We start from the raw sequence: 57671 nt of genomic DNA on the forward strand, positions 1-57671 counted from the left end.
AAGCCTGTTTTTGTATCCGATCCGTTGTTGCCTGCCGGGTTTGTTACGTGGCGGATCATTTCCTATGAGTTGGAAGGCGACGATACAACATTGTTAGTCCGATTGTCACCGCATCAAGATGTGGAAAAAGGGTTTGAAGTATGGTCTGGCCCGGCGGCCTCCTTGACGCTGAAGCAATTGCAGAGAGAAGTGCCAGCATGGGCAGGAGCGGCAATATTAATGGTACTGAGCCTGATTTCACTTATCGGTTTTTGGCTTCAGCGCTCACAACTGCTATTTATATACTTCTCTGTATTTTTCATGAGTTTAGCTATTGATCTGATGATTCTGTGGGGAGGCTGGCAGTACGTTTTGCCGGAGCAATCGTTGACGGCATGGGGGACCGCTATTCATTTTAATTGGTATATGGGGCATGCCATCGGCATTCTAATTACCTGTGACATTGTTGCAACTTCCAAAGAAGCATGGGTGCACAAGCTGGGATACGGTGTGGGCCTCTACGCCGCAGTGGCTACAGCAGTCTCAATCATTCTGGGCGACCGCGTTCAGCTTGTATTGTACAAGCTGTTTTACGGTTATATTTCTACGGCTATTCTAATTGTTATCCTGTTCGTGCTTTTTCGCGCACTCAGACGACGGCGGGATACGGAAATTCGGTTGTTTGCAGTTGGCAATGTAGCCTTTGTTATCGGACTAGTGATTGATCGGATGGTTGGCGGTCAACTTGGAGGCGCACCACAGGCAGAGACGATGATGAATGCAATGGAAAAGCTAGTCCATGTGAGATGGACATTTGCCGGCTCTGCCGTAGCAATCGGCTGTCTAAGCATCATTATGGCCATGAGGCTGATGCGAATGCTTCAACTCCATTCAACCAATCGTGCGCTTCAGGAGGCCAACAGCGAGCTTCGCATAGCAAATGATAAATTGGAGCGATTGGATAACATTCGCGGCAACATGTATTCCGAAGTAAGTCATGAATTGAATACTCCGATTACGTCTATTAAAGGGTACGTCCAGCTCATGCTGAATGGAACGATTCAAGCAGGGAATTCCCGGTATCTTCAAGTGATTCTCGACAAAACATTGACAATGGAAAGAACCGTCGAAGATATGATGGAAATGGCTCGACTTGAAAATAAACATATGCTATTTGAACCCGAAATGCTCCCTATTAACGAGTTAATAAACCAAATTTGCGGCAAGTTTAAATTTGTGATGTTGGAGAGCGGAATTGATTTACAGTGGTCTTTACTTCCATTCGATACAACGGACGGACGTGTGCCTGCTATCTATGCAGATCCGCATCGTGTGGAGCAGACGCTCGTCAATGTACTCTCCAATGCACGTAAATTCAGCAAGGACGGAAGTGTGGTACATGTCGAATTATCGCTGGAGGACACGGACGACAAGCCGCTGTCATCGTTATTGATTAGGGTCATTGATCAGGGATCAGGCATTGCGAAGGAGGATCAGCCGCATGTTTTTGAACGGTACTACCGGGGAAAGACGGCTAAGGCGAACGCAATCTCAGGCATTGGACTCGGGCTGTCCATCTGTCGTGAAATTATGGCAGCCCAGAAGGGTGAAATCCGTCTTGAGCATTCTTCCGCGACAGGCAGTATATTTCAACTCCGATTCCCGCTGTGTTGGGCAAACGATGAAACAAAAGATAATTAATGGAGGAAAAAGCAAAATAAACTCACTTTTAAACTACTCTTAAACTTGGTTTATTACGATAAGCTTGTGTCCTTTGCGAGAATACAGGCTGGCAGAAAGGAGATACAGTTGATGAGCACTGGACATATTTTGATCGTAGAGGATGAGGGGGATATCCGAGAATTGCTTCGTCTTTGTGTGGAAGGCGGCGGATATCGCACATCGACTGCAGGGGGAGCGAAGGAAGCACTGGCTTTACTGCAAGTCGAAATGCCTGATTTGGCATTGCTTGATGTAAATCTGCCAGATGGTGACGGCATGGAATTATGTGCGGAAATCCGTGAACGATCCAATATTCCGATCATACTGGTGACAGCTCGCAAGGGCGGTGAAGATATTGTGGCTGGTCTCGAAGGCGGAGCGAATGATTACATTGTGAAACCCTTTGATGTGAATGTGGTCATAGCTAGGATTCGGGCGCAGCTTCGCGGCTTCGCCTACTGGAAGAAGACGTATCAACCGTACAAATTGATTAGCGGCGATTTGCAGATTGATTTGAAGAGCTGCAGCGTGACGGTGGGAGAGAAAGAGATCATCCTTTCGGCAAAAGAGCGCCAGTTGCTGCTGTTCTTGGCAGAGCATCCCAATCAGGTATTCAGCGCGAGTCTGTTGTATGACCGGATTTGGGGCTTGGATGGGACAAGTGAAGAGAATACAGTCAGTGTACATATTCGCTATTTGCGCAAGAAAATTGAAAGCAATCCTTCATCACCTCGATATATACAAACCGTTCGCGGATTCGGATACAAGCTTTGTTGGACGGATGAGTAAAAAACGGAGGAAACCTTGTGAGAAAATATATTAGCTGCGTATTGTTGTTGTTCCTCGTGTGGAGCGGTGCAGTTCCGCAACTTATGCCTTTAGCCGCAGCAGACGGACATGCGTCGGAGCCCCCGCTAACGGTGCAGGCGATAGCTGCAGGCGGCAGTGCAATGCTGGTTTTAATGAGTGATGGAACAGTCAGATCCTGGGGAAGGAATACGGCTGGTCAACTGGGCGTTGGTTCAACGGGCAATCGAAATTACGCCTCGATTGTTGAGAACGATATGGGACAGCCGCTGGAAGGAATTGTGGCCATATCATTAGGATCGCAGCATGGACTTGCATTAAGTAACGATGGTATCGTCTATTCTTGGGGAACTAACAATATGGGACAGCTTGGGCGCAGCGGCAGAGCCAATCTAGCTGTGGCAATCGACGGGTTTGATCAGAAAAAGATCACGCAAATTTCCGCCGGCGATTCTCATTCTTTGGTTCTCGATGAAGAGGGACAAGTATGGGGCTGGGGGCTGAATATGTATGGGGAAGTCGGCAATGGAAGCGGTCAATTCACGATTAACCGGCCGGTAAAAGTGATGGCGATGCCAGGGGTCGAATTACAGGGCATTCAGGCTGTTGCGGCTGGACAATATCATTCCATTGCTCTAACCGAGCTAGGAAGTGTGATAGGCTGGGGAATGAACACTAACGGCCAATTGGGAGATGGAACGCAGAGCTCAAGGAGCTATCCTGTATCCGTCAGAGATACGAATGGACAAGATCAGTTAAGTGAAATCAAGCAAATTTCTGCCAATGGCTACTCTTCTTTTGCGTTGAAAACGGATGGTACGCTTCGAGCATGGGGAGATAATTCTACTAGGCAGTTGGGTACGGGAAATAATCAATTCTCCACAAGGGCTGTTGTGGTTATGGACCGGAACGGCGAGCCGATTGACAATGTGACCAGTGTCAATGCCGGTTGGAGTCATGTGGCAGCCATAAAAGGCGACGGCTCCTTATGGAGTTGGGGATCTAACGTTGATCATCAACTGGGCTACACTACAGAGGAAACATCGATCGGGCAGGCTGCCCAGGTAATGGATGCTGACAATGCACCGTTGAACGATGTCATTTCCGTAGTTGGAGGAAGCTATCATACAAGTATATTGCGTTCAGACGGCTCGGTATGGAGCGCAGGCAAGAATAGAGATATGGTTTTGGGCGGGAACAGGCCTGAAGGAGCTCAGGAATCGCTCCAGCGCTTTACCCCCATCACACTAAGCTCTCGAAGTCTATCGAATTGGACAGCGAATTCACCTCGCTTTGCGACAGCAGGCGAGACGGTCGAAGTGTCGTTCCAGCTTGCCGACAACAAAGGTAAGGCATTGCAGATCGGTACGGACGACGTTAGATTCGCAGCGGTCAGCGGTACGCTAAGCGATCCTGTGTATCAAGACGGAGGCATCTTCACAGCTGCTTTCCGGCCAGAGCAGGCGGGAACAGTAGAAATTTCGGCAACTGTTAACGGGGTGGCGGCTGTCTCCAAACTAACGGTGCAGGTTATTCCGGGTGTGCCCGATGCCAACATGTCTGTGTTGCGAGCGGTGCCTGAACGGGTTGCAGCGAACGAGACGAGCGGTTCCATCTTGCGATTGGAGCTTGTCGATGCATGGGGCAATACCATTGACGTGGATGCGTCCAGTATAACGTTCAGCACGACAAGAGGAACGGTAGGTCCAGTCCATAAGGTTGAGCCTGGTAAGTATGAAGCTCCGTTATTTTCGTCTGAGACGGGAAGCGCAGTTGCGAATGTAGAGCTAGACGGCGAGAATTTGTCTGGTTTCGAAACGGGGGTGTTCTTCTACTCAGGTTCACCTGATGCGATCCGTTCAACGTTGAAAGCAACACCGGAACGATTAATAGCTGACGGGAAGCAAAAAGCAGTTGTTCAGTTACAGGTGTATGACCAGTTGGGCAATGCATTGACCCAAAGTGGAGGGGCTGTAATATTTACGACTAGCCTTGGACAGATTGGAACGGCAACAGAAGCGGAATATGGGGTTTACACCGCAGAATTGTCTTCTGCGATTCCAGGCCTAGCCACTGTCAAGGCTATAATGGACGAACAACAGCTGGGGAATGCAGTAGAAGTAGAGTTTGTGCGTCTTCCGAATCCAGGGACGGGAACAGGGCCAGCAACAGGACCGGAATTAAGTCCAGACACAGATCCGGAAACCAAGCCTTCTGAAGAGCAGGGGGAGCAGCCCGAGGAAGAGGCTGGACAATTGTTGCGATTAACAGATATTACAGGACACTGGGCTCAAGAGGCTATTGCCAGAGCAGTGAAGGAAGGAATCGTGTCCGGTTATCCTGATCATTCCTTCCAACCTCAGAAACAAGTGACCCGAGCTGAGTTTGTGGCTATGCTCAGCAAAGCGCTTAATTTAAGCGGCAAAGCAGGGCAGCAAGCGCCCGAAGATGAGAAGTGGCCGGACTGGGCAAGTGAAGCGATTGGGCAAATGCTGGAACAAGGCATTATCCAAGGCTATCCAGACGGAAAATTTCACCCGGAACGCCATTTGACCAGGGTTGAAATGGTTGCCATTGTAAGTCGTGCTTTGAATTTAAACCCTCCAGCAGCTGCAAAAGCAACAACATTCAGGGATGATTCAGCGATCCCGGCTTGGGCGAAACCAATGGTCGCTGCAGCTGAGGAACAAGGCTTGGTAAAAGGACGCGAAGGCAATCAGTTTGCACCGGACGGAACTACCACACGGGCAGAAGCTGTAGTCTTGATTCTGAGAGTGAAAGATTTGAAAAATTAATTGATGCAGCCAAGGGGTCAAGAGTACGCCTGCTCTCGGGGAATAAGAAGATCTTCGATGAAGTGCTTCGAACGTACGAGCACGGCGTCTGTAAACTGAAGTTGAAAGCCGCATGAGCAGGCATACTGTGCATGCGGCTTTTTATCGTATGACTTTCGCGAGATCTTCATTTATCCTTAATTTTATAACGAAGTGCAGCGGAAAAAGCGCTCAGGCCGTCTAATTAAGTGGAGGTGATGATTCAGTGAAGCCGGCCGGCTCGATTAACAAGGATAAGTTTCCGAAAGATCCCTCTCAAGCGCTAGAGCAACTGATGGAAAGCTTCGGTTCAACGGTCATTTACACCGCTTATTTTTATACTGGAGATCGGCATCTTGCCGAGGATATCAGCCAGGAGGTATTCCTGCGCGCTTATCGCAACTGGAACTCGTTTCGCGGAGATAGCGCGGTCAAAACCTGGTTAACGACGATCGCTATCAACGTTTGCAGAGACAAGATGGGTGTACGGATGTTTGCGGAACAGCCGACCGATCCCAGCCAGATGGAGCGGGGACGGACAATCAACGTGGAAGAAGAAGTGCTTGGCAGATTGCAGAAAAGCGAGATTTTGCGGTATTTGCTGCGCTTGTCTTTGCCCTATCAGGAGGCTTTGTACTTATATTACTATCAGGACCTGAGCACAAGGGAAATTGCGAAAGCGACGTCGTCGCCCGAGGGTAGCGTCAGAAATAGACTGCACCGGGCGCGCGAGGCGCTGGCTCGGGAAATGAGCAAGGAGGAGATAGCCGATGAAAGGCATGGAGAGTAAATTGCGTCAACAATTGCGAAAGGAGTCGGATGATATGTTGTTCTCAGGATTAGAATTGAGCGATAGCGTTAAACAGAAAATAAGGAAGCAAGCCGCAGCGGAGCAGACTAGCCGCAGATTCGTTCTTCCAAAAGCCTGGCTTGCGGGAGCGGCTGGACTGATCGCAGCGGCCGTCATCATCGTGGCGGGATTGCCGATGATGCAAGAGCCCGCCGCAGTACCGACGCCAACGGATTCGACGGGAATCGTGCTGCCCGGAAACGGGGGAACCACAGGCTCGGAGCTGTCCCAATTGATTACGACTTCGTTCGGAACGGAGGAGGCAGCGAAAACGGCATTCGGACCTGGAGTGCTTGTTCCTCGAGTCGCCCCGAAAGGCTTCACACTGACTGAAATCGCCGGCGTGGGGATGAAGGGCCAGCCGCTCAGAGATTTGAACTTCACATACGGCTCGGGTGATAAGACAGTGACGTTCAGCGCGAGCCGCATGCCGGCAGCATTCCCGGCGGATCCCTTCACACTGACGGAAGTGGGCGGAGTAGACGCTTATATTTTCGAGCAAGACCAGTTCACGGAGCTGTTCTGGGTGGTTGACGGGATTCAGTATGGTTTGGCCGGGCCGATCTCTGGGGAAGAAGCAATGAAGGTCGCCGAATTGGTCGAGCCTTAATAAGTAGATGCGTTTAATTCAAGAGTTTAATGGAAGGCCCACCCGTCGAGGTGGGCTTTTTTCGTCTTTAAAAATATGCATAAGGATTTATAAGCTAAGGAGGATTTCGGAGGGGAATAAATTTTTTCAAGTCATTATTATAAGCCGACTTGCCTTGATACTATGCGGTTTTTGTGTTTTTTTGTCTCATTCTATCATTATTCTTTTATTTGGCTGTAATAAGCTTATGAAAAAGGATGAAGGAGAGGAGAAAGAGCAATGCGTAGGTCAAAAATGAAGATCATGGTCATACTATTAACAGCGGCCATGTTATGGAATGGCATAATTGGAGGGAGCTTGGGAAGCGGCAAAGCCTTTGCGGCGAATGAATTTTCAGGCAGCGGCACATCGAGCAGCCCGTATCTGATCGGAACAGCCGATCAGCTCAACCAAATCAGGGGTTCATATCTGAATAGGAATCTCTATTTCAAGCTGACAAACCCTATTGATTTGAAGACCAGCAGCTATAAGGATAACTGGACGCCGATTGGTGATAGATCGAATGCGCCTTTTCGGGGGAATTTCGACGGCAACGGATTTGTGATTTCTGGGCTGACGATCGATATGCTGAGCAATAACCTGGGATTGTTCGGCAATACCAGCATAGAGAGTGTTATTCATAATGTAAAGCTGGAAGATGTGAATGTTACCGGATTGAAATCGGTAGGCGGTCTGGTTGGCGCTAATAGAGGAAAGATCACAAACAGCTCTGTAACGGGTCAAGTGAAAGGAACCGATTATATAGGCGGTCTGGTTGGCCACAATGGTGTTACGGTTTTCAACGCGAATGCGATAATTGAACATAGCTTCGCTGTTGTGGATGTGAAAGGAGCGTATGGAACAGGCGGCCTTACGGGCAGCAGTACGGGAACAATCACGTCTAGCTATGCTACGGGCAACGTGGAAGGAGATTATGCAGTAGGGGGCCTAGCTGGTGAGAATGATGGATCGATTAGTTACAGCTACGCTACTGGGGAACTGCTGGATGGACAAAGCGTAGGCGGCTTGGTTGGCAGCAATGTTGGAGCAATTACCAGCAGCTTTGCCACAGGACGGGTGAACGGAACGTACTCTACGGGTGGTTTGACAGGCTATAATTATGGAACGATCAGCAAGAGCTATTCCACTGGTGATGTATACGGAGAACAGCATGTAGGAGGCTTGGTCAGCAACCTTGAAATTGCGGGATCGATCAGCGATAGCTTCACCACAGGGAATGTAAGCGGATCCTATTTTGTGGGCGGCTTGATCGGATATGATTACGCTAATAGTACAGGGGCGTATACCAATAGCTACGCCAGCGGGAATGTGAGCGGAATTGCTTATGTTGGAGATTTGAGCAGCTGGAACCTGGGGAATAATGTCGGCAGTCTGTACCTTGACGCAAGTATGAAAGGACCTGTTGCCGGGTGGGATTTTGTCAACCTATGGGCGGTAGATCCGCTGCGTAATAACGGTTATCCATATTTGAAGGATTTTCTGTTTCAACTGCAGTATGATGGGAACGGGAACACCGGCGGGACTGTTCCAAGCGACGCCACGTCGTATTTTCCGGGTGAAACAGCCAGTGTTTATGCGGGTCCAATTGACCTGACGAGGACGGGATATACGTTCAGCGGCTGGAATACACAGCCGAACGGGCACGGGAATAGCTATAGCGGATCTTTCCAGATCATGCCGTATACGACCTTGTATGCACAATGGGATGCACAAAGCTCTGCGGCCACATTGACTTCCGGTATCGGAATCGTCAGCGTGGGCGGAACGGCGAACGAAACGATAACCCACATTCCATATGGAACTTCACTAGCTGCATTTAAGCAAGAAATCAGGCCGGCAACAAATGCGACGTTTGAAATTTACGATGCAGACGGCACGACAGTGGCGACGACCCTGACTTCTGGCAAGAAGGTCATTGTAACTGCGGCGGATGGCATGACAAAGGTTACCTATACCGTGACCGTTATTGCTAACAATGAAAAGGATATTACAGCCTTCAGCTTCGCTGAACAGACTGGAGCAGCAACGATTAGCAGGGCTTCCCATACCGTTGTGGTTGAGGTGACGGGCGATACAGATGTGACCAGTTTGAAAGCCGTTTTCACATTATCTGATGGAGCCGCGGCTTCGGTTGGCTCTGTTGTTCAGGTAAGCGAAACGACGGCTAATGATTTTACAAATGCGGTCACCTATATGGTGACGGCGGAGGACGGCAGCACGCAGAATTGGACAGTCACCGTGACGAAGAGCAGCGAGAAGGATATCACGGCATTTGCAGTCATTGGGGTTACACAAACGAAAGCTGCAGTTATTAATACGATGGATCAAACCGTATATGTGGAGGTCGCCTACGGAACCAGCCTGTCCAGCTTGTCTAATTTGAAGGCAATGTTCTCCTTGTCTCCGGGAGCGACAGCCCAAATCGGCAACGTCGTTCAAGTGAGCGGTGCTACTGCCAACGATATGAGAACGCCTGTCCCATACATCGTAACAGCGGCAGATGGCAGTTCTCAGGAATGGATCGTCTCTGTCTACATTGAACCAAGCAGTGCAAAAGACATTACGGCGTTCAGCTTTGCTTCACAAACCAAGCCGGCAACAATCAATGCAGCTGCCCGCACGGTAGACATTGAAGTGAGCAGCGGCACGAATGTGGCTAATTTGGTCGCCGCTTTCACGTTGTCCTTATCATCCACAGCCAGGGTTAACGGCTTATCGCAAAGAAGCGGCATAACGTCTAACAACTTCACGAATCCCGTCATGTATGTCGTGAAGGCGGCAGACGGAAGTACACAGAGCTGGACGGTCACGGTGAGTGTACAGACAGTTCTAAGTAGTGATGCAACGTTAACTTCGGCAATAGGGACTGTTAGTTTAGGTGGAACAGCAAATGAAACCATTAAGAACATTCCGTATGGCACCACGTTAGCCGTATTGAAGGCAGCAATCACACCAGCGGTGAATGCAACGTTCGAAGTCTACGAATCAGATGGAGTAACGGCAGCAACAACACTAGTGACTGGCGCAAAAGTTATCGTAACCGCGGAGGACAGAACGACGATGGTGACATATACCGTAACCGTGAATAGTGCACCACCTAGCGGCGGCGGAGGTCCAATAATACCGACTGATACCAAAGTTAGTTCGACGGATGGGAGATTAACGATTCCGACCGGCTATACGGGCGAGATGAGTCTGGACAATGCAATTATCGTCACTGTCCCTGCAGATGCTGCCGACAAAGAATTGATTATAACTATTGAGAGAGTAACGGACACAGTGAAGCTTCTCGCGAATAATGAAGTTCTCGTTACTGCGATCTATGACGTTATAAAGAATATCCCTGAAGACCTTCATAGAGCGGCCACAGTTACTTTTACCTTTGATCCGGCTAGCTTGAAAAGCAATCAAAGGGCGGCAATCTTCTCTTATGATGAAACGAAGAAAAGATGGATTGAAATAACCGGTGGTCAAATTAACGGGAACCATATTTCGGTTAAGGTCAATCATTTTACGAAATTTGCAGTACTTGCTGTAAGCCAATCGACAGATGTGCCTGCCGATCCGACGGTTAAATGGAGTGATATTGCAGGCCACTGGGCAGAATCATCTATCATGCAAGCATGGAGAAATGGCATTGTTGCGGGTTATCCAGATGGTACCTTTAAACCGAATCATCCCGTGACTCGCGAGGAGTTTACGGTTATGCTGATAAAGGCGTTAAAGTCGCAAGAAGCAACTGGGGAAGCGGCTGTTCTTGCTTTCACCGATGCGGCGAAGATCGGCACGTGGGCGAAAAACGAAATAGCGCAAGCGTTGCAGTCAGGCTATATTACAGGTTATGAAGATGGAACATTCCGTCCAGATGCACCTATTACGCGTGCAGAGATGGCTGTGATGGTTGCAAGGGCGCTGGGTCTTCCGCTGCAAGCGAATGTCTCGACTGAATATGCAGATGACAGAGACGTACCGGTATGGGCAAAGGCTTCGGTCACCGCTATGAAGAAGTCCGGCTATATGGGAGGGAAAGGATTGAACCAATTCGATCCTAACGTTATGACGACAAGAGCAGAGGCTGTATCCGTTCTTCTGAAAGTGCTTAACACCATGTAAGGCTTGTACAAAAAAGAAGGGGCTTTCCCAAGTCATCATGACTGGGGGATGCCCCTTTCTTCATAATGTTAAGCAATAGGTAACCGTTTCTTGGTAAAATGGAGGTACCGCTTAACCATTTACGAAGGGGAGTAATCTTATGCTGTACATGGTTTTAATTGTAATAACGGTTGTTTTAATCCTTCAATCGGTTTACCTTGTGTATTACAAAAACCAAATTAAAGATATCGGCAACCAATTATCTTTTATATCAGAGCATCATTCATTCAAAATGATTCAAACGCAGATTAAACCAAAGGAACTAAATCAGTTAATCCATTTATGTAACGCAATGCTTCGTAATCAAAGAAAGCTGAACCAAAATTTTATTGAGCAAAAAGAAGAAATCAATGCCACCATTATGAGCTTGTCCCACGACATACGAACCCCGCTGACTTCACTTGACGGTTATCTTCAATTGGCGGAAAGATCCCAGAGCTCCAAAGAAAAAACAGAGTATGTCTTGATGGCTCAGAGCAGAATCAAGCAAATTATTACACTCATAGACGAACTGTTCCTGTACACAAAGCTGAAAAATCCTGATTACAATTTGGAGCTTAAACCGGTTGATGTGATCAAAGTGTTAAATCAACGTTTGTTTACATTTATTTACAATTTTTCGCGAATTGGCTATGAGCCAAACATCTCCTTAGCGGAAGCACCGCTTTATATAGAAGGAAATGAAAGTGCGTTGGAAAGAGTATACGAGAATATTATAAAAAATTACTTTTTGCATGGTGCAGGCGCTCTAAGCGTTCGTTATGAAGAGCAGCAGGACGAGGTTTTGTTTCATTTTTCCAATATGCAGAAGCGAAATCAACTGCTTAATCTTGATAAAATATTCACTCGTTTTTACAAAGACGATCCGTCGCGCCCTAATCAATCTTCCGGCCTGGGACTCTTTATCGTAAAATCGCTGATGGACAAAATGAATGGTTATGTGCAGGCTGACCTGAAGGATGACCAATTTTGCATTAGCCTGGCTTTTAAGAAAAGCGCAAAGGAGAATCGACATGTACATCGACACGAACCAGCCCAGAATTTTAATAGTCGAGGATGATGAGCATATCAATAATATTATTTTTGATGTGCTTCAAAGGGAAAGTTTCATATGCACGCAAGCGTATTCCGGAAGTGAGGGAATCATGAACGTTACCCGCCAAGCGTATCAGCTTATTATTTTGGATCTTATGCTGCCTGGTTTGTCGGGAGAAGATTTCATGCATCAATTAAGAATAAACTTAAGCATCGACACACCGGTTATCATCCTTTCGGCCAAGGACAAATTGGATCATAAGTTAAACTTGTTTAAGCTCGGAGCCGTTGATTATATCACGAAACCGTTCGAAGTGGAGGAATTGCTTGCCCGAATCCATGTACATCTAAAAAGAGCATCTCGAACAGAATCAGTCGCTCGGTATCGTCATAAAAATTTAGTTTTAAATAGTGAAACGATGAATGTAAAAGTCAATCATACAGATTTGAAGCTTACGAGACAGGAATACAAAATTCTTGAGTTGCTGGTCAAAAATCCTGAGCGGGTGTTTACAAAGCAAGACCTATATGAGCTTGCATGGGAAGATACATACATAGGTGAAGATAAAACCATTACAGTCCACATTAGCAATATTCGCAATAAAATAAAAAAGCATGACGAGGACACTTATATCGACACGATATGGGGAATTGGTTTCAGGTTAAAAAAATAATTTCTCTTTGAACATTCTTAATGATTTATTGACGATATGTTAGCTTCTTTTTGTTATTTTATTGCAAGGAGGTGTGAATATGTCTGAAGCAATTATTGAAGTTAGTCAACTTACCAAGCAATTCAAATCGAAAATAGCTGTGAATAAGGCGGATTTCAAAATAGGCAAAGGTGAAATTTTTGGCTTGATTGGCCAGAATGGAGCGGGGAAATCTACCTTGCTAAAGATGATTGCAGGTTTGATGTACCCGACATCAGGGGAAATTAAATTATTTAATCGTACAATGAAGGATAGTCATCCTTATTTTGAACGTATAGGCATACTCATTGAAAATGCAGGATTATTTCCTCATTATAATGCGTATGAAAACTTGGATTTAATAGCGATTTCCTACGGTTTGACTAATCGGAAAAGCCATATTAACAAGCTGCTGAAGCTTGTGGGATTGGATGTGTCAAACAAGTCCAAGGTAAAGAATTATTCAATGGGCATGAAGCAGAGGCTAGGGATTGCTGCTGCATTAATTGGAAGCCCGGATGTTTTGATACTGGATGAACCGATTAACGGGTTGGACCCGCAAGGCATTTCCGAGATTAGACGAATGATTTTGGAATTGAATAAAGCAGGGATGACCATTATAATTTCAAGCCACATTTTGGAGGAGCTATCGAAAATAGCGACCCAATATGCCATCCTTCATCAAGGAGAGGTTATTGAACACCATTCCAGGGAGCAATTGCTGCTTCAATGTGAAGACCGTATTGAAATTGAAGTGGAAAAAGCAAGCTGGGCTGTTCCCATCTTAGAGCAAAATTTGAACATTAATCATTACAAAGTGATCGGTGAGCATGTTGTGTATATATATGATTCCCATATTGAAACCCAACATATCATCAAGAGCTTAGTAGAAAACGGAGTAATGGTTCATTCCATCACCAAGCATAAGCAAAGCTTAGAGCAATATTTTTTGGCACGGACGGGAAGCGGAGGTGGTAGCCATGATTAATATTTTCAAAATGGACTTTCACCGTTTTAAAACAAATAAAATGATATATCTATTATTGCTGCTCTTTTTTGCATTTCAAATTTTCGGCATTTATATGCTAAAGAAATATGAGGAGCCCGGAGGAAACGGGGGGATGCTGATCAGCACGATGAATGAAAGTCAATTCATCCAAGTCATAATGGCTCAAACCCCATCGTGGATGCTGGTTTATATTGCGGTCTTCAGCGTTTATTTTTATATGAGCGAATATAGCTGCGGGTTCTATAAAAATTATATAGCTATGAAGAATGCCCGGATGTACTCCGTACTATCAAAAATTTTAATTACAGGTCTATTCACGCTTTGTATGTTCATCGTCATGTTCGTTGCGGATATGATCGGAAGATCGCTGTTCTTTGACCATGCAGCTCTTGGAGATGGGGGTTATTTAGCGAAGTTATTGATCGGACAATTTTTTCTTCATTGGGCATTTTCGATTGTAATCTTATGCATTTCCATCATTAGTAAAAGCCTGATTGCCAGCATTGTCGTTGGATTCCTTCTATCATTGAATGTTTTTGGAATGGTGATAAGTGCTTTCGAATCTCTAGTTGGTCAGGTTAATTTGTCTTCCTTCTTATTAGTCAATACGATCGTCAGCCCAAGAGATTTCCATCATATAAATGATCTTATGCACATAGCTGGCGTGGCGATTGTCTTCCTTCTTCTATTTTCATTTATTGCTGTCAGATATAAGATCAAAGAGGACTTGGGATAATCGTTAGGGCTGTTATAGATCCGAACTCTTGATTTGGGGAGTTCGGATTCCACTACATCTCCCCCAACTGCTCAACAACACTCCCATTACCAACAAATACGGATTCGCCATTTCGAACCGTCCTCCGAATAAGCTGAATCAAATTGTCCTTGTCCATCGGGATATTGGTTAATCCAGCAAAGGTTTCTGCGGTTTCGGGTTCATGCTTGGCTCCCCAGGCGGATAACTCCCACAGGACCGGCAACAAATCCAATCCGGCCTCCGTTAATGCGTACAAGTCTTTTCTCCGGTCAGCGGGATGGGGGCTCTTGGTAATCAAGCCCATTGTCTCAAGACGGGACAAGCGATTCGTTAAAATATTTCTCGCAATCCCTTCATCCGAGGCGAGGAATTCCCCGAACGTCCTCTTTCCTGCAAATATGATATCCCTGATGATTAGCAGTGACCAGGAGTCGCCTAACAGATCAAGAGAAAATGAGATCGGGCAATCCGATCTTCTTTGTGGTTTGGAATTTTGCATAGGGCCTCCCTTGACTTCATGAATTCATTATCATTATAATAAAATCAGTTTCAAAATGCAACTGAAATGGAGGGGATCCAATTGAGATTTATGTTGGTGTATAGAGGCGGTGTCGTTCCGGACGATCAACTTGATCAGAACATTAATGAACTATGGGGATGGCTCGACAATCTAAAGGAGAATGGGTACGAGAAAGTGCGTTTTGCGGGAAGCGGCCGTAAAATCGTTTCGCGGGATTCCATTAAGGATTACTCCGGAGATATATTCGGCGTTTCCATTATCGAAGCTGGATCATTGGAGGAAGTGGTCTCGTTAACCTCCGACTGGCCGGAGTTGCAATATGGGGGCAAGATTGAGATCGTAGAAGCGATAGGCGATTAACATGTCCGATACCTATATTCTGAATTTGTTCGCAGATCTTAGAAAACAAATATTGAGTGTCATAACAGGAATGTCAAAAGTTCAAATCGAACACATTCCGAAAGGCTTCAACAACAATCTCCATTGGCAAATCGGACATGTGCTGACGATAACGGATGATTTAATATTTGAGTTTTCGGGTGTTGGGGCAAGGATGCCACAGCACTATAGAACTTATTTTGCTTCAGGCACAAGTCCCTCAAGCTGGCCGGAGCAACCTCCAGGGATTGACACGCTTCTTAAGGAATTGGAGAATCAGATGGTGGAAATAGGCAAGAAGTACGACGGTCGGTTGGCCCAGCCTGTAGCAGATGAGAACAACTTTCTTCAAGCAAGTGTAATCGGCGAGCTTTTCCATGTTCTAATTGCCCATGAAAGCACACATCTAGGAATGATTATCGCGATGAGCAAGGTACTGCAGCATGAATAACAGGATCACGCGCAACTGTGGCAATCTGTGTTCAGCCATGCAAAAAAAGCGATGAGAAGAATAATATTCTCATCGCTTTCGTCGCAACCTACGGTACTACAAAAACACTACAGATCTCGTTTTACATACTCAAAAGGATGCTCACACGAATAAATTTCATCGAAAAATCCCCTATACGGGATATCGTCTTCCAGACATTTGATGCGATATGCCAATTCTTCGTCGCACTCCGGAGCCTCGCCGTTGTTCCGCATGACCTCGAATGAATCAACAATCCCTTCCATGAGGGTAATCTTTAAAAATAAAGGAAACTTATCCAACATCGAATAGTCGATGCTGGTCTCGGACTTGTAGCCCTCGATGACCGTTTCAAAATAATCATCCATAAACTTTCTGCGTTTGCCGGCATCCGGTTCGAATTGTACCCAGCCCACACCGCTCGTCCAGAGATCTGTTAATTCATACATATACCAGCCGTAACATGAATTATCGAAATCATATACCGTGATTTGCCCGTTATCAAAATCGATCGAATAATTCCCGTCGTTGAAATCAAAATGGAGCATGCCGAAAGACTCACGATCCATATCCAACCCTTCCAAGGTTTTCAGGAGCTCTGCCATCTTCTCCTTAAGCAGAGATAATGAATCGGGTATCAATTGATCGATATATTCCGCGTTATATTTATCAAAAAAGCTATACCGTCGTTGGACGGGCGTATAGCCCTTCGATATTTCGTGCAGCTTCCCCAAGACCTTCCCGCAATTATAAAAATACTCGGAAAGCGGTACGCCTTCCCGGTACCGATAGTGGTTTTCGACCATCATTTTTCCTTTGGCCTTTACGAACAGGCAGATAAAAAAGGTATGCTGACGATGGACGATCTCTTCCAGCAGCTTCCCCTTCTGGGAGCTGACCACATCGGAGACACTTCCGCCATGCTGGAATAAATAGCGGATATACTCCACTTCGGCGAGAAAATCCTCCCGGCTTCTGTCAGGCAAGAATGAGATTCGAAGTATAAATGCGTCTGCTCCTTCTTTCTCACAGGTAAAAACAACATTCCGCCCCCCGTCATGCGCAGGAATCGGCTTGAATTCATAGCCTTCCAGTCCATACAACTCTGATACTAACGGGAGCAAATAAGCATCACTGATTTGAACAACCTCGTTATGATTTATACAATCTCCTCCAATCAAAATGTGTTACAACAACTTCCCGCAAACCACCTTGTTTGACATGAATAATGCACTCCTTTCAGTTAGTTTATATTTTACCTAGAAATACCAACCAGCCCCTAGGTAAACTTTATGTATAATCATTTTTGTTGCGGAAGGACGCCTCAATGAAATCCAACCGTCCCGCAGCTAGCTTATTTAAGGACTGGCTTCCAAATTTTATTAATCACCTGTATTGACAAAGCCAGGTACTACGTAATACTATGTAGAGGTAGTAAGTAATACTTGATACCAGTGGTACAGAATAGCAAAGGGATGATTAGGTTGGAAAACTTAACGGAAATGCTAAAAGGCGTGCTGGAGGGCTGCGTTCTTGAAATTATTAGCCGCAATGAAACCTACGGCTATGAAATTACGCGGCAGCTGAATGCCCTCGGCTTCCAGGATGTAGTGGAGGGAACGGTGTATACGATCCTGATCCGTCTTGAAAAAAACAAGCTTGTTGAGATCGCCAAGAAGCCCTCCGATATGGGGCCGCCGAGAAAGTTCTTCTCGCTCAACGATGCGGGGCGCAGGGAACTAGAGAAGTTCTGGGAAAGATGGGGATTCGTATCCTCAAAAATGAATGAGTTAAAGGAGAACAGACCATGAACTTTTGGGAGAAAATTACGGGAAGCGACATGACCAAAGCATTTAAAGCTTTTGAAGCGCGCGCCAAAATGCTGCCGGCTGAATATCAAACCGCATGGGAAAGCATAAAAACCCATCTTTGGCCGCACTCCGATTTCACCGGGCGCAATCTCATGCCTATTCTTGACGGCGTGCTTGGCCTGCTTGAAGAGACGGCGGCGGACGGCCAGAGTGTCGGGGAAGTTCTGGGCGACGATATCAAAGGCTTCTGTTCAGCGCTGGCAGGCGAAGAAGGGGCAAAGTCTTACCGTGACAAGTGGCGTGCGCAGCTCAATCATAATATCGCCAAAAAATTAGGCAAATAGGAGGCACATAAAATGAGCATACAAGATATTATCCAAGGCAAAAAAGAGTGGCGCGCGCATGTGGCGCGTGTCAAAGCGCTCCCGCAAGATTATCGGATTGTGTATAAAGAGATGCAAAAATATCTCTTTAAGGTCGGGCCAGTGGAGCTGACCGAAGGGACGGGATTGCTCTCGGGGATAGTCGATCTTTTTGAAGAGGGCGCAGCGTCGGGAAAAGGCGTGCTTGAAGTGACGGGCAGTGACGTAGCGGCTTTCTGCGACGAACTCATCAAAGACTCCAAAACTTACGCTGAACTCTACCAAGAAACGGTTGACCAGAAAGTGAATAATGCCATGAAAAAGGCGATGGATAAATTAAAGTAATGGGGGAATCGGCATGGGAACAGCAATCGCAGTGAGAGGTCTGCGAAAGTCATTCAAGGACAAGGAAGTTCTGAAGGGCGTCGATCTTGAAGTGAAGCAAGGTGAGATTTTCGCCTTGCTCGGCTCCAACGGCGCCGGCAAGACGACGGTTGTTAAAATCCTTACTACGCTGCTTGCTCAGGATGGAGGCAGCGCCGTCATTAACGGCTTTGACGTCGCGTCAAAGCCCGGCCAAGTAAGGCAGTCGATCAGCCTGACCGGCCAATTCGCCGCCGTGGACGAGATTTTGACCGGGAGGGAGAATCTGATCATGATCGCAAAGCTGCGGCATCTTGATCATCCGCGTCTGGTGGCGGATAACATGCTGCAGCGCTTTGGTCTTACAGACGCCGCCGACCGCAAGCCGTCCACTTATTCAGGCGGTATGCGACGCAGACTGGACATTGCTTTGAGCCTTGTAGGAAATCCGCGGATCATATTTCTCGACGAGCCGACGACCGGGCTTGATCCCGAGGCGCGCATCGAGGTTTGGAAAATTGTCAAGGAGCTTGCCGACAGAGGCACGACGATATTCTTGACCACACAGTATCTGGAGGAAGCCGAGCAGCTTGCCGATGGGATTGCCATATTGCATGAGGGCAGGATTATTGCGGGCGGCACGCTTGAGGAGCTGAAAAAGCTGTTCCCGCCCGCAAAAACGGAGTTTGTGGAAAAACAGCCGACATTAGAGGAAATATTCCTCGCCATCGTCGGCCAAAAGGAGGAGAAGTAAATGGAGTCCGCCAAAAACTATTTTTTCAGCGATATGCGTGTCATGCTCGGACGCTCCATGCGCCATGTATTCCGCAGTATGGACACCATTATCACGGTCTGTATCACTCCGATTGCGATGATGCTGCTGTTCGTCTATGTGCTAGGCGGCGCGATCCAGACCGGTACGGATAACTATGTGAACTACCTGTTGCCCGGCATACTGCTCATTGCGATTGCAAGCGGGGTATCCTATACGGCGTACCGTCTGTTTCTGGATAAGCAGCGGGGCATTATTGAGCGGTTCCACTCTATGCCGATCGCGCGTTCCACTGTGCTATGGGGACATGTGCTGACCTCGGTCGTATCCAACGCCATTTCCGTTGCCGTCATTATTCTTGTTGCGCTCCTTATGGGCTTCCGTTCATCGGCTGGAATTCTGTCTTGGCTTGCCGTAGCCGGCATACTTGCGCTGTTCACGCTGGCTTTGACTTGGATCGCGGCGCTTGCCGGACTGTCCGCAAAAACGGTGGAAGGCGCCAGCGCGTTTTCTTATCCCCTCATATTCCTTCCGTTTATCAGCTCGGCGTTTGTGCCGACGGAGTCGATGCCGACGGTCGTCCGCGTATTTGCCGAAAACCAGCCGGTCACTTCAATCGTGTCAGCCATCCGCGCCTTGCTTGCCGAACAGCCTGTCGGTCATGAGATTTGGATTGCGTTAGCATGGTGCTTAGGGATATTGATCGTCTCCTATCTCTTCGCGATGCGCGCATACAAACGAAAAGCAGTTTAATAGACGCAAGCTTAACACCTTTACGGGTATGCACTGGAGGGATATAGGAATGCCGGTCTATCTGCGCGGGCAAATTGCAAAAATGGCAAATATAAATATGGAAACGTTAAGGTATTACGAGGAACTTGGGCTTATAACGTCCCCTCAGCGGTCAGAATCCGGATATCGTATTTATTCGGATGATGTGATAGCTCAGCTTACTTTTATACAAAATGCCAAGTCTTGCGGATTTACATTAAGAGAAATCAAAAAAGCGCTGACTAAGGCCAGCAGCGGGCAAATCACAATCGGTGACTTTATTCATGCAATCGAACAAAAAACGTCAAAAATTCAAGCTGAAATTGCCAAGAGGGAAAAAACATTGAGCATATTGGAAAAGCTGAAACAGGATCTGCAAATTGAAGATAAACAGCCAGAGGTACAGATGACGCTTCGAGCACTCCATATGGAATCTTAGTTTGACCTTGTATCATACTACAGGCTATATACTTTCGGTATTAAACCTGTAGGAGGAATCGATATGGAAAAAACGCCTAATGAACAGCTTGAAGCCATTAAAAGCTACCTAAAGCAAACTAGCAGATTTGAAAATAAATCCGTGGAACAAATTCGACGGAATATGTTAGAGGCTGTCCAAAATATTCCGAATTATTCGAATATTGAGATCAATAAGGCGGCTATTGGTCCATTAAGCGGGGAGTGGCTCATTCCGAAGGATCTTATTCCGGAACATGAAAAACGAGCCATTCTTTACTTCCACGGCGGAGGATTTGTAGCTGGAACATGTGAATTTTATAGGGATCTTTGTTCTAGAATTGCCATATCCAGCGGCATTCCGGTGTTGACCATTGACTATCGTCTCGCCCCAGAGCATCTGTATCCTGCTGCGAACGAGGATTGCCTGCTAGCCTATCGTTGGCTGCTTTCGAATGGATATTCTGCACATCATATTATTTTCGGAGGCGATTCTGTCGGTGGCAGCCTTGTACTTATGACCTTGCTTTCTTTGCGGGAGAACGGAGTAGATTTGCCGGCGTGCGCCTTTTTAATTTCGCCGCATACCGATCTCGTTCATTTGGACGGTGAAATCGTATAGGAGCCGGGCAGAGCTTGATCCGACAGGGAGTCTGGAGGGGAATCAAAGGATCTTGCATGATTATCTGGGAGGCAGATCGGAGGAAATACCATTACTATCACCATTGAGGATGGATTTGAAGCTTCTTCCTAGAATGTTCATTCAAGTTGGTGATCAAGAGGTGTTGTTAAGTGATTCCTTACGCTTCGCTGATCGGGCAAGAGCTGCTGGAGTCTCAGTTGAACTGGAAGTTTGGGACAATATGTGGAGTGTCTTTCATTTTCTAGCATACATGCTGCCGGAAGCGCAGCAGGCCATCACGCATATTGGTCAATTTGTACGAACCACGCTGAAGATTGAGAGCGAGTGAGCAGGAGAGCCTCGCTGTCGCTGCCCGTAAGTCTCCGCCAAATAGATAACAAGCAACGCAACCTGAAAGAGGTTGCGTTGCTTGTTGGCCTTCCGAGGTGAATGATCCCTATCGCTTCGATCGCGCGTGTCCTATAATTTGGATCGAAGCCCTCTATAAAAAGCACGAATATCATCAGCCAGCAGCTCCGGTTGTTCCATAGCCGCAAAATGCCCGCCCCGTGGCATTACAGTCCATCGTGCCAAATTCAGGTTGCGCTCTACCCATTGCTTGGGAGGCAATAAGACATCTGCTTGGAATAGGGCAATGCCTGTCGGCACATCGATGCGGCCTAGTGGCGGCAGAGAATGTGAGTTTTCATAATACATCTGTGCGGAAGAACCAATGGTGTTGGTAACCCAATAGATCATGATGTGAGTGAGCAGTTCATCCTCGCTAAAAAGTTGACTAAGGTCCCCTTCGCAATCGCTCCAGGAACGAAATTTCTCTATCATCCAGCTGGCCAGTCCTGCCGGTGAATCAGAAAGTCCATAAGCCAGAGTCTGCGGTTTGGTGGATTGTATGGACATATACCCGCTTTCTTGAGACAACCATGCTGCAGCCTTAGTTTTGTATTGCCGCTCTTCTTCAGTAAGGTCTTCTGAATCCTTGGAGTTCAGGAGACCTCGAATAATACCGACATCCGTCAGATGGATCCCAACCAGTCGCTCAGGATGGTTGGCCGCCAAGTATCTTATGACGCCTGAGCCCATGTCCCCGCCTGCGGCAGCGAATGTTGGGTAGCCTAAAGCTGTCATGAGCTTCGTCCACATCCCGGCGACGCGGAAGTTATTGATGCCGGGGGAGGCTGGCTGGCCAGAGAAGCCAAACCCGGGCAATGAAGGGACGATGACGTCAAATGAATCCTCAGGGTCGCCGCCGAAGCTGGCTGGATCGGTGAGAAGCGGTATAATCTTTTCGTAACGGAGGTAGCTGTCAGGCCAGCCATGAGTCAAGATAATGGGCAGGGGGCTCGGGCCTTTGCCGCGCTCATGTATGAAATGCACATTTATATCATCAATATTGCACATGTACTGGGCATAGCCATTCAGCTTAGACTCCTGCGCGCGCCAATCATAATGGTCCCTCCAGTACGAGACGAGAGATTGCAAATAGCCTAATTCAGTTCCGCGTTCCCAATTGGCGTTCTCTGACTGCTCGGGCCAACGAATATGCTGCAATCTGTATTGGAGATCATCAAGCAGCTCATCGGATACATGAATATGAAAACGTTCGATAGCCATAATCAATTCCTCCTTTGTGACTTGCATGCTCATTATATCCCTTGAACGGGTATGGTACACTGTTATATATGAAGCAATGAACTATACGATTTGATAGGTGATTACGATGCCTCAAGTAGATCGGTACAAACAGCGTAATGTGAATATTGAATTTTACGCAGTCGAGGATTGCAGCAAGCTGCCTTACACGGACCGGTTTTCGCTGATTTTTATTACCTATGGCAGTATGAAAGGGATATTAAACGGTCGCCCTATATCAATTAACGCCCCTGGCATTCTTTGTTTGACTGAAGATGATGAATGGCAGGTGACAGAGAGGCATGGGCTTGCTGCACAATCGTTTAATTTCGATCCCGAGTTTCTCATATCCGCCGTTCATGTCGAGACACAGGATCACTCTCCTGCGGCTCCAAGGATTCAAAATGGCCGACTATTTTTTCAAAGAGAAGATCCGAATCGGGCAGTTCCCCGCATAACCGAAACCGCATATCCGTCTTTGTTCCAGTGGTTTTTTATTCTGGGCACAGAAGTGCAGGCGCAAAGCGACGAGCGCTGGGCATGCAGAATCAAAAAGTATCTGATTCAAATATTGGGATTGCTGGAGGATTTGAATCGGGTTAGCCATCACTCACCTGTTGATGCCGTGTTAGATTATATTCACACCCATTATCCCCAAAAGATTTCATTAGAGGATCTAACGAAGTGCGCTCATATGAATCGTGTGACGCTTAATCAATTATTTCAGGAACGATGCGGCTGTACAGCGATCGGCTACTTGCTTTCACATCGTTTGAAGATGGCTTGTGATCTATTGACCCATACAGATATGAGTCTTAATGATATTGCTGGCGCGATCGGATTCCAGTATGACACGTACTTCATCAAGCAGTTTACAGCCAAAAAAGGCATGTCGCCGACATCCTACCGGTCCATCTCACGAAAGCTCGCCACTAATGTGTAGGAGCGCATAATAAATCAAACCTAGGAGAATATCATGTCTTGGAGCAAATTGAAGCAGCAATTGGAGAGCTTTCTCAGTCCTTCGTTGCAAGGGAAAGTGGAGTATCGCGCAACGGGCTATCGCTATGTGCCCGATAAAGCGGGGATTTGTTATATTGCGGTTGATAAAAAGAATATATTGAACATGAACGATGCGGCGACCTCAATCAAATGGTATGCATCGGAGCAGGAAATCAAAAGCGACTCAGGCATCGATATTCCGGTCAGCACCGAACAAATCGAAGCAGTCAGAAACGATACGGGAGGCAAAATTCCGGAGGATCGTCTCATCGTCATTGCGCGAAGCAGAAAAATAGCCGAATTGGCAAAAGAGCTTATGGCAGCACAAGCCTCGCTTAGCAAATCCAATTTTATAACGGTGGCCAATCGATTTTTGTCCACATCTATTGAGGAAAGCATCGAAAGCAAGGATATACTGTTGAATATCCTTGCTTTGATGGACAGGCGGGTAGGGAAAAAACGAATTCTGAACATGTCCGATAACATCAGGCTTAAGCACCCGGCCGTGCAATATTTTTATGAGTTGCGCCTTAGCACAGTCTAACCCGAGCTTTCAAAGTAAACATACAAGCAAATCAAACACGTCGTATTCGGCGTGTTTGATTTGCTTTTAATTACAGAGCAGGCATCTAAAATTCACTCTCCATTAAATATAACATATAAATCCAATATTGGATTTATAAAAATTATGTTGTGAAAAGTAATGCGTGATGTTAGAATAATCTTTAAATTCAGATTAATTAGGGGGCTAATTAGAATGAGTAATATTAAAAAAGGTATTGCAACACTTAGTATTGCGGTATTGATTTTTACAAGCGTTTTCATTCCGCAAGCAGTTGTAAATGCTCAAGAAGAAAAGGACGTACATATTACACTTCTTGCTACATCGGATATTCATGGTCGCTCTATGCCTTGGGATTACGCGACAGACGGACCCAATTTGACTGGGAGCTTAACGCAATTATATACAATTATCAAAAATATTCGTAAAGAGAACCCCAATACAATCCTGTTGGAAAACGGTGATTTAATACAGGATAATTCTGCTGAATTATTCAATGATCAACCAGAATCTCCGATGATGGCTGCTATCAATGAAATGGGCTATGAAGCTTGGACCTATGGGAACCATGAATTTAATTTCGGCTTGGATGTGCTGGACAAGGTTTCCAGTCAATTCAATGGAGCAAGACTTGCCGGGAATGTTTATAAGGAAAACGGCGAACGCTATTTGCCGGCATATACAATTATTGAACGTGAAGGTGTGAAAATTGGAGTTATCGGGATGGTAACGCCAATGATTACAGAATATGAGAAAGGCACAGACCATCTAAAAGGATTAGTCGTAAAAAATCCGGTAGAGGAAACGAAGAAAGCAGTTAAAGAATTAGAAGGCAAAGTAGATGTTATGATTGGTCTTATTCATATGGGCTTGGAAAATGAAAACGGTGTCAAAGGAACAGGCGTGAGGGACATTGCTAATGCTGTACCAGAGCTGGCGGCTATTTTTGCGGGTCATAATCATGTGCTGATTAATAAAGAAGAAGTTAACAGAGTTGTGATTACAGAGCCTAATCGATACGGAACGCATATTTCACGAATCGATTTAACATTTACGCGTCAAGGTGAGCAATTCACATTAAAAGAAAAAGATGCATCAACGATTCCTGTAAAGAACGAGGATGGGACATTTGTTGAGTCAGACAAAGGATTAGAAGAAACATTAACGCCATATCATGAGTTCGCACGCGCGGATGCGAATATCGAAGTCGCACAGCTAAAAGGAACAAATCTGGTTCCGAAAAACGAAATTAATGGTATTCCTTCTGTTCAAATTCAAGAAACGCCTCTATCGGACTTCTTCCATGAGGTCATGCTGCATTATAGTAAGGCAGACGTTGTTGCGCATCAGATTGATAACGACAAAGCAGCATTAAATGTAGGGCCTATTAAGAAAAAGGACATTGCATATAATTATCAATTTGCTGGCGGAGAAGTATCTGTCTATGAAGTAACTGGCCAAGATTTAAAGGATTATATGGAATGGGCTGTTAGTTATTTTAATAGCACACGCGATGGAGATGTGACGGTTAGCTTTGAGAAAACCAGACGCGCATCTAAATACAGTACAAATGACTTTTTTGGCAATGTAAAATATGATATTGATTTAACGGAGAAGCCTGGCAACAGAATAAAGAATCTCCGCAAATTAGACGGAACGCCAATTAAGATGGAAGACCATTTAAAGCTTGGTATGAATGCATATAGAATGGACTTTCTGCTGTCAAAAGGTCAAGCGCTTGAAGGACGTCAATTTAATATGATTTGGTCTTCAAAGGATGAAAGTGCTTATGGAGAAACAGGCGGTACAATCCGAAATCTGGCCATTCGATACTTGAAGGAAGAAATGAAAGGTGTCTATGAGCCAGTAACCCAAAGTAACTGGAAAATCATTGGCGTTGATACCAAATCGCCTGCACGTGCAGCTGTTGTTGAGCTAATCAATAAAGGTATTTTAGCCATTCCTGCATCAGAAGATGGAAAATATACAAATATCGCATCCATTAATGTGAAGGATTCAATTACAGGGCAAGAAAAAGAACAATTAGCGGCAAAAGCAAACGTGGATGCAAGCCAATTTGCTAGTGTTAAAACAACCGGAGAATTTTATCAGAAACTAGTGAAAGCACTAGAAAAGCCGACAGATAAGCCGACGAAACCAAGCAAACCAACACCAGAAAAGCCACAGCCGGAAAAGCCTGTTGTGACACAGCCCAAATTAACTAAAGGTGTCGTTACAGCTTATCACTTGAACGTTCGTTCCAATCCATCGAGCAAAGCGAAAATATATGGAACGATTTCAAAAAATACCGAAATTACGATTTTAGGCGAAGAAAAAGGCTGGTATAAGATTTCTTATAAAGGCAAAACGGCCTACGTTTATAGCCAATATGTAAAAGTTAACGGTAAGTAATAGGGAAGAAGCAGCCAATGATGAAATTGGTTGCTTCTTTTTTTAATGACACTGCCTGTACATATTCCGTTCATATTGCCGTAATAGAGAGTACATATCCGTCGTGTAAGATTTCCTTGGAGGCTTGCAGCTAATAAATAGACCATGTCAGGAGTCGATTCGAGTGAAAGTTCTTATTCTTATACTGAAAGCAATAGCCGTAATAGCCATATTAGCAGTCGTATTCATCGCGATTGTTTTTATCGTGGATAAGGTCGCCACGAAATCGGAGCAGGGGAAAATAAAAACCTATGGCCAATTAGTGCCTGTAGACGGGAAAATGATGAATGTCGTCATTCAAGGAACAGGGGAAGAAACGATCGTGCTTTTGCCTGGCTTTGGAACAGCGGCGCCAGCGCTTGACTTTAAGCCGTTAATAGATGAACTAACGCCGTTCTATAAAGTGGTTGTGATTGAGCCTTTTGGTTATGGATTAAGCGATAAAACCGACAAAGAAAGAACCACGGAAAATATCGTTAGTGAAATTCACGAAGCGGTGCAGAGTCTTCAACTTGACCGTTACATTTTAATGGCTCATTCCATTTCAGGCCTGTACGGATTAGATTACGTGAACAAATATGAGAACGAAGTGAGTGCATTTGTCGGGCTCGACAGCAGTGTTCCTACGCTTAGTGAACAGGCGGTTGATTCTTCAACATTAGGAATTTTAAGCCTGATCAAAAAATCAGGGTTCTCCAGATTATATGCGAAACTAGGTAATGATCCGTATGCTGAGCTCCCGTCTTATAGTGATGAAACAAAAGAGCAATTGAAAATGATTGGCATCAAAAACCTGTTAAATCCAAACCATATTAACGAAATTAAATGGATGCCTTCTAATTTCAAAGGGGCTGAACAGTTAACCTTCCCCAATAAGCTTCCCGTTGTTTTCTTTATACAAGCGGAGCATCCTGTAACGGATAGATGGTTGCCTGAGCATGAAAAACAAGCAAAAGATTCGGATTATGGCAAAGTGATCACACTGGAAGCCGATCATTACTTGTATCGTACCCATGCAAAAGAAATTGCGGAAAAATTCCGGTCCTATATGGACGAGTTGAATTAAGACTAGCTGAAGCGGCATCATGTGCAAGGGTTCTTGCATAGGATGCCGTTTGTTTTTCCGCTGCGTATACGCCTTCCAAAAAGCGGGCCAAGCTAAATTTCGTAATTATTACGATTTATATTGACGAAACCCTCCAACCTTCGTATAATGCTTAATAGTAATTATTACTATTAATTGGAGGAGAGGGAAAATGAAAGTGACGATTAGAAACGGAATTTTTGTATTAGCATTGGGGGTATTGCTTGCAGGCTGCCAGAGCTCGAGCTCTAACGGCAAGCTTCCATCGAAGGAAGCGGAGACTGAGATTGAAATCCATGAAAGCAACGGCAGCCATAATCACGACCATGACCACGACCACGATCATGACCATGACGATGAGCACAGCCACGACCATGATGAAGAGGAAGCGGCGATCTACAAGGGCTACTTCGAGGACAGCCAAATTCAGGATCGCACGTTAGCGGATTGGGAAGGGGATTGGCAGTCCGTGTATACGTATTTGCTGGATGGAACGCTGGATGAAGTGTTTGCTCACAAAGCGGCGGATACCGGCAAAATGACGGCGGCAGAGTATAAGGAGTATTATGACGTAGGCTACAAAACCGATGCTGAGCGCATTGTCATCGATGGCGACAGCGTAACCTTTTATAAGAATGGCAAGGAGTATTCAGGCAAATACCAATCCGACGGATACGAGATTCTGACCTATGAAGCGGGGAACCGCGGTGTACGGTTTATTTTCAAATCGGTGGAAGCCATCGACGGATTGCCGCAATACATACAGTTCAGCGATCATCGCATTGCACCGGTCAAGTCCGGCCACTTCCATTTGTACTGGGGAGACGACCGGGATGCCTTGCTGAAGGAATTGACCAACTGGCCTACATACTACCCATCGAGCATGGATGGCCACAGCATTGCCCACGAAATGATGGCGCATTAATCCGCCTTCGTTCAGGGCTTGCCCAAACCTAAAACACGCCGTCATTGGCGTGTTTTTGTGTGTGAGATGAACGCGTGGGAATCGTCCAGCTCCATCTTTACTCTTCAAACGTCCACACACAGTTGCTTTGCGATATGACCGACTCTGTCCCGAGTTCAATGGCCGTTTTATAATACCATATCTTATAATCGATCTTATGCATATACGATTCAAGCTCCGCAATTTTATCCGCAACAAACCTTTTATGAGCCTCAAAAGCATCAAGCCGCTGATGCAAGGTAACGTCTCCCTCCATGCACCAGTCCATATATTCTCTAATCTTTTTCACGGGCATTCCGCTTTTTTTCAAACAAGTGATGATGGCTAGCCATTGCAGATCACTCTCTTTGAAAGCCCGATTGCCTGCTTTGTCGCGGTCGACAAAGGGCAGCAGGCCTTGCTTGTCATAATAGCGCAAGGTATGTGCGGTCAATCCGGTGATTTCGGCAATTTGGCTTATGGTGTACCCCAATATAAAAACCACCTTTTAGATGAAAGTTACTCCTATTGTACAGATTAGAGTATGCTCTAAGTCAACTCCGTATCCGATGCTACATGCACTCCAGAATCAGGATGCTTGACTTAGACCATGCTCTAACGGTTAGTGTTTGATTTGCACCACCCAAACTAACCGCCAAAGGAGATATCGCTATGAATAAAAATAAAGTTTGGATCATTACGGGATGCTCCACCGGATTCGGCAGAGAGCTGGCGAAGGCTGCCATAGAAGCGGGCTATAATGTTGTTGTAACAGCCAGGAATTTGAATGGCATTGCCGATCTTGCGGGCGGAAATGCGGACAACGTTCTCGCTATGGAGCTTGACGTGACGAAGCCCGATCAGATTGAAAAAACGGTGAAGGCTGCGATTGAGAAGTTCGGCCGAATTGATGTGCTGGTCAATAATGCTGGGATCGGTTATTTCAGCTCCATTGAGGAAGCTGTTGAAGAAGAGGCACGGAAAATGTTCGAAATCAACTTCTGGGGCCTTATGCATATGACAGGAGCTGTCTTGCCATATATGAGAGACCAGTGCTCCGGGCATATCATCAATATCTCATCCATCGGAGGATTAGTTTCCTTCCCAGGAGTGGGATACTACAACGGTACGAAATACGCGGTTGAAGGCATCTCCGAAAGCCTGTCCCAAGAGGTGGCTCCGTTCAACATTCGTGTAACGATCATTGAGCCTAGCAATTTCCGCACGGACTGGTCAGGACGTTCAGCTGCGAAAACAACCTCGGCAATCAAGGAATACCAGGAGCTTATCGCTCCATTCGTAACGGGAGAAAACCACGGCAACGAGCCGGGAGATCCTAAAAAAGCTGCTGAGGCGATCATTAGTGCAGCCGAATCTGAAGAGCCGCCGCTTCGATTGCTGCTGGGATCGGATGCTTATCATATCTCAGTGAAGAAGTATACGGAGACGCTGAACAACTTCGAGAAGTGGAAAGAAGTATCGGTTAATGCGGATTTCCCAAAGTGATTATTTCCTTCATGAAAAGCACGTCAGTTAATGGCGTGCTTTTTATTTGCATGGCGGAGCGAAGTTCGGATGGAGCAAATGGTGCGGCGAACTTGAGAGGATGCTGGTATAATCGAATTAAGCGACAGGCACAATGAAGAGATTGAAGATCATTATTGCTACTAGTGAATGAGGAGTGTTCCTGTATGGCAACAAGCAAGCTGAATCCTAAGGTTGACGGATTTTTGAGAAAGGCGAAGAACTGGAAGGAAGAATTCGAAGCGCTGCGGGAAATCGTTCTCGACTGCGATCTGACCGAAGATTTCAAGTGGATGCATCCTTGTTACACGTTTGAGGACAAAAACGTCGTCATCATACACGGATTCAAAGAATATTGCGCGCTTCTGTTCCACAAAGGCTCTTTGCTCAAGGATCCTCATGGCATCCTCATTCAGCAGACGGAGAACGTACAGGCAGCCCGCCAAATTCGCTTTACGAATGTGGAGCAAATTCAAGAGATGCAGCTGATGATCAAAGAATATATCTATGAAGCGATCGATGTGGAGAAGGCTGGCTTGCAGGTAGAATTCAAAAAGACGACAGAATACACCGTTCCTGAGGAGCTGGAAAATAAATTCGTGGAGATCCCTGAGCTTAAAGAAGCATTTGAAGCCCTGACTCCGGGACGGCAAAGAGCGTACCTCTTTTACTTCTCCGGTGCCAAGCAATCCAAGACGCGTGACGCGCGTATTGAGAAGTATTTGCCGAATATTTTGGACGGCAAGGGGTTGGATGATTAGATTCTTTGCCAGGTAACTACGGTGCTATGCAATCAGCGTCAGACAGGACTTTATTAAAAGTTCAGGTCGGGCGCTTTTTTATGGGTTAAACTCAAATATGACAATATATGTACGGATATATTCAGTTCGATTGCGATGTGATAGAATAGTTCCTTCAGTCGTTTAATAGAAATTGGAGGCATCATCGTTCATGACATCACAGTCGCAGCAGCATGTAAAAATCGTAACCGCAGACCCGAGCGCAATCGGGTTATTTGGTCTGGCCATCGTCACGCTGGTCGCATCATCGCAAAAGCTTGGCATCACTTCCGGCTTGGGTTTTGTTATTCCGTGGGCTATATTTCTCGGTGCATTCGCCCAGTTATTCGCCTGCATTCAAGATGCGAAGCATAACAACACCTTCGGAATGACGGCGTTCGGAGCTTATGCGTTTTTCTGGTTTGGTATGGCAGCCAGCTGGCTGATTAAGCTGGGGGTATTCGGGTCAGAGCTGGCATCCGGGCTCGATGTGAAGCAGCTTGGCTTTGTTTTTCTAGGCTACCTGATCTTCACGCTTTTCATGACCATTGGCGCGATGGAAACCAACAAAGTGCTGTTTATCATCTTTGTACTGATTGATCTCTTGTTTATTGGATTAAGCTTGGATTCATTTGGCGCAGGAAATGGCGCATTTCACTCCTTGGCAGCTTATGCGGAGCTGGCCATCGCCATTGTATCCTTCTACGGCTGTGGAGCTGCGGTGCTCAACACACACTTTGGACGTGTGTTCCTGCCGGTCGGCGCTCCATTCAACATCTTTAAGAAGTAATAGCTTGATTATTGAATAGAAGACTTGCCAAATAATCAGATGGTCGGTGACTCGCAGGATGAACATTTTCAAGTGTTCTTCTGCGAGTTTTTTTGTATCTTTTTATCCATCCAAGAAGCCTATGATGATATACTGAAGCTGTTTATTTGTGCTGCGGATGATGAAAGGAGGAACTAGGTTGGAGCTGCAAGGAAAGGTTGTTCTCATTACGGGTGCAAGCAGCGGGATTGGCCGCGCAACGGCGGAGTTAATGGCTGCAAGAGGAGCGAAGGTTGTCATTAACTATAATCAGAATGCAGCAGGAGCGGCTGACACAGTCGCAAAGATTCAAGAGGCCGGAGGGGAATGCATAGCAGTCCAGGCGGATGTGACGAAGAAGGATCAAGTCGAAGCAATGGTCGAGCATGTTGTTTCGATCTATGGCGCCATTCATGTACTGGTGAACAATGCGGGCGGAGGCATGAAGACAAGCTCCTTTATGGAGATGACAGAGGAGCTCTGGGATGAAACCTATGCTTTGAACGTGAAAAGCATTCTCCTATGTTCACAAGCGGCAGCAAAGCATATGATTCCGCGGCTAAGCGGTAAAATCATTAATATATCTTCAGCAGCAGCACGTATTGGAGGGGCAGGCGAAAGCATCCATTACGCTTCATCCAAAGGCGCAGTTAACACGATGACGATCGGGATGTCCCGAGAGTTGATTGAACATGGGATCATAGTGAATGGCGTTGCCCCGGGAATGGTCGATACGCCTTTTCATGAGAAATTTGCTCCTGGCACCAATCGTCTGAATCGACTTGCAGCGCCTGTTCCGATGAAACGAGCAGCAACATCATTGGAAATTGCTGAAGTCATCTGTTTCCTTGCATCCGATGCATCCAATTATATATTGGGTGAGACGATTACGGTTAGCGGCGGAAGGTGAAATCGAGCAGAAGGAACAAAAGGCCGAAGTAAACGAGCGCAGCCCATAATGGCTGCGTTTTTTAGTTCATACCAATCTATACAAGCCTGTAGTATTGCACATTCAGCCTGCATATTTTATAATGAGTAAAAATTCACTCAAAAAAGAAGGTGAAACGATGCCGCGAACAAAAGAACAGTTTGAAGAAATGCGGAACGCGACGCGGGCAAAAATTCAATCCGCCGCCATGCAGTTATTCGCCCAGCAGGGATTCGGCATGACGAATGTGCAGGAGATTGCCGACAAAGCAGGAATAAGCATTGGTCTTCTATACCGTCATTACAAAACAAAAGATGAGTTGTTTCATGAGCTGGCGGAGTTTGCAGCATCAGGCCTCGCTCGGGTTGCAGAACGATTCGAATCGGATGAATCGCCCGCTGTGTTGTTGAATAGCTTTGTTCAAGAAATTTATGAGGATATGGTATCCGGCGATGATTTGGCCAATCTGATGATTCTTATGTCGCAGTCGTTTGGCGGCCCTAATGAGGGGCAGAAAGATGTGGTTACAGTTAATAAAAATCTGATCATGGCTACCGGCAAGCTGATCAAGCGAGGACAAGAGCTTGGTGAATTCGCCGCTGGCGATCCCTGTGAGATGGCTATTTTCTTTTTTGCCTCTATTCAGGGGTTGGCTGAGATGAAAGTGAGGATGAAGGCTGACTTCGTCATGCCGGCACCTGCCATCCTGACTGCTTTTTTATTCTCGAAAGGGGGATGAGTATCGATGTTCACCATCATCAGAGCGGATCAGGCAAGGGCAGAGGTTAGGCCGCAAATGGCCGATATATTTGCAGACGGGTTTACGCAGTGGCTTGGTTTTTTCTCAAAAGACAAGCGGCAGATTGCCCGGGCTTTTGCGCATATATTCGTCGAAAGCCAGTTCTACCTGGCGATGTCGGGCGATAAAGTGGCGGCTATGGCAGCTTGCACGGACGGAACGGAGCTATCGGTAAGGCTCAGCGGGAAGCAATTGATCAAGCATTTGGGTTTATATAAGGGCATGCTTGCAGTACTGTTTCTCAAGCGAGAATTCCAAGTCCCTTTTCATAATCCCGACGGGACTAAAATTTCTTTGGAATTCGTCGGAACGGCGCTCGAATATCGGGGCCAGGGAGCTGCATCGCAGGTGATCAAGCATATCCTTGAGTACAAGGCCTACAAGGAGTGCTTGATTGAAGAGGTGGCGGACACGAATATTCCGGCTATACGGTTATACGAGAAGCTGGGATTTCAGGAGTACAAGAGGAAGGCTCTCCCGAAAAAGCTTGCTGCACAAAATGGTATTAATCATTTGGTATCGATGAAATATTTGAAATGAGGAGTAATAGAAGCTCATCGTCCGAGCGGCTGGAGAGCGGATGAATTCAGGAATCGCACAAATCCAAGTTACTATCCGCACGGACGATGAGTAAGTTTTATACGGACGCAGTCTTTACGCTGTCATAATTTAATCCTAGCTGATAAGCCTGCTTCAGCAAGCTCTCATGTATCTCCGGGTTTGAATCTAGCGTATTGTACAGAAGCTCTACTTTGCTGTTGGCTATTCCGCAGTATCCGGCTATCGCTATATTCAGCTGATGGCTCAGCATTTGGTCAAATTGCCTCTTCTCCATTCCTTCCTTCGACTCCGCTGCAAGAGCAAGCCACAGCACTTGCTTATGAGGCAGCTTAGCGGAGCCATATGCAAAACCGCTATTCCACACCCGATCGATATAACCCTTCAACATAGCAGGCACGCTGTACCACCATACCGGGAATATATAGGCGAGGGCGTCGAATTGCTTCATTCGTTTGATTTCGCGCTCCGCTTCAGGCGAGTAAATCTTGCGGTCAATGGACCAATCAGGTTCATCTGCCTCCCACAATATAGGGTCAAATCCGATGCGGTGTAGATCCAGCACCTCTGTCTCGTGGCCTGCCTCCAGAAGTCCTTGCGTGAATTTATCTGCCACTGAAAAGGTAAAGGAATTTACCCTCGGGTGCGATACGACTGTCAATACTTTCATGCTCCTTCAACTCCCTCTCTTTGCTTATCTGCAACCTATGCTACAATTGCATTATGAAGGATGTTGTAAAAGATAGGAAGAACGCACTTTTTTGTTCTTATATCACCATAAGGTTCTATAGGAACCTTATGGTTACTTTGTACACCCGTTCTGAAGGAGAAAAAAACCATGGCAAATCAACCGGCCCAGCCGTATAATCTTCCCGCAGAAGCGACTCTAGAGGTGATCGGGGGAAAGTGGAAGCTGCTAATCTTGTGCTATCTTAATTGCGGACCGATGAGAACAAGCGAGTTCCGTAAGGAAATTCCTGATCTCTCGCAAAAGGTATTGACACAGTCGCTTCGAGAGCTGGAGGAAGCCGGGATCATTACTCGGACCGTATATAACCAGGTGCCGCCGAAAGTGGTCTACGAAATGAGTGAATTAGGCAACTCGCTGAGGACGATATTGGACCAATTGGGCGAGTGGGGTGAATATTACATAGAGGCGCGCAAGTAGTTTAGTCATCATATTTTTCGAATAGGTATCTTGAGGTGGCGAACTGAGTGGACTATTGTATGGGATGTCTCAAAAGGGAAACGGTCATGTTTTTCGCTCGGCGACTCGCTCTAAGCCGAGTTTCTCGGCATGCGGTCATGTTTTCCGCTCGGCGACATGCGCTAAGCCGAGTTTCTCGGCATGCAGTCCTGTTTTCCGCTCGGCGACACGCTCTAAGCCGAGATTCTCGGCATGCAGTGAAGCTATCCGCTCGGCGACACGCTCTAAGCCGAGTTTCTCGGTATGCAGTCCTGTTTTCCGCTCGGCGACATACGCTAAGCCGAGTTTCTCGGTATGCAGTCCTGTTTTCCGCTCGGCGACATGCGCTAAGCCGAGTTTCTCGGCATGTAGTCTGCTTTCCGCCTGGTGACACGCTCTAAGCCGAGTTTCTCGGCATGCAGTCCTGCTTTCCGCTCGGCGACATACGCTAAGCCGAATTTCTCGGCATGCGGTCATGTTTTCCGCTCGGCGACATGCGCTAAGCCGAGTTTCTCGGCATGCAGTCCTGTTTTCCGCTCGGCGACATACGCTAAGCCGAATTTCTCGGCATGCGGTCATGTTTTCCGCTCGGCGACATGCGCTAAGCCGAGTTTCTCGGCATGCAGTCCTGTTTTCCGCTCGGCGACACGCTCTAAGCCGAGTTTCTCGTTATGCAGTCCTGTTTTCCGCTTGGCGACATACGCTAAGCCGAGTTTCTCGGCATGCGGTTCTGTTTTCCGCCCGGCGACATGTTCTAAGCCGAGATTCTCGTTATGCAGTCCTGTTTTCCCCACGGCGATATGTTCTAAGCCGAGTTTCTCGGCATGCAGTCCTGCTTTCCGCCCGGCGACACGCTCTAAGCCGAGTTTCTCGGCATGCAGTCTGCTCTCCGCCTGGCGACACGCTCTAAGCCGAGTTTCTCGGCATGCGTTCATGTTTTCCGCTCGGCGACACGCTCTAAGCCGAGTTTCTCGGCATGTAGCGAAGCTTTCCTTTCAGCCCCCGCACGAGACTGTCCCAAAAGGTATCGTTAGATGAATGAGGGACGCTCCTCTTACGATAAACAATGCAATGTGTGGCACAACCAGCCCATTCCCTTTTGGGACAGTCCCATTATTTTTGTCAGCAATGGATGGTCGCAGAGTATTCCTGGTTAAGTAATCCCCGCCTCATATCGTGCAACTATATCCCGAATGAGTGCCGCGGTGCGTTCGGCGTCGACGTTCTCAATGACATGCTCGCATTCCTTGCGGTAGGTGACCTCATCTGTGTAATGGCTCAAATAGCTATTCATAATCTCAAAGGACATGCCTTTCTCTTCGAGGCGTTCTTTTACAAGCCGCTTCTCAACGTAAAGGAAGATGCGAATAACCTTGTCGCCATACAGGCTGCGAATGCGATCCGCACCCTCCCGATTCAGGATCAGATAGACGCTGCGCCCCTCGCGAAGGGCGTCATTGAGCTCGGTGCCCGCGACCCCGTAGCGGTAGCGGTCGATCTTGACTTCTTCTGCGAAATAGTGACGCTTGCTCAAAGCATCAAATTGCTCCGGTGTCAGATAACGGTAATCTGCAGGCGGATGCTCCTTGTCTCTAGGCGGCCGATCGGTACAGGAAAGAAGGCGGGTAATGCTGGTATGCTTCAGCGCAAGTCTTGCCGTCGTTTTTCGTCCGGAGCCGCTTGTACCTGTGAATATGTAAATATACGGTGGTTTGCTCATGTGAAATCACTCCTCTCGGCATTGGGAAAGGCTGATTCAATTTGTTGAAACGGAAGAATGATAGAGGAAGGTCTATATTCTATTTATCGGCTTTAAGGGGGCTTATTGTGAAGTCGGGTTAGGGAGCGAATGAATATGTTTAGCTTAAAATATTTGTTTTGGCTCAGGGAATTAAATTGTTATAAACGATTTTGAAGAAAATGTGCATTGAGGAAGCGGAGGCGGCTAACGTACAATGATTTTATTGATAATAATAATCAATATCATCAAATGTATATCGGGAGAGGATAAAATCATGGTTAGGCAAGTTTGGACAACATTTTTGAAATCAGCGGTAGTCGTCACTGTATGTATCGGGCTGTTGGCCGGATGCGGGGGTGCCGGCAACGGGATCAATAACGGCGAAGCGGTATCCAGCCAGCCTTCCGGGGGAGCAAACACTGACAGTAAAGCGGAACAGACCGAACCGGCAACGCGCATCGTCAGCAACGATTATGGAGAAGTGGAAATTCCGGTAAACCCCAAACGCGTGGCTGCTTTATATCGCGAAGATTATTTGGTGGCGCTGGGCGTGACGCCAATCGTGCAATATTTCAACCCGATGTGGGGCAAGCAAGATTATTTGGAGCTGGAGGTGCCGCTGTTCGACATTACCGGAAGTGTAGAGGCGCTGCTTGTTTCCGAGCCGGATTTGATTATTACCGGTGTCATCGATGACGCTCAATACGAATTGTACCGTAAGGTTGCTCCAACGTTCCGTATTCCAGAGGATGTGCTGGTAGATCCGCGCCAGACGTTGAAAGTGATTGCCGATTTGCTCGGCAAATCGGAGAAGACGGAGGAGGTTTTGCAGAAATACGATCAGCAGGTGGAGGGGTTGAAAGGCAAGCTGGCCGCCTCGGTCGGGGATGAAAAAGTCGTTGTGCTGCGGATGAATTCCGTCGATAAGTCGGTTAATATTTTTGGCTACAACAACATATTTGTCGGCAAGCTATTGTACCAGGATCTGGGATTGCAAGCACCGCAATATGCCCAAAACATGACCGAAGGCAATATCGTATTGTCCATGGAGGCGGTTCCCGAGCTTAATGCTGACCATATTATCTTGCTGCTGTCCAACGGCACTTGGGAGGATGAGGGCATTGCACAAGCTTATGAGGACATGATGAACAGCCCAATCTGGAAAACCGTACCCGCCGTTCAGAAGGGCAACGTCTACCAGGTAGACCGCTCGCACTGGCAGACGACGGCAATTATCGGGGATCAGAAAAAGATGGAGGATTTGGAAAGGTTGTTTATCAAGTAACCAGCGAAAAAGGAGAGCTGCTTCAACAATGGTTGAAGCGCTGTCCTTTTTTATTTATTATATTAGTGAGAACGATTATCAATGTTTGCGGGGCTTATAAGTCCGTATCCAGATAAAGTCGGGAGTGTATGGGAAAGGTGAAAGAAATAAGTGTTGTTACCGTAAAGGAAAGCTATCGTTTTGAATGGGGAGAAGCGCGAAATAATCGAATTCTGGAGCATGAGACGGCAATTTGCCAGGATACGCGATTCGATCTGCTTATCATCGTCAGGAATGGAGCGGCTAAGCTGCAAGGGCGAGACGGCGGCAAAGGAGAAGAAGTCCTCCAAGCCGGGCAGTTTGTATGGCTGCAAGCGAGCGCGGCCGAAATCTCTTTGTGTGCGATCTCGCCTGTTTGCGAATACGATGTATTTTCATTTCTGTTCAGGTCCGGACAGGTTGAGGTCGTTACGGGACCTTGGAGAGAGGAGACTAAGGGTACGGAAGCTGCCGTTCCCTATGGCCAAGTGCTGGAGATGCGGCCTTTTGCTAAGGCTTTTGAGATGGCAGAGGAATTGCTGCAGCCGTCTTGTGGAGATGGCGCGTCGCTTCAATTCAATTACCGCTATTTGCGTTTTCAGGAGCTGCTGCTTATGATCATCAGCTGGCATGTGCAGCAATTGCGGCAGGCAGCCGATGCGGCTGATGTCGCCGCAGCGGGGATTGGCAGGTCTATTCAATATATGAACGTGCATTATAGCGATGCGCTCACCGTGGAGCAGCTGGCTGATATCGCATGGATCGAGCCTTGGAAATACCCGCGACTGTTCAAGGAAGCGACAGGCAAGTCTCCTCTTCAATATTTGAACGATATGCGTATGGATAAGGCGAAGCTATTGCTCTCAGACGGGGAGGATAAGCTTTCGGACATCGCGCAGCAGATCGGGTTTGCGAACGAATATTACTTCAGCCGCCGCTTCAAGCAGACGATCGGCATCGCGCCGGGGCAATACCGCCGGAATCACCGGGAGCAGCCGCGAATTATTGCTCCTTATTTAGAAGACTTTCTGGTGGCGCTCGGTGTTATGCCAGTTGCCCAGTACTGGCATGCCAAATGGGGCAAGCAGGATTATTTGCAGCTATCGCAAACCCCCGTATTTGACGAGATGGAGCTGGCGACGGCAAGCCTGCACGCCATTGCAGATAATCAGCCCGACCTGATCCTGCTTCTGGACCATTACGATGAAGCGCTGTACAAGCAATGCCGCCGCCTCTCCCATACCTGCGTGCTGCCTGAATCCTCGAATGAATGGCGCATGGTATTACGCCGCTTTGGCGATTTTTTCGGCCGCGGTGAATTGGCAGAGCGCATTCTCATAGAATACGAAGCCAAGGCTGCCGCAGCGCGCGTGGCGCTGCGCTACAAGCTTCGCGGGGAGACGGTTGCGTTTTTGCGCGTATCGGCGGACTATGTTTTGATGTATACGGATTGCGGCGGAGGGTTTGCCGTTTCTGTGCTGTACGAGGATCTGGGTCTCCAGCCGTATCGGCTTCCCGGTATGGAAGAGCCGAGCTCTGGGTTTGGCGACGGCACCATGATTGCTTTATCCGTGGAGCAATTGAAGCGGCTGTCCGCCGATCATCTGTTTGTGGTATTCGACAAATGGCATAGCGGCCAGCCGGGCGAGGAGCGGAAGCTGCTCAGCAGCCAGGCATGGCAAGGCCTTGCTGCCGTACGCAAGCGCCAGGTATACGAGATGGACTTCTTGACCTGGATGAATAACGGAGTGATCTCGAACGGCAAAAAAATTGAAGATATTATGCGGGTGTTGGCTATTTGAGAAAACAAAAACCACGTCCCTTCCAGGACGCGGTTTCCCCATCAATACACATTTCTCAAAAGCTCAAAAACCTCTTCTATCGTAAGTCCGAAAGACTTGTAATAGTCGGTGTCAATCGCCATCTGCTGCAGAATCATGTCATTGCGCTTTTGCAGCATCTCGTCAGGGGAGAGGTCGGCGACGAAGCAGCCTTTGCCGGTAACGGTATAGATGAGGCCAATCCGTTCCAGCTCTTCCCATGCTTTCTTCACCGTGATGATGCTGACGCGCAGCTCCGTGGCGGCTTGCCGTATGGGAGGAAGGCTGTAGCCGCTCTCCAGCTCGCCCTTCAAAATCTGTGCGCTGATCTGTTCGAAAAGCTGCTGATAGATAGGTTTTTCAGATGTGTTCGAAATTGCGATGTTCATTACATTTCCACTTTCTCAAACCGTTTGTTGGCAATATGATAAGCGATAAACGTAAATAGCGCAAATATCACGATGCCTGCAAGCAGGATTAAGAGGTGAGCGCCCAGATTGTCGCTGCCAGCGCCTTTGAACAGATCGGACACATACGAGTTTTGCAAGGCAAGCCATTCGGCGCCTCCGGCAAACAAGACTGCACCTGCATTCGCTGCGAATGCAGGTGCGCCGTATTTATACGACGTCTTATAATACATGGAGATGAAGATCAGATTGAAGATCGCCAGCATGACGAAGCATAGTCCCCAGAAGCCGAGGGTGGGCTTTAAAAAAATGTACATCATATCCGGATACAGATGAAGCGTGAAGATGCTGTAAATCATGGCAACGACAATATGCAGCAGCTCCAGAATGACGATAAAGGAGACTCTTGCTTTCACCATATCTCTTTTTGTAACCGGCATTATGCTTGTGAAGATCAGATCGTTCTGACTCTTATACCCTCCGAACATATTCGGAATTGTAATGAAACAGAAGTAGAGGATAACCAGAAAATACAGCCACCCCGGAATAAGCATCAATGCGCCCGTCAAAAATGGAAGGACATAGAAGAACGGACTTACGCCGATCTTGAATTCTTTCAATAACAAGTTATACATCCTGCGTATCCTCCTTCTTCGAGCAATAGATCATGATTTCCTCCAGATTCGGTATGGCGGACTTTACGTTCTGAGACGAATCGAAGTCCTTCGTATGAATAAGGCCGGTGAAGCCAAATAAATTGGTTTTATAGGAAATGAGCTGCTCCTTGACCAGATTCAGCTGCTCCTTCGTGCCGCTCAGCAAACGGTACGCATCTACGAACTCTTCCTTTTCCGCACTGTTGATGATTTTCCCGTTATGCATGAAGGTAATGAAATCTGCGCATTTCTCCAGATCGGATGTGATATGAGTGGAGAAGAGGATGCTGATCTCGCCGTCCTGCACCAGCTCACGGAAGATATCCAGCAGATTGTCCCGGGCTACGGGGTCGAGCCCGCTGGTCGGCTCATCCAGAATAAGAAGCTTCGCGCCGTGCGACAGAGCAAGGGCCAGGCTGTACTTCACCTTCATCCCGGTCGAGAGCTCGGAGATCTTCTTGTCCTCGATCAGGTTGAACTTCTTCAAATACTTGTGGTAGGTGTCATCATCCCAATTCTTGTAAAATGGCTTGATCACATTTGTTAAGGTCCTGACTTTGGTGCGGGTGTAGAAGTTGATGTCGCCAAAAGCAGAGCCGATCTCCTGCTTCAACTCAACCTCGTGCTGATCCATGTTTTTGCCCATAATATGAATTTCGCCGCTGTCCAGTCGAATCAGATTCAGTATCGACTTTATCGTTGTTGTTTTGCCGGCGCCATTCGAACCGATAAACCCCATAATGTAGCCCTTCTCCAACTGAAAAGAAACGTTCTTCAGATGAAAATGCTCATACTTTTTACTTACGTTGCGAATATCTAAAGCCAGCATGTGGTCTCCTCCGCTCCAAAATTGTGTATGTTGTGTATGCACAATATATCATCGAAAATATTCGTCTGTCAATTGCTGTTCAATTATTTTTTGCAAAAAAAGGAGAGCAGGAAGTTATTGTTCCTGTTCTCCTGCAAAAAAGATAAAACCCGCAAACTCTCACATAAAGTGATGAGCTTACGGGTTTCGTTCATTCTAATGCATGATTGCGGTGCAGTGTCTGGAATTAATTGCCGCAGCAATTTCCATATTCGGTATGTGTGTATACGCAAGTTGTAGAGCCGTCAGAAGTATCGAAGCAGCGTCTGAAGACATTGCGATAGGAGATACTTCTGGACGAACAAGTAGTGGTTGTTTGACAATCCCAGTTGCCGTAGCAGTTTGTATGAGTATCCTGACAGGCCATAGTTTTCACCTCCTTTCATGTAATCTGGGACGGATGGCATTAGTTCTGATTGATGATCCTGTCTAAATCATCGATGGAATGAATAACTCCGGAACCTTCAATCATACGATTGCTGTCCAGCCTGTATACGAAGGGAGTAGCAAAAACCTTATGAATATCCTTTTGCTCTATGGCGGATAAATACAGGATGGGAAAGCCCGGCTTGAAATGGCGGGATAGCTCTTCGTTTTCTTCATTGTGCCCATCCGTATATAGCTGCACATCGCCTGGGAACTGCTTGAACTCGGTTATTAGGGCCGGCAGCATGTCCACACAGGATTTGCAGGTTAAGGAGATATATCCGAGCAGCACCGGATTCTCATGATTGGGTCTTAGCAATGTGATTGAATCTGGAAAATAATCTCCAATTTCGTATTCATGATTGAGCTGCGAATTGCGCTGAAACAGTTCCTTGAAGTTGATTTTCCCCACTATTATTCACCTCATTGTTATCTTGTGTAGTCGCGAACATGCGATAATATCTTCCCCCAGCTTGAATAAGCTCTTGATGTGTTCCGGACTCTGCAATTTCTCCATTATGCAAGACGATAATATAGTCAGCCATCTGACAGATTTGCATTCGATGTGTGATGAAGAGGGTTGTTTGGCCAGCACGCTTTCTATTTTTGACAATAGAATTCATAATAGATTGTTCGGTTTCCGGATCTAGCGCAGAGGTAGCCTCATCCAGCAACAGAAAAGGCGAGTTTTTATATAAGGCTCTGGCAATAGCGATTTTCTGCCATTGTCCTCCAGAGAGCTGCCGGGATCCTGTGAACTCCCAGCCTAATATCGTTTCCTTGGAAACTTCTTCTGGAAATAACTCGGGATACTTCTCCGACAACTCCAATAAATTCTTATTAGATTCCTCCGATGGAGAATTCAAAATAATATTTTCCTCCAGCGAGATCGGATATCGGACAAAATCCTGTGAGACCATTGTCATCTGGCGAATTAGGCTCAGGTGATCAATCTCGTTAATGTCGGTGTCATTAATGTAAAGTGCTCCGGGAGCTACATCATATAGCCCAATTAGTATTTTGCCTAACGTTGATTTCCCGGATCCGTTTTCCCCCACGATAGATATGCAATGTCCTGCTTTAATGTTCAGATTTATATGCTTAAGAACATATCTATTCGTCGTTGGGTATTGAAACGTGAGATTTTTGATCATAATTTCTTCAATAGGCGATGCTAGCTTTCTATCATGAGCTTGCCCTGTGAGGCTAAGCGGAAAGTACTTTTCCATAAACTGCTGCAGCTGGCGGCTTGTCAGAAAGGTTTGTTTGACTCTTCCAAAGTATTGGCCAATGGCAAACAATGCGGATTGAAGCATAGTTACCGCGGTAGTAATTGCGATATATTGGCCTATTGATAATTCGCTTGCGATAAGGCTTCGCACTAAGAGGATCTGAATAATGACAAAGCCCAGTGGTTCGATTATGGCAAATAGCAATCTCTTGATATAGATCTTTTTTTGATGAGAGATTTCCCATTTAATAGATTTTAATGATACTTTGTCCCATTTCCGCAAGAAAAACGATTTGCTTTGAAAGATTAAGAGCTCCTTCTGAGCTAACGGCCTTACTAATGTCTCGAACATCATCAGTTTTTCTCTAGTCAATTGACTTGTGTTTTCTGTATACGAATGATTCAGCTTCGATATTTTAATTTCATTTAAGAAATGCGGCAGGCAGTAAATGGAAACGATTATCGGTATATACCACATGTAGTTTATAAGTATGATGCTATAGGTCATAAATAATATGATTTGATGAGCGAAATGAATGAAGGTAATGATTAAGCTGGATATTGAAAAAAAAGTGCTTTTAAGAAAGTTGAAATCATTTTGGTACTGGGGCGTTTCTAATTTTGTGACCGTCTTTAAATGAATTAAATCGATTAATTGATACTCAAGAAGGCGGTTCATTTGAATGCTCATTTTTTGTTCCAAGTACTGTCGGAGCTGCTCCATACATAGCTGAGTCAGCTTGAGGAGAAGCATAATGACAATTAATTGGATTATGAATGAGTAATGATGATTACTATTCGTTAATGCATCGAAAAACTGCTCTGTCAATTTAATGGTATAGGCGGCGATCCCTATTAGTATGACGGATAACAAGCTTAATATTGCAATTGTCCAATATGAGCCTGTCAGCATCTTGCGAATAATTTGGCTAAGCTTCATGGATGCCGGTGAAATACGGAATGATCGGTTGGCAGGTCTCTTTTAGAAGATTAGGCGATCCTACATTTTGGCTGGATAGAATCTTGCCGGATGCATCTATTGCATAACCCCATGGAACGGAATAAGACTGCAAATGCTTAACCATATCTTGAATGGAGTATTTGAATACGCTTGCTCGTCCTTCAAAAGCTTGTTGAATAATATCTAAATTCTCTTGTGTGGTATCTATTAATATGATGACGTTAAGTGAGGGATTGTGATGGGTGTAATCATCCAGGGCTTCAAGCGCATCTGCGCAAACGTCGCAGCTTGTGCTTAATAACAAGAGCAGCAGGTGATTCGTGATGAGCGGATGGAGGGTAAGCGGTGAATCTGATTCTATGAGGGTAATGTCGGGTATCTCGGAGTTGACTGGAAGCTTTTTCATTTCGTTAGACGAATGGGAAAAAGTGCTATTAACCATGATAACCTCCTAATAAATCCAATATTAGACATTATTATTGTTTAAGTGGATTCTATCATTCATTTTCACACAAATCAAGAGTTAATTGGGTTCCGATGGAAAAATTATTTGATTTCATCTATTATGGATGATAAAGTAAATTATAGATGATAGAGGTCTTTCTTCTATCCATTTATAGGAGGCTGCTTATGAATCGTTGGCTTGCAGTAGTATTTTGTATGTTGGTTGCAGCATTGGCAGGGAGTGCGTGTTCTGGCAAAGAAGCGGTCAAAGATCCGGTTACTTTAACCGTATTGTCCGGGTCAGGATCAACAGAGTTCAATAAGGCGTATGGAGATATCTTCAGACAGAAGTATCCGCATGTAACCTTGCGTGTCATTAACTACACTCAGCATGAAGCTTACAAAACGATGGATGATCTTACTAAAGTGATGAATGATGTTCAACCAGATATAGTTGAGCTTTATAGCAGCCAATTGGTTGATTTAGTTGATAAAGGACAGCTGGTAGAGTTGGACAGCTATATCCAGAGCTCCTCATTTGATATTGAAAATATGTATGCTCCAGTGATTGAAGCGTTACGGCTTTATGGAGAAGGCAGATTATATGGCTTGACGCCTTATTTTCCGGGAAGTGCATTGTACTACAACAAAACTTTATTCGACCTGAATCAAATACCCGTTCCTTCTGTGGGGGTTACATGGGAGCAAATCATTGACACGGCCAAGCTTTTTCCGCCAAACGAGGGGTATGTTGGCACATACATCAGGAAAGCGCCCGCCAATAAGTTCAACTATATCAGTTACATCGGCCTGGAAAACGGGTTGAGGGAAATGGATTCAACAGGAAAGAGAGTAACCGTTGATACGGAATCATGGAGGACTATCTGGGCGAAGGGCATCGAGGCCTTCCAGTCCGGGGCTATCGCAGAGGTTGCCTCTGAGCCATTCCCTCAAAGCTTCTCTGAGGATGAATATATTGAACTCTGGCTCAAAAATAATGCATTTGCCGCTGGCAAGGCAGCCATGGTCGTAGCGGGTTACGGCATGGCAGAGCAATTAGAGCTTATTGGGAACAGCCAGTCTCCGAACAAGCCTGATTTTGAATGGGATATCGCAGCCTACATACCGAATGGCAGTAAGCCGAGCGGTGCTTTTATTTCGGATATGAATAAAATATTCTCCATAACGACATACAGCAAGAATGTTCAAGACGCATGGGAGCTGCTGTCATTTATGCATAGCGAGTCTGCGATGTTAAGCCTGAATAACCAACAGGATCTTGGATATGGATATCTATCTTCCAGACCATCAGCTGCAAGGAAGATTGGCGATAAAAATATCGGCGCCTTTTATTCGGCTGCGGAAGCGGTCAATAGCGGCGGGGCAGCTAAGGTGCCGGATGCGTTTTTGCTTTCATTTATGAAGATTGGCGAAGAAGAAATTGAATTGGCTATCAGCGGTGAGCAGACTGTAGAACAGTCTATTGCGAATATTCAGGAGCGGGGGCAGCAAGCTTTGGAGGCGGCTTTGTTAGCGGAAGGAGAGTCGGAACAATGAGGCTTGGAAAGTGGTTAACCCTATCCGTGATGGTGATGATGCTATTAACTGCTTGCTCCTCTAATGCAGATAATAGCAAGAAGCAATCAGGGAGCGTCAAGGTAGCTTATCTGTCTCAAAATGGATTCATGCCGCAATACGGAAATCTGCTGAAGGGGAAATTCCCTAACGTTGAGATAGAAGTCGTTGAATTTCCATATGAAGCTTATCGAAATCCGGCGGAGCTTCATAAATTTGTTAACGCTTTTCAGCCCGATATTTTGGTGGCATTCAATTATCAAACCTTCAAGTATTTTACGGAGCAACAGCTATTAGCTAACCTGCAGCCGTTAATAAAAGATGACTTTGATCTCTCGGGTTTTCATCCGGAACTGCTGCCTCTATGGAAAGACGGGGCTGCTCTAATGGGAGTATCGCCTTATTTCAGATTAGAAGGCATCATTTATAATACGGAATTGTTCCAGAAGTATCAGATTCCATTACCTTCGCCAACTATGACATGGGATGAGCTATTCGTAACGGCAAGTCTATTTCCGCAAGAAGATGGTATTCTTGCGCTTGAATTAGTAGAGGGGTACGATCCGTTTTCATTAGTAAGATATTTTGGCGAGAAGGCCGGATTGCAATGGATCAGCAATGACGGCAAACAATTGACGATTCATTCGCCGTCTTGGGTGGATGTGTTTCAGCTGGCAGTGACAGCGAATCAGAATGAAATCGTACAATGGGATGCTGCTCTCTCACAGAAGGAGCAATCTCACATCGCCATGAGTTCAGATGTAATTGGCTCATTAAGACAATTGGAGAACGGATGGGGAGCGATACCGCTGCCTGCTGTGGCAAGCAACGGCAAATATAATGATATCGCTTTTGTTGATATATTTGGCATTAATGCCAATTCGCCTAACAGGGATCTGTCATGGGAATTAATCAAGTATATTACTGGCGATGAGTGGGCTTCACAAAAACAGAATGCGGATGGATATATCTCAACCCGCACGAAGCATATTGGGGAAGTCGGCGGCGTAGATGTGGAGCAAGTGTTGAGTCATATCGCATTTACAAATGCTCAGGCCCAGGTGTCCTCAGATTTTATTCAGCAATTTTCCCTGTTGGTTCGTGAAGCCTTCCGTCAAATCATTGAGGATAACCGGCCAGTGGAAGAAGTTGTTCAGGAATTGGAATCAGAAGGCAAGTTGCTATTAGGTCAATAAACAGGATACAAAGTTTTCCGCCATCGCAGACAAGCGGCGGTTCTTCAGCCATACCAGCCCGACGGGAGAGAGCATCTCGGACGGGCTGGTTATTTTGTAGGCGCGAATAGCTGCGCTCTTATGCACCTTGAGCAGCGTCTCCGGTACGATCGCCGAGCAGAAGCCGGACTCCACCAGCCGGACCAGCAGCGAGATATCGGAGCATTCGCCTACTATATTGGGCTGCAGATGAAGCTCGGAGAAGGCTTGCCGGATGATGTAGTGTACGCCGAGTCCCGGCGTGCTGGGCAGCATGAGCGGGAGGCCTTGCAGCTCGGCGAGTGCAACTCCGGCATCCGCAGACTCTGGTACCCATGATGGCTCTGAAGCGGATGTCACCCATTGGAACGGCTCGCTATACAGATACCGGACATCCAGATCATCTCCCAAATCAAGCGGCAAGCGGATAAACGCCAGCTCAACCGCGCGTTCTCTGACTAATTGACAGAGGCGGGCGGATTCATTCTGCTGAATATGGTAGGCAACTTTGGGATAAGCTTCCCGGAAGCGGTGGAGAAGATCAGGCAGCTCCGCGACCGAAAGCGTATTGACGCCAATCGCTAGCGTTCCGCTGCTGCCTTGCCCGACCTCTTTCACCTCAGACGTTGCTTCTTCCATTAGCTCCGTCATTTGCAAGGCATAATGATAGAGCTTCCTTCCCGCTGCCGTCAGCTTCAAGTACTTGCCGTCCCGCTCCATGAGTGCGGAGTTCAGCTCTTCCTCCATCGCTTTCAATTGCTGGCTTAGTGGCGGCTGGGAGAGATGAAGCCGCTTGGCAGCGGCTGATATGGTTCCTTCCTCTACAATTGCAATGAAGTAGCGCAGCTGCCGAATGTCCATCATCGTCCTCCTTATATATGCAAAACCTTAGTGAATGATAGGTTATCTATATTTTTCGAATGGATATGCTTATGATACCATGATTTTATAGCAATAGATGAACAGGAGGATATAATCATGATCAATGATACGGATATGAAGTTCTTGCGGCGCTGTGTAGAACTGGCAGAGGCTGCTCTGGAAGCGGGCGATGAGCCGTTCGGCTCGGTGCTGGTCTCTTCCTCAGGCGAAGTTCTGATGGAGGACCATAACCATGTAGCGGGAGGAGACCATACCCAGCATCCGGAGTTTGCGCTGGCCCGGTGGGCGGCGCAGAATATGACGATCGAAGAGCGGGAGAAGGCGACCGTCTATACGTCGGGCGAGCATTGCCCGATGTGCGCAGCGGCCCATGGCTGGGCTGGCTTGAGGCGGATTGTATATGCCAGTTCCTCGAAGCAATTGGCAGGCTGGCTGGATGAGCTGGGCGTTGCTCCGTCGCGCGTCCGCAACCTGTCTATCGGTGAGGTCATTCGCGATGCCGTTGTAGAGGGTCCGGTGCCAGAGCTTGCGGAGGAAGTGCGGCAGCTTCATATTAAGCTGCACGGCAAGAGATAAAGTTGGATGTATAAAGGGAGGAGCTGTCCCGAATGCCTGAAGCGGCATAGGGATAGCTTTCTTGCCCCGATCGCCTGCCATTTATTTTCGTAATTGGCCCATTCCCAGTACAAATGTCCTTCATAAGATATAGGGTTCCTATATGCGATTAACGTGGAATCATTTTCTCCAAGGGAGTGGGAAGAGTGACAGCAAGGACGGGGCTAACCGGACGTGTGATTTTTCGAGGCGATCCGGGTTATGAAGCAGCGCGTAAAAATTGGGATCCTCATACGGACAGATATCCAAAAGTATTTGTTTTTGCGCAGAAGACACAGGATGTAGCGAACGCAATCAAGTGGGCCCGGAAGCATAACATACCGATTCGTCCAAGAAGCGGCAGGCATTCGCTTGAGGTTAATCTCTCGCAGGTTAACGGGGGATTGGTCATCGATGTCAGCGATATGAAGAAAATCAAGCTGAACAGGAAGAACGGGACGGCTATCGTAGAGACGGGCAACCGCGTCGGCAGAATCTCGCATGCGCTTGCGCGGCAAGGTTATATTGCGCCTTTCGGCGACAGCGCGACGGTCGGGATCGGCGGCATTACGGCTGGGGGAGGCATCGGGCCGCTTATGCGGACGACGGGTCTCATCAGCGACAATCTGCTTGAGCTTGAGATGGTTGACGCGAATGGCAAGGTCATCCGTGCGAACAAACGCCGCAATGCCGATCTTCTGTGGGCTTCCCGTGGCGGAGGCGGAGGGAACTTTGGCGTATATACAAGGTATAAGCTCAAAGTATTGCCTGCTCCAGCCACAGCGACTGTATATAAGATTACCTGGCCGTGGAATCAATTTGAGAAGCTGCTTAAAGTATGGCAGAGATGGGCGCCTTCCGTAAACACGAAGCTGGGCAGCGAATTTTCGATTGGGCCGAAAAAAGGCGGCAATGTGTCGATGGAAGGTCTGTACCTTGGCTCCCGCTCGGAGGCTCTCCGGCTGTTGAAGCCGATGACGAGCGCCGGAACGCCAACCAGCAAGGTTATTCGGGAAGTGCCGTATCCTGAAGTCGTTAGCTTCTTGCTGGATCCTGATCCGGTGCTTACCCAGAGATACAGCAATCAGTTCTCGTCCGGCTTCGGCAGAAGGCCATTCCCGGATAAGGCGATCCGCTCGATGCGTCAATTTCTAGAAAATGTAGAGGGGAAAGACGCCGGTTTCTTCTTCTTGAACTGGGGCGGGGCAGTCAGCCGCAAGTCGCCTGCTTCCACAGCGTTCTACTGGCGCAATGCCCAATATTATGTGGAGTGGAACAGCTCCTGGCTCAAGCAATCCGATGCTCCCAAAAATATCGCTATCGTCCGCCAGACTCGCCGGAATCTGCAGCCTTATATCGTAGGTTCGTATATTAACGTTCCGGATCAAGGGATCAAAAACCCGGGACCCGTCTACTATGGAGCCAACTATCCAAGACTGCGGAGAGTCAAGGCGAAGTATGACCCTAACAATGTGTTCCGCAATCCCCAAAGCATCAAACCCGCGGGTCGATTCAAATGAGAAGGCACAATAAGCAACCGCCCCGAAGTGGCAGTTGCTTTTTTTTCTTTTTGCACAGCCGAAAACCCGCCAAATTTATGCACGGCATGGGCTTTATAGTATACTGGTTACCAAGTATAACGAGGGAAAAGAGGGGACGGATGGATGCCTACAATATTAGTTGCCGATGATGATGTGAACATTCGCGAACTCGTCTGCTTGTTTTTGCGCAATGACGGATTTGAGACTCTCGAAGCCGCAGACGGCAAGGAAGCGATGGCCGTATATAACTCGACGAGAGTCGATCTTGTCGTGCTTGATATTATGATGCCGCTTATGGATGGCTGGGAGCTGTGCAGAGAGCTGCGAAAAGCCAATCCTGACCTCCCGCTGCTCATGCTGACGGCAAGAGGCGAGACCTGGGAGAAGGTGAAGGGGTTCCAGCTTGGGACGGATGATTATTTGACCAAGCCGTTCGATCCGCTGGAGCTGACGGTTCGCGTGAGGGCGCTGCTGAAGCGTTACGGAGTCAGCTCGTCCCAGACGATCCAGATCGGCAGCGTTCTGCTGGACCGGCAGACTTACAAGGTGACGAAGGGGGACGAGTCGCTGGCGCTCCCGCTCAAGGAATTTGAATTATTGTACAAGCTGGCGGGCAAGCCCGGACAAATCTATACGCGCGAGCAGCTGATCGATCAGATCTGGGGAATGGATTACGGTGGAGATGAACGGACGGTTGATGTTCATATCAAGCGGCTGCGTGAACGGTTCGCAGAAACGCCTGATTTTCGGATCGATACCGTGCGCGGTCTTGGTTACCGGCTAGAGGTCTCTCCATGATCAGCTCTTTATACACCCGAGTCGTATTTACCTTTCTGGTGTCTGTCATAGGAGGTACGATTATTGCTTCGTTTACTACATCGTGGTTATATCAGGAGAAGCTGAACGATAACCTGATGCTCAACGTATTCCACTTCGGCGAAGACGTCTCGCGGATCTACGATGCCTTGCCGCCTGCGGAGGCTGATTTATATGTCAGCGGAATGAAGCAGCTCCATTCCTTTCATATTCGCATGTATGACGAAGGCGGACTTATTCAGTCTTTTGGGGAGTTGAACGGTCAGAGTGTATCCGAAGTAACACCGGAGCAAATCAGTCAAGTGCTGGCTGGAGAAGTGCTTCAGATCAGATCGCAAGGAATCGTGCCTGTTCTGATGGGCATGCCTCTTCGTACCGAGACAGGATTGAAAGCCATGTTTGTAGAGCCGCTTGCGTCTTCTTCCGTATCCTTGTTGGTGAGGTTTTTAACCAACTCCTTAATAACCGGAAGCTTGCTCATTCTGATCGCAGCCGTATTTTTGGTCAGGCCGATCAAGAAGCTGACTGAAGCAACCAAGCGCATCGCGGCGGGAGACTTCAATGTCAAGCTGAACATTAAGCAAAAGGGCGAGCTGGGCACGCTCGCGCGCAGCTTCGAAGAGATGATGCGCGATCTGAAGCAGCTGGAGCAGATGCGCAAGGAGTTCGTATCCAATGTATCTCATGAGGTGCAGTCGCCCCTCACCTCGATTTCCGGTTATGCCATAGCGCTCAAGCAAGCAGGCATTCCTGAAAGCGAGCACAATCGCTACCTGGATATTATCATCTCCGAAGCGAAGCGCATGTCCAAGATGAGCGACAGCCTGCTCAAGCTAAGCTTGCTGGAGTCCAGCACGCAGCAGCTGAAGGTAACTGAGCTCAGGCTAGATGAGCAGATCAGGCGGGTCATTGTGGCGATTCAGCCGCAATGGTCGGCACGCAGCATTAGCTTTGACATGAATCTGAAGCCCATACTCGTCACTGCAGATCACGACCAGCTCAATCAAGTCTGGACCAACATTATTGGGAATAGCATCAAGTTTTCCGAAGATGGCGGCACCATTCACGTCAGCATGAAGCAAGACGCCAAAACCGTAACCGTACGCATAGCCGACGAGGGCATCGGTATCTCCGGGGAGGACCAGAAACGTATATTCGAGCGGTTCTTCAAAGCCGACCGATCCCATAGCCGCAAGTATGACGGCAGCGGCATGGGGCTCGCCATTGCGAAGCAAATCGTATCGCTTCATCAAGGACACATCCGTGTCGAGAGCGAACTTGGAAGGGGCGCAGCTTTTATCGTCACTTTGCCGCTTGCGTCATCTGCGGAGTAGCTCGCATTATACTCGACGCTGTTCATATTCAGTTCATATTCGCGTCATGGTCTGTACATCTTCATCAGTTAAGCTTGCTATACCGGCTTGCTAAGGCAGCCGAATTATCTGGTGAAGAAGGGTGTAGGTAAGATGAAAAAGTGGCTGAGGGTTCTGCTCAAAACTTTAGCAGTAATTCTAATATTGATTGTAGCTTTTATCGCGATCGTATATATCGTGAACGTGGTTGGCAACAAGACAGATCAAAAGAAGATCCAGGCCTATGGACAGCTTGTTCCCGTCGACGGCAAAAATATGAATGTGCTCATTCAAGGGGAAGGCGAAGAGACAGTCGTGCTTCTGCCGGGTTATGGAACAGCGTCGCCTGTCCTGGACTTTAAGCCGCTCATCGACGAGCTGTCGCCGTATTACAAAGTGGTTGCCATTGAGCCCTTCGGATACGGATTAAGCGACTTGACCGATAGGGACCGCACGACCGAAAATATCGTTCAGGAAATCCATGAGGCTCTCCAAAATCTTAACATTGACCGCTATATCCTGATGGGGCACTCAATTACAGGTCTATACGGCGTAGATTATGTAAGCAAGTATAGGGATGAAGTTACTGCATTTATCGGAATCGATACCAGTGTACCAACGCAGGGCGGTATGGATGTCGAATTCCCGATCGGGCAATATAAGCTGCTCAAAAACTCAGGCTTTGCCAGATTGATGCTGAAATTTAGTCCCGATCCTTATGAAGGCTTGCCTTACGATGAAGAAACCAGAAAACAATTTAAATTGATCCAGCTCAAGAACATGTTCAACCCTACCATCTTGAACGAGATGGAGCATATCTCCTCGAATTTCAAAGAGGGCAAGCATATGAAGTTCCCGGTTGATCTTCCTTTGCTGCTTCTTGTCGGAAGCGATAATCCCTCTGAGGAATGGGTTCCGCTTCATGAAGAGCAAGCGGCTAGCGTAGAGAATGGCAAAATGGTTGTTTTCGATTATAGCCATTATGTGCATCATACAAAATCGAAGGAAATTGCGGAGAACTTCAGACAGTTCATGGCGGGCTTGAAGTAAGCCTGCCGAAGCAATCGAAATGCTACCTGACAAGGTGCATGGATGGCTAATATACCGTCTGTGCACTTTATTTTTTTATGATCTGGCTTGAGAAGGATAGCTAACTTGGCTATACCGGCAGCATCTATGATATACTGTGTAACGTTACACTACACTTTTCGATGGGGAGGGGGATATTCAATGAAGAAGCGGGCTTTGCGTAATTTGTCTTTCGGCATTGGATATTCAACAGCTGTTTTCTTCTAGAATGACCGCAGACGGGATACGTCTGTCCATTTTCGGTCATTCCAATAATAGCGTACCTATTGAAAAGGAGAATATACAATGCAAAACAATAACCCTTTCGTTCAACGCTCCAATCCGAATACGATCGCGCCGCCGGTCGGTCAATATAGCCATGTTACGAAGATTAGTCGCAATGCCGAGTGGTATGTCTTTTCCGGGCAGATCGGAACGGATGTCAGCGGCAATATTCCGCCAGATCTCAGTCAGCAAGCGGCTTATACCCTCGATAATATAGGGAAGGTTCTTGCGTCCCAGCAATTAACGCCTGATCATGTAGTCAAGGTCAATATCTGGGCTGTTGAGCCGATTGACTGGGATCACTTCTACGGGGTGTGGGGAGCGACGTTCGGCGCCACGCCTCCATCGATGACAATAGCGTATGTGCAGGCTCTTGGCTTGCCTGAACTGAAGATTGAGCTCGACGTGTGGGCTGCCGGATAGAGTCAGGCCAATTACAGTTTGTGAATGAGCACCTTGTCCTTTGTGGGGACAGGGTGCTTTTTAATGGAGTCTGAAGATGATTGAAATTAATTGAATGATTTATTTGCAGGAAAAAACTCCAAGCTGCCACAGCCTGTGTATAATGAAGACGTATGGAACGTGATGATTATAGGGTGTGGTCTGTAATGGCAGTAGAGTGGCCGTGGCTTGATAATACTAGGAGAGCGGGGAACGAATGTGAAATCATGGATGGCTTGGGTTGCTGGAAGGAAAGGCAAAGAACGGACAAGCAGCCGCGGACAGTTACTGTGCCTGGTCATCGCTTGTACGCTGTTCGCCTTGCCGAGCGGCAGTGAGGCGGCTTCAGACGGGGCATGGACGACGGCAATCAGTGCCTCTGAAGAGGCAGTGCCGGATTTCTATGCAGATATCTCTTCATCGTCTGGCCATGCAAGAATGGAGCTATCAACCGATGAGATTGCTTCGGGCACTATTCGAATTGCGGCGGATGCAGCTGCTGCGCAGTTCACCTTGTCCCAAGCGGTCTTGGAGAGATTGAACCAGAAATCTTTCGACATAACGCTTGTTTTTGCTACAGCGTCTGAATCGATCGTCATACCGTTAAGTGAACTGCCCGATGATGGTGCTGCGATTGTACAGGTAGGACGCGAGGGGGGTTCAACCAAGCTGGCTGAGGTGCTGGCGGGTCTGCCGACCGGCGTGAAAGCAGGTCCAATCCGCTTCGAAGTAACGTCTGGCGGCCCGCCAGCAGAAGGTGTCACATTCTCCCGCTACGTGGAGCGGTATATCAACCTTGGGCTTAGCAAAATTTCCGACTCTGCAACGGTCCTGCAGTGGGATGAAGAGCTTGGCGAGCTTCGCTTTGTACCGGCGCGATTCGAGAATGAAGGGGTCAACACGGTTGCAGTCATCCATAGCAGAGAAGACGGAGTATATCTGGTTGTCGATCAAGCGGTCAGCTTTGCGGATATGGAGGGGCATTGGGGGCGTCAGGAAGTAGAACGGTTGGCTGCAAAAGGAATCATTCAAGGGCGCGGCGCAGGGCAATTCGATCCAAGCGGTTCGGTTACTCGGGCCGAGACAGCCGCTCTCCTGGTTCGGGCGCTTGGCATTGTCCCTTCGGAATCAGCTTCCAGCTTCACGGATATGGAGGACAAGTGGTATGCGAGCTCTGTCGCTGCCGCACAGAAAGCAGGACTCATTACAGGCTACAACGATGATACATTCCGTCCTGATGATAAGGTGACACGCCAGGAATTGGCAGTTATGATGGGCAGAGCTATCGCGTACGCGGGCGGAGCGGGGCATAAGCCAACAGTCCGCGGCCATATGGCTGATACCGATCGCATAGCTCCATGGGCGCTTGAATCAGTAGAGCAAGCCCTTGAGCTTGGCATTATTAAAGGCGATGACTCTGGCAGCTTCCGTCCGCAAGCGGCGGCGACTCGAGCAGAGATGGCTGCCATGTTATCCCGCATGCTGCAATCGCTTGGCTTTATATAGAATTTAATAAGGGGGTGTCTCGATAGAGTCGAGACACCCCCTTATTTCATGTGCGACAAATACTCAAATGCCGTTGTGCCGTACATGCTTTTAAAATGTTTATTTAAGTGCGCCAGATCGACAAACCCGCAATCCGCTACCGCCGAATAGACATCCCTGTTCTTTTCGATTAATTGCTTTGCGAGTTCGATTTTACAGTTAAGGAAGTATTGATACGGTGAAATCCCCGTATGCGCCTTGAATAGCCGGATGAATTGAAACTTGGACAATTGAAGCTCGCCGCTGATCTCATCCAGCTTCAGGACATGGTCCAAGCCCGCATGAAGCATATCCTTTGCTCTCCGAATCATCGCATGCTCCTTTCTGTCATCCGTGGAGAGCGTGGTTTGAACCAGTCGGTTCGCCAAGGACAAGTACAATTCACTGCACAATGCTTCGTCCTTTTCTTTCAATATAGCGTCGGAAAGATTCAAGATGCGTCTCTCCAGCTGAGCATCATATACGATCGGGGTCGAGAAGCGCGGAGCCGCTTTTATCTCTATCGCCTCAAGCAGCAGCTCGGGCTCAATATAGAGCATGACATAATCCAGACCGGATCTGTCGTAAGCCATTCCATCATGCGCTTGCTCCGGATTGAACAGCATTACGCCATTCTGATAAGACAGCTGCAGGCTGCCGTCCAAGCTATATTTTTGTATCCCGCGCAGCGTAACGCCAACGGCATACTCCTGATGAGCATGCTTTTTATACGTAAAATCCGTCATGCTTGCGGTCAGCGCAGTTATTCCGATCGATTTTTTATAAATGAACCTGTTCATCTCATCCATATTTTCACCTCAATCAAAGCATGCCTACAGCCAGATCATAATCGCGGCATAAGCAAGTGATAATGCCATGCATATATTTACTATCCTCTTATGTTTCAGCAAAAAAGTTTTGAACATCGCTCCGAAGAGCACCCATGTCAGAAAGGCTAGAAATCCAATAAGCGTGACCACAGCTATGCCGCATATCCGCGCGCTGCTTGAGCTGTAATGAGGCAGAATGAACGCCGGAATGACTGTCAGCGAGTAGAGGACTACCTTCGGATTAAGAAATTGCATCATGATGCCCGACCAGAAGGAGGCTGCTTGGTTCGAGACGGCCTTTGACACATCCATCCTGTAAATCAGATAAGCAAGATAGAGCATATAGAGTGTTCCGATTATTTGCATCACAACCATGATTTTCGGCAAATAGGCAATCAGCCACGTATTGAGCGTAGCGGATATCATCAG

At 47.1% G+C, this 57671-nt stretch carries 60 protein-coding genes (2 of these 60 cut by a window edge); 43 read left to right on the top strand and 17 right to left on the bottom strand.

Annotated features, from left to right (window positions below):
• The 10 genes from D3P09_RS17690 to D3P09_RS17735 form a co-directional block, all read left to right on the top strand.
• Positions 1-1680: the 3' portion of a sensor histidine kinase gene (locus D3P09_RS17690; RefSeq protein ID WP_120112684.1), read on the top strand. The gene continues 342 nt to the left of window position 1, outside the view; the window shows 1680 of its 2022 coding nt (coding positions 343-2022); its start codon lies off the left edge, out of view; it ends in the stop codon at positions 1678-1680.
• 111 nt (positions 1681-1791) lie between these two features.
• Positions 1792-2490 carry a response regulator transcription factor gene (locus D3P09_RS17695; RefSeq protein WP_120112685.1) on the top strand — a complete coding sequence of 233 codons (699 nt, stop codon included), beginning with the start codon at positions 1792-1794 and terminating at the stop codon, positions 2488-2490.
• Between the two features lie 17 nt (positions 2491-2507).
• The gene (locus tag D3P09_RS17700) at positions 2508-5303 is read left to right on the top strand and encodes an RCC1 domain-containing protein (protein ID WP_120112687.1); all 2796 of its coding nucleotides are present in this window, start codon (positions 2508-2510) and stop codon (positions 5301-5303) included.
• A gap of 244 nt (positions 5304-5547) precedes the next feature.
• Positions 5548-6111: an RNA polymerase sigma factor gene (locus D3P09_RS17705; protein ID WP_165867485.1), complete on the top strand. Its 564-nt coding sequence runs from the start codon at positions 5548-5550 to the stop codon at positions 6109-6111.
• The gene (locus D3P09_RS17710) at positions 6092-6781 is read left to right on the top strand and encodes a DUF4367 domain-containing protein (RefSeq protein ID WP_120112689.1); all 690 of its coding nucleotides are present in this window, start codon (positions 6092-6094) and stop codon (positions 6779-6781) included. The genes D3P09_RS17705 and D3P09_RS17710 overlap by 20 nt, the downstream gene beginning before the upstream one ends.
• 258 nt (positions 6782-7039) lie before the next feature.
• Positions 7040-10933 (top strand): S-layer homology domain-containing protein, encoded by a 3894-nt coding sequence (locus tag D3P09_RS17715; RefSeq protein ID WP_120112691.1) that lies wholly within the window; start codon positions 7040-7042, stop codon positions 10931-10933.
• Positions 10934-11072: 139 nt separating this feature from the next.
• The gene (locus D3P09_RS17720) at positions 11073-12032 is read left to right on the top strand and encodes a sensor histidine kinase (RefSeq protein ID WP_120112693.1); all 960 of its coding nucleotides are present in this window, start codon (positions 11073-11075) and stop codon (positions 12030-12032) included.
• Complete coding sequence (locus D3P09_RS17725) at positions 11986-12681, top strand: response regulator transcription factor (protein WP_120112695.1); 696 nt, start codon at positions 11986-11988, stop codon at positions 12679-12681. The genes D3P09_RS17720 and D3P09_RS17725 overlap by 47 nt, the downstream gene beginning before the upstream one ends.
• 79 nt (positions 12682-12760) lie before the next feature.
• Entirely contained in the window at positions 12761-13687 is a 927-nt protein-coding gene (locus tag D3P09_RS17730; RefSeq protein ID WP_120112697.1) for an ABC transporter ATP-binding protein, read from the top strand.
• Positions 13680-14444, top strand: coding sequence for an ABC transporter permease (locus tag D3P09_RS17735; RefSeq protein WP_120112699.1), 765 nt, complete (start codon positions 13680-13682; stop codon positions 14442-14444). Before D3P09_RS17730 ends, D3P09_RS17735 begins: the two co-directional genes overlap by 8 nt.
• Before the next feature lie 52 nt (positions 14445-14496).
• On the opposite strand, the gene D3P09_RS17740 is transcribed toward D3P09_RS17735, so the two are convergent.
• Positions 14497-14964, bottom strand: coding sequence for a winged helix-turn-helix transcriptional regulator (locus D3P09_RS17740; RefSeq protein WP_120112701.1), 468 nt, complete (start codon positions 14962-14964; stop codon positions 14497-14499).
• 81 nt (positions 14965-15045) lie between these two features.
• Here D3P09_RS17740 and D3P09_RS17745 point away from each other — a divergent pair, with 81 nt between their 5' ends.
• Both D3P09_RS17745 and D3P09_RS17750 read left to right on the top strand, forming a co-directional pair.
• Positions 15046-15345: a YciI family protein gene (locus D3P09_RS17745; RefSeq protein WP_165867486.1), complete on the top strand. Its 300-nt coding sequence runs from the start codon at positions 15046-15048 to the stop codon at positions 15343-15345.
• 1 nt (position 15346) lies between these two features.
• The gene (locus D3P09_RS17750) at positions 15347-15814 is read left to right on the top strand and encodes a DinB family protein (RefSeq protein ID WP_120112704.1); all 468 of its coding nucleotides are present in this window, start codon (positions 15347-15349) and stop codon (positions 15812-15814) included.
• 107 nt (positions 15815-15921) lie between these two features.
• Here the strand turns inward: D3P09_RS17750 and D3P09_RS17755 are convergent, their stop codons facing one another.
• A complete protein-coding gene (locus D3P09_RS17755) occupies positions 15922-17013 on the bottom strand; it encodes a phosphotransferase enzyme family protein (protein ID WP_243644289.1) in 1092 nt (363 codons plus the stop codon).
• Positions 17014-17334: 321 nt separating this feature from the next.
• Between D3P09_RS17755 and D3P09_RS17760 the strand changes: the two genes are divergently transcribed.
• The 8 genes from D3P09_RS17760 (at position 17335) to D3P09_RS28355 (ending at position 21338) form a co-directional block, all read left to right on the top strand.
• Positions 17335-17643 (top strand): PadR family transcriptional regulator, encoded by a 309-nt coding sequence (locus tag D3P09_RS17760; RefSeq protein ID WP_279387137.1) that lies wholly within the window; start codon positions 17335-17337, stop codon positions 17641-17643.
• On the top strand, positions 17640-17987 hold the full coding sequence (locus D3P09_RS17765) for a DUF1048 domain-containing protein (protein ID WP_120112707.1): 348 nt from the start codon (positions 17640-17642) through the stop codon (positions 17985-17987). The genes D3P09_RS17760 and D3P09_RS17765 overlap by 4 nt, the downstream gene beginning before the upstream one ends.
• 12 nt (positions 17988-17999) lie before the next feature.
• Positions 18000-18350, top strand: coding sequence for a DUF1048 domain-containing protein (locus D3P09_RS17770; protein ID WP_120112709.1), 351 nt, complete (start codon positions 18000-18002; stop codon positions 18348-18350).
• A gap of 13 nt (positions 18351-18363) precedes the next feature.
• Complete coding sequence (locus D3P09_RS17775; protein WP_120112711.1) at positions 18364-19122, top strand: ABC transporter ATP-binding protein; 759 nt, start codon at positions 18364-18366, stop codon at positions 19120-19122.
• Positions 19123-19893 carry an ABC transporter permease gene (locus D3P09_RS17780; RefSeq protein ID WP_120112713.1) on the top strand — a complete coding sequence of 257 codons (771 nt, stop codon included), beginning with the start codon at positions 19123-19125 and terminating at the stop codon, positions 19891-19893.
• Between the two features lie 49 nt (positions 19894-19942).
• Entirely contained in the window at positions 19943-20350 is a 408-nt protein-coding gene (locus D3P09_RS17785) for a MerR family transcriptional regulator (RefSeq protein ID WP_165867487.1), read from the top strand.
• 63 nt (positions 20351-20413) lie between these two features.
• Positions 20414-20989, top strand: coding sequence for an alpha/beta hydrolase (locus tag D3P09_RS28350; protein ID WP_120112717.1), 576 nt, complete (start codon positions 20414-20416; stop codon positions 20987-20989).
• On the top strand, positions 20976-21338 hold the full coding sequence (locus tag D3P09_RS28355; RefSeq protein ID WP_279387134.1) for an alpha/beta hydrolase: 363 nt from the start codon (positions 20976-20978) through the stop codon (positions 21336-21338). The genes D3P09_RS28350 and D3P09_RS28355 overlap by 14 nt, the downstream gene beginning before the upstream one ends.
• A gap of 131 nt (positions 21339-21469) precedes the next feature.
• Here the strand turns inward: D3P09_RS28355 and D3P09_RS17800 are convergent, their stop codons facing one another.
• Positions 21470-22621 carry an epoxide hydrolase family protein gene (locus tag D3P09_RS17800; RefSeq protein ID WP_120112721.1) on the bottom strand — a complete coding sequence of 384 codons (1152 nt, stop codon included), beginning with the start codon at positions 22619-22621 and terminating at the stop codon, positions 21470-21472.
• A gap of 106 nt (positions 22622-22727) precedes the next feature.
• Between D3P09_RS17800 and D3P09_RS17805 the strand changes: the two genes are divergently transcribed.
• The 5 genes from D3P09_RS17805 to D3P09_RS17825 all read left to right on the top strand — a co-directional run bounded on the left by D3P09_RS17805 (position 22728) and on the right by D3P09_RS17825 (position 28663).
• Entirely contained in the window at positions 22728-23582 is an 855-nt protein-coding gene (locus tag D3P09_RS17805) for an AraC family transcriptional regulator (protein WP_120112723.1), read from the top strand.
• Between the two features lie 33 nt (positions 23583-23615).
• On the top strand, positions 23616-24185 hold the full coding sequence (locus D3P09_RS17810; RefSeq protein ID WP_120112725.1) for an SF0329 family protein: 570 nt from the start codon (positions 23616-23618) through the stop codon (positions 24183-24185).
• A gap of 213 nt (positions 24186-24398) precedes the next feature.
• On the top strand, positions 24399-26615 hold the full coding sequence (locus D3P09_RS17815) for a 5'-nucleotidase C-terminal domain-containing protein (RefSeq protein WP_120112727.1): 2217 nt from the start codon (positions 24399-24401) through the stop codon (positions 26613-26615).
• 163 nt (positions 26616-26778) lie between these two features.
• Complete coding sequence (locus D3P09_RS17820) at positions 26779-27720, top strand: alpha/beta fold hydrolase (RefSeq protein WP_243644290.1); 942 nt, start codon at positions 26779-26781, stop codon at positions 27718-27720.
• 190 nt (positions 27721-27910) lie between these two features.
• Positions 27911-28663, top strand: coding sequence for a metal-binding protein ZinT (locus D3P09_RS17825; protein WP_120112731.1), 753 nt, complete (start codon positions 27911-27913; stop codon positions 28661-28663).
• Positions 28664-28760: 97 nt separating this feature from the next.
• Here D3P09_RS17825 and D3P09_RS17830 read toward each other — a convergent pair whose 3' ends face one another.
• Positions 28761-29174, bottom strand: coding sequence for a MerR family transcriptional regulator (locus tag D3P09_RS17830; RefSeq protein WP_424452455.1), 414 nt, complete (start codon positions 29172-29174; stop codon positions 28761-28763).
• Positions 29175-29353: 179 nt separating this feature from the next.
• Here D3P09_RS17830 and D3P09_RS17835 point away from each other — a divergent pair, with 179 nt between their 5' ends.
• From D3P09_RS17835 to D3P09_RS17860, 6 genes are all read left to right on the top strand, one after another.
• Positions 29354-30187: an oxidoreductase gene (locus D3P09_RS17835; protein WP_120112733.1), complete on the top strand. Its 834-nt coding sequence runs from the start codon at positions 29354-29356 to the stop codon at positions 30185-30187.
• A 185-nt stretch (positions 30188-30372) separates the two neighbouring features.
• Positions 30373-30966 carry a YdeI/OmpD-associated family protein gene (locus D3P09_RS17840; protein WP_120112735.1) on the top strand — a complete coding sequence of 198 codons (594 nt, stop codon included), beginning with the start codon at positions 30373-30375 and terminating at the stop codon, positions 30964-30966.
• A 190-nt stretch (positions 30967-31156) separates the two neighbouring features.
• Positions 31157-31774: an acetate uptake transporter gene (locus D3P09_RS17845; protein WP_120112737.1), complete on the top strand. Its 618-nt coding sequence runs from the start codon at positions 31157-31159 to the stop codon at positions 31772-31774.
• Between the two features lie 178 nt (positions 31775-31952).
• Positions 31953-32702, top strand: a complete 750-nt coding sequence (locus tag D3P09_RS17850; RefSeq protein ID WP_243644291.1) for an SDR family NAD(P)-dependent oxidoreductase — start codon at positions 31953-31955, stop codon at positions 32700-32702.
• Positions 32703-32796: 94 nt separating this feature from the next.
• Positions 32797-33459 (top strand): TetR/AcrR family transcriptional regulator, encoded by a 663-nt coding sequence (locus tag D3P09_RS17855; RefSeq protein ID WP_341538297.1) that lies wholly within the window; start codon positions 32797-32799, stop codon positions 33457-33459.
• Positions 33460-33465: 6 nt separating this feature from the next.
• The gene (locus D3P09_RS17860; RefSeq protein ID WP_120112740.1) at positions 33466-34059 is read left to right on the top strand and encodes a GNAT family N-acetyltransferase; all 594 of its coding nucleotides are present in this window, start codon (positions 33466-33468) and stop codon (positions 34057-34059) included.
• Positions 34060-34156: 97 nt separating this feature from the next.
• On the opposite strand, the gene D3P09_RS17865 is transcribed toward D3P09_RS17860, so the two are convergent.
• Positions 34157-34747 (bottom strand): NAD(P)H oxidoreductase, encoded by a 591-nt coding sequence (locus tag D3P09_RS17865; protein ID WP_120112741.1) that lies wholly within the window; start codon positions 34745-34747, stop codon positions 34157-34159.
• Positions 34748-34915: 168 nt separating this feature from the next.
• Here D3P09_RS17865 and D3P09_RS17870 point away from each other — a divergent pair, with 168 nt between their 5' ends.
• Positions 34916-35245 (top strand): winged helix-turn-helix transcriptional regulator, encoded by a 330-nt coding sequence (locus D3P09_RS17870; protein ID WP_120112743.1) that lies wholly within the window; start codon positions 34916-34918, stop codon positions 35243-35245.
• 135 nt (positions 35246-35380) lie between these two features.
• On the opposite strand, the gene D3P09_RS17875 is transcribed toward D3P09_RS17870, so the two are convergent.
• From D3P09_RS17875 to D3P09_RS17885, 3 genes are all read right to left on the bottom strand, one after another.
• Complete coding sequence (locus tag D3P09_RS17875) at positions 35381-35740, bottom strand: hypothetical protein (protein ID WP_120112745.1); 360 nt, start codon at positions 35738-35740, stop codon at positions 35381-35383.
• Positions 35741-35838: 98 nt separating this feature from the next.
• Positions 35839-36198 (bottom strand): hypothetical protein, encoded by a 360-nt coding sequence (locus D3P09_RS17880; RefSeq protein ID WP_120112747.1) that lies wholly within the window; start codon positions 36196-36198, stop codon positions 35839-35841.
• Between the two features lie 218 nt (positions 36199-36416).
• On the bottom strand, positions 36417-36983 hold the full coding sequence (locus D3P09_RS17885) for a guanylate kinase (protein WP_120112749.1): 567 nt from the start codon (positions 36981-36983) through the stop codon (positions 36417-36419).
• 295 nt (positions 36984-37278) lie between these two features.
• On the opposite strand from D3P09_RS17885, the gene D3P09_RS17890 reads away from it, so the two are divergent.
• Entirely contained in the window at positions 37279-38289 is a 1011-nt protein-coding gene (locus D3P09_RS17890; RefSeq protein WP_120112751.1) for an ABC transporter substrate-binding protein, read from the top strand.
• Between the two features lie 137 nt (positions 38290-38426).
• Positions 38427-40109: a helix-turn-helix domain-containing protein gene (locus D3P09_RS17895; protein WP_165867489.1), complete on the top strand. Its 1683-nt coding sequence runs from the start codon at positions 38427-38429 to the stop codon at positions 40107-40109.
• Between the two features lie 41 nt (positions 40110-40150).
• Here D3P09_RS17895 and D3P09_RS17900 read toward each other — a convergent pair whose 3' ends face one another.
• From D3P09_RS17900 to D3P09_RS17925, 6 genes are all read right to left on the bottom strand, one after another.
• Positions 40151-40516 (bottom strand): GntR family transcriptional regulator, encoded by a 366-nt coding sequence (locus tag D3P09_RS17900; protein ID WP_120112755.1) that lies wholly within the window; start codon positions 40514-40516, stop codon positions 40151-40153.
• Entirely contained in the window at positions 40516-41169 is a 654-nt protein-coding gene (locus tag D3P09_RS17905) for an ABC-2 transporter permease (protein ID WP_120112756.1), read from the bottom strand. Before D3P09_RS17905 ends, D3P09_RS17900 begins: the two co-directional genes overlap by 1 nt.
• On the bottom strand, positions 41162-42019 hold the full coding sequence (locus D3P09_RS17910; protein WP_120112758.1) for an ABC transporter ATP-binding protein: 858 nt from the start codon (positions 42017-42019) through the stop codon (positions 41162-41164). Before D3P09_RS17910 ends, D3P09_RS17905 begins: the two co-directional genes overlap by 8 nt.
• A gap of 445 nt (positions 42020-42464) precedes the next feature.
• Positions 42465-42896 (bottom strand): hypothetical protein, encoded by a 432-nt coding sequence (locus D3P09_RS17915; RefSeq protein WP_120112760.1) that lies wholly within the window; start codon positions 42894-42896, stop codon positions 42465-42467.
• Positions 42841-44418: an ATP-binding cassette domain-containing protein gene (locus D3P09_RS17920; protein ID WP_165867490.1), complete on the bottom strand. Its 1578-nt coding sequence runs from the start codon at positions 44416-44418 to the stop codon at positions 42841-42843. The genes D3P09_RS17915 and D3P09_RS17920 overlap by 56 nt, the downstream gene beginning before the upstream one ends.
• A 226-nt stretch (positions 44419-44644) precedes the next feature.
• Entirely contained in the window at positions 44645-45118 is a 474-nt protein-coding gene (locus tag D3P09_RS17925; RefSeq protein WP_120112764.1) for a hypothetical protein, read from the bottom strand.
• Between the two features lie 188 nt (positions 45119-45306).
• Here D3P09_RS17925 and D3P09_RS17930 point away from each other — a divergent pair, with 188 nt between their 5' ends.
• Both D3P09_RS17930 and D3P09_RS17935 read left to right on the top strand, forming a co-directional pair.
• Positions 45307-46677, top strand: coding sequence for an ABC transporter substrate-binding protein (locus D3P09_RS17930; RefSeq protein ID WP_165867491.1), 1371 nt, complete (start codon positions 45307-45309; stop codon positions 46675-46677).
• The gene (locus D3P09_RS17935) at positions 46674-47891 is read left to right on the top strand and encodes an ABC transporter substrate-binding protein (protein WP_120112767.1); all 1218 of its coding nucleotides are present in this window, start codon (positions 46674-46676) and stop codon (positions 47889-47891) included. Before D3P09_RS17930 ends, D3P09_RS17935 begins: the two co-directional genes overlap by 4 nt.
• Here D3P09_RS17935 and D3P09_RS17940 read toward each other — a convergent pair.
• The gene (locus D3P09_RS17940) at positions 47880-48770 is read right to left on the bottom strand and encodes a LysR family transcriptional regulator (RefSeq protein ID WP_120112769.1); all 891 of its coding nucleotides are present in this window, start codon (positions 48768-48770) and stop codon (positions 47880-47882) included. The genes D3P09_RS17935 and D3P09_RS17940 overlap by 12 nt on opposite strands.
• A gap of 117 nt (positions 48771-48887) precedes the next feature.
• Between D3P09_RS17940 and D3P09_RS17945 the strand changes: the two genes are divergently transcribed.
• The 7 genes from D3P09_RS17945 to D3P09_RS17975 all read left to right on the top strand — a co-directional run bounded on the left by D3P09_RS17945 (position 48888) and on the right by D3P09_RS17975 (position 56394).
• Positions 48888-49367, top strand: coding sequence for a nucleoside deaminase (locus D3P09_RS17945; RefSeq protein WP_120112771.1), 480 nt, complete (start codon positions 48888-48890; stop codon positions 49365-49367).
• Between the two features lie 185 nt (positions 49368-49552).
• The gene (locus tag D3P09_RS17950; RefSeq protein WP_120112773.1) at positions 49553-50905 is read left to right on the top strand and encodes an FAD-binding oxidoreductase; all 1353 of its coding nucleotides are present in this window, start codon (positions 49553-49555) and stop codon (positions 50903-50905) included.
• Positions 50906-51049: 144 nt separating this feature from the next.
• Positions 51050-51724, top strand: a complete 675-nt coding sequence (locus D3P09_RS17955; RefSeq protein ID WP_120112775.1) for a response regulator transcription factor — start codon at positions 51050-51052, stop codon at positions 51722-51724.
• Entirely contained in the window at positions 51721-53076 is a 1356-nt protein-coding gene (locus tag D3P09_RS17960) for a sensor histidine kinase (RefSeq protein ID WP_120112777.1), read from the top strand. Before D3P09_RS17955 ends, D3P09_RS17960 begins: the two co-directional genes overlap by 4 nt.
• A gap of 132 nt (positions 53077-53208) precedes the next feature.
• A complete protein-coding gene (locus D3P09_RS17965) occupies positions 53209-54144 on the top strand; it encodes an alpha/beta fold hydrolase (protein ID WP_120112779.1) in 936 nt (311 codons plus the stop codon).
• Between the two features lie 324 nt (positions 54145-54468).
• Positions 54469-54870, top strand: coding sequence for a RidA family protein (locus D3P09_RS17970; RefSeq protein WP_120112780.1), 402 nt, complete (start codon positions 54469-54471; stop codon positions 54868-54870).
• Positions 54871-55107: 237 nt separating this feature from the next.
• The gene (locus D3P09_RS17975) at positions 55108-56394 is read left to right on the top strand and encodes an S-layer homology domain-containing protein (protein ID WP_133305024.1); all 1287 of its coding nucleotides are present in this window, start codon (positions 55108-55110) and stop codon (positions 56392-56394) included.
• A gap of 41 nt (positions 56395-56435) precedes the next feature.
• Here the strand turns inward: D3P09_RS17975 and D3P09_RS17980 are convergent, their stop codons facing one another.
• Positions 56436-57212 carry an AraC family transcriptional regulator gene (locus D3P09_RS17980; protein WP_120113331.1) on the bottom strand — a complete coding sequence of 259 codons (777 nt, stop codon included), beginning with the start codon at positions 57210-57212 and terminating at the stop codon, positions 56436-56438.
• A 33-nt stretch (positions 57213-57245) separates the two neighbouring features.
• On the bottom strand, positions 57246-57671 hold the 3' portion of the coding sequence (locus D3P09_RS17985; protein ID WP_120112784.1) for a LysE family translocator. It continues 150 nt past the right edge of the window; the window shows 426 of its 576 coding nt (coding positions 151-576); the start codon falls outside the window, past its right edge; the stop codon is at positions 57246-57248.

The sequence above is a fragment of the Paenibacillus pinisoli genome (assembly GCF_003605435.1).
Lineage (GTDB): Bacteria > Bacillota > Bacilli > Paenibacillales > Paenibacillaceae > Pristimantibacillus > Pristimantibacillus pinisoli.

Coding starts and splice junctions, on each gene's coding strand:
- D3P09_RS17695 (WP_120112685.1), top strand. CDS start 1,792: ATGAGCACTGGACATATTTTGATCGTAGAGGATGAGGGGGATATCCGA.
- D3P09_RS17710 (WP_120112689.1), top strand. CDS start 6,092: ATGAAAGGCATGGAGAGTAAATTGCGTCAACAATTGCGAAAGGAGTCG.
- D3P09_RS17715 (WP_120112691.1), top strand. CDS start 7,040: ATGCGTAGGTCAAAAATGAAGATCATGGTCATACTATTAACAGCGGCC.
- D3P09_RS17720 (WP_120112693.1), top strand. CDS start 11,073: ATGCTGTACATGGTTTTAATTGTAATAACGGTTGTTTTAATCCTTCAA.
- D3P09_RS17725 (WP_120112695.1), top strand. CDS start 11,986: ATGTACATCGACACGAACCAGCCCAGAATTTTAATAGTCGAGGATGAT.
- D3P09_RS17730 (WP_120112697.1), top strand. CDS start 12,761: ATGTCTGAAGCAATTATTGAAGTTAGTCAACTTACCAAGCAATTCAAA.
- D3P09_RS17735 (WP_120112699.1), top strand. CDS start 13,680: ATGATTAATATTTTCAAAATGGACTTTCACCGTTTTAAAACAAATAAA.
- D3P09_RS17740 (WP_120112701.1), bottom strand. CDS start 14,964: ATGCAAAATTCCAAACCACAAAGAAGATCGGATTGCCCGATCTCATTT.
- D3P09_RS17750 (WP_120112704.1), top strand. CDS start 15,347: ATGTCCGATACCTATATTCTGAATTTGTTCGCAGATCTTAGAAAACAA.
- D3P09_RS17760 (WP_279387137.1), top strand. CDS start 17,335: ATGCTAAAAGGCGTGCTGGAGGGCTGCGTTCTTGAAATTATTAGCCGC.
- D3P09_RS17765 (WP_120112707.1), top strand. CDS start 17,640: ATGAACTTTTGGGAGAAAATTACGGGAAGCGACATGACCAAAGCATTT.
- D3P09_RS17770 (WP_120112709.1), top strand. CDS start 18,000: ATGAGCATACAAGATATTATCCAAGGCAAAAAAGAGTGGCGCGCGCAT.
- D3P09_RS17775 (WP_120112711.1), top strand. CDS start 18,364: ATGGGAACAGCAATCGCAGTGAGAGGTCTGCGAAAGTCATTCAAGGAC.
- D3P09_RS17780 (WP_120112713.1), top strand. CDS start 19,123: ATGGAGTCCGCCAAAAACTATTTTTTCAGCGATATGCGTGTCATGCTC.
- D3P09_RS17785 (WP_165867487.1), top strand. CDS start 19,943: ATGCCGGTCTATCTGCGCGGGCAAATTGCAAAAATGGCAAATATAAAT.
- D3P09_RS28350 (WP_120112717.1), top strand. CDS start 20,414: ATGGAAAAAACGCCTAATGAACAGCTTGAAGCCATTAAAAGCTACCTA.
- D3P09_RS17800 (WP_120112721.1), bottom strand. CDS start 22,621: ATGGCTATCGAACGTTTTCATATTCATGTATCCGATGAGCTGCTTGAT.
- D3P09_RS17805 (WP_120112723.1), top strand. CDS start 22,728: ATGCCTCAAGTAGATCGGTACAAACAGCGTAATGTGAATATTGAATTT.
- D3P09_RS17810 (WP_120112725.1), top strand. CDS start 23,616: ATGTCTTGGAGCAAATTGAAGCAGCAATTGGAGAGCTTTCTCAGTCCT.
- D3P09_RS17815 (WP_120112727.1), top strand. CDS start 24,399: ATGAGTAATATTAAAAAAGGTATTGCAACACTTAGTATTGCGGTATTG.
- D3P09_RS17825 (WP_120112731.1), top strand. CDS start 27,911: ATGAAAGTGACGATTAGAAACGGAATTTTTGTATTAGCATTGGGGGTA.
- D3P09_RS17835 (WP_120112733.1), top strand. CDS start 29,354: ATGAATAAAAATAAAGTTTGGATCATTACGGGATGCTCCACCGGATTC.
- D3P09_RS17840 (WP_120112735.1), top strand. CDS start 30,373: ATGGCAACAAGCAAGCTGAATCCTAAGGTTGACGGATTTTTGAGAAAG.
- D3P09_RS17845 (WP_120112737.1), top strand. CDS start 31,157: ATGACATCACAGTCGCAGCAGCATGTAAAAATCGTAACCGCAGACCCG.
- D3P09_RS17860 (WP_120112740.1), top strand. CDS start 33,466: ATGTTCACCATCATCAGAGCGGATCAGGCAAGGGCAGAGGTTAGGCCG.
- D3P09_RS17865 (WP_120112741.1), bottom strand. CDS start 34,747: ATGAAAGTATTGACAGTCGTATCGCACCCGAGGGTAAATTCCTTTACC.
- D3P09_RS17870 (WP_120112743.1), top strand. CDS start 34,916: ATGGCAAATCAACCGGCCCAGCCGTATAATCTTCCCGCAGAAGCGACT.
- D3P09_RS17875 (WP_120112745.1), bottom strand. CDS start 35,740: ATGACCGCATGCCGAGAAATTCGGCTTAGCGTATGTCGCCGAGCGGAA.
- D3P09_RS17880 (WP_120112747.1), bottom strand. CDS start 36,198: ATGAACGCATGCCGAGAAACTCGGCTTAGAGCGTGTCGCCAGGCGGAG.
- D3P09_RS17885 (WP_120112749.1), bottom strand. CDS start 36,983: ATGAGCAAACCACCGTATATTTACATATTCACAGGTACAAGCGGCTCC.
- D3P09_RS17890 (WP_120112751.1), top strand. CDS start 37,279: ATGGTTAGGCAAGTTTGGACAACATTTTTGAAATCAGCGGTAGTCGTC.
- D3P09_RS17900 (WP_120112755.1), bottom strand. CDS start 40,516: ATGAACATCGCAATTTCGAACACATCTGAAAAACCTATCTATCAGCAG.
- D3P09_RS17905 (WP_120112756.1), bottom strand. CDS start 41,169: ATGTATAACTTGTTATTGAAAGAATTCAAGATCGGCGTAAGTCCGTTC.
- D3P09_RS17910 (WP_120112758.1), bottom strand. CDS start 42,019: ATGCTGGCTTTAGATATTCGCAACGTAAGTAAAAAGTATGAGCATTTT.
- D3P09_RS17925 (WP_120112764.1), bottom strand. CDS start 45,118: ATGGTTAATAGCACTTTTTCCCATTCGTCTAACGAAATGAAAAAGCTT.
- D3P09_RS17930 (WP_165867491.1), top strand. CDS start 45,307: ATGAATCGTTGGCTTGCAGTAGTATTTTGTATGTTGGTTGCAGCATTG.
- D3P09_RS17935 (WP_120112767.1), top strand. CDS start 46,674: ATGAGGCTTGGAAAGTGGTTAACCCTATCCGTGATGGTGATGATGCTA.
- D3P09_RS17940 (WP_120112769.1), bottom strand. CDS start 48,770: ATGGACATTCGGCAGCTGCGCTACTTCATTGCAATTGTAGAGGAAGGA.
- D3P09_RS17945 (WP_120112771.1), top strand. CDS start 48,888: ATGATCAATGATACGGATATGAAGTTCTTGCGGCGCTGTGTAGAACTG.
- D3P09_RS17955 (WP_120112775.1), top strand. CDS start 51,050: ATGCCTACAATATTAGTTGCCGATGATGATGTGAACATTCGCGAACTC.
- D3P09_RS17960 (WP_120112777.1), top strand. CDS start 51,721: ATGATCAGCTCTTTATACACCCGAGTCGTATTTACCTTTCTGGTGTCT.
- D3P09_RS17965 (WP_120112779.1), top strand. CDS start 53,209: ATGAAAAAGTGGCTGAGGGTTCTGCTCAAAACTTTAGCAGTAATTCTA.
- D3P09_RS17970 (WP_120112780.1), top strand. CDS start 54,469: ATGCAAAACAATAACCCTTTCGTTCAACGCTCCAATCCGAATACGATC.
- D3P09_RS17980 (WP_120113331.1), bottom strand. CDS start 57,212: ATGAACAGGTTCATTTATAAAAAATCGATCGGAATAACTGCGCTGACC.